Annotated in this window: 52 protein-coding genes; 27 read left to right on the top strand and 25 right to left on the bottom strand. The window is 67.8% G+C overall.

All coding sequences use genetic code 11. The features are described from left to right. Positions 1–61: 61 nt before the first annotated feature. The 7 genes from rpsF (at position 62) to alr (ending at position 7,538) form a co-directional block, all read left to right on the top strand. Positions 62–436, top strand: coding sequence for a 30S ribosomal protein S6 (rpsF, locus tag BM066_RS10815; RefSeq protein WP_089927462.1), 375 nt, complete (start codon positions 62–64; stop codon positions 434–436). Positions 437–451: 15 nt separating this feature from the next. Next, positions 452–727 (top strand): 30S ribosomal protein S18, encoded by a 276-nt coding sequence (gene rpsR / locus BM066_RS10810; RefSeq protein ID WP_029914647.1) that lies wholly within the window; start codon positions 452–454, stop codon positions 725–727. A gap of 13 nt (positions 728–740) precedes the next feature. After that, positions 741–1,325, top strand: a complete 585-nt coding sequence (rplI, locus tag BM066_RS10805) for a 50S ribosomal protein L9 (RefSeq protein WP_089927458.1) — start codon at positions 741–743, stop codon at positions 1,323–1,325. A gap of 173 nt (positions 1,326–1,498) precedes the next feature. Then, entirely contained in the window at positions 1,499–3,934 is a 2,436-nt protein-coding gene (locus BM066_RS10800; protein WP_089927455.1) for a TonB-dependent receptor plug domain-containing protein, read from the top strand. Positions 3,935–4,099: 165 nt separating this feature from the next. Beyond that, positions 4,100–5,632: a replicative DNA helicase gene (locus BM066_RS10795; protein WP_089927452.1), complete on the top strand. Its 1,533-nt coding sequence runs from the start codon at positions 4,100–4,102 to the stop codon at positions 5,630–5,632. Between the two features lie 72 nt (positions 5,633–5,704). Continuing rightward, the gene (locus tag BM066_RS10790; protein ID WP_089927447.1) at positions 5,705–6,400 is read left to right on the top strand and encodes a MarC family protein; all 696 of its coding nucleotides are present in this window, start codon (positions 5,705–5,707) and stop codon (positions 6,398–6,400) included. A 55-nt stretch (positions 6,401–6,455) separates the two neighbouring features. Next, complete coding sequence (gene alr, locus BM066_RS10785; RefSeq protein ID WP_089927443.1) at positions 6,456–7,538, top strand: alanine racemase; 1,083 nt, start codon at positions 6,456–6,458, stop codon at positions 7,536–7,538. A gap of 100 nt (positions 7,539–7,638) precedes the next feature. On the opposite strand, the gene BM066_RS10780 is transcribed toward alr, so the two are convergent. After that, positions 7,639–8,811: a Yip1 family protein gene (locus BM066_RS10780; protein WP_089927440.1), complete on the bottom strand. Its 1,173-nt coding sequence runs from the start codon at positions 8,809–8,811 to the stop codon at positions 7,639–7,641. 179 nt (positions 8,812–8,990) lie between these two features. On the opposite strand from BM066_RS10780, the gene radA reads away from it, so the two are divergent. The 6 genes from radA (at position 8,991) to BM066_RS10750 (ending at position 16,126) form a co-directional block, all read left to right on the top strand. Beyond that, the gene (gene radA / locus BM066_RS10775; RefSeq protein ID WP_089927437.1) at positions 8,991–10,373 is read left to right on the top strand and encodes a DNA repair protein RadA; all 1,383 of its coding nucleotides are present in this window, start codon (positions 8,991–8,993) and stop codon (positions 10,371–10,373) included. Beyond that, on the top strand, positions 10,370–10,993 hold the full coding sequence (locus BM066_RS10770; protein WP_089927433.1) for a CvpA family protein: 624 nt from the start codon (positions 10,370–10,372) through the stop codon (positions 10,991–10,993). Before radA ends, BM066_RS10770 begins: the two co-directional genes overlap by 4 nt. Then, on the top strand, positions 10,990–12,489 hold the full coding sequence (gene purF / locus BM066_RS10765; protein WP_089927429.1) for an amidophosphoribosyltransferase: 1,500 nt from the start codon (positions 10,990–10,992) through the stop codon (positions 12,487–12,489). Before BM066_RS10770 ends, purF begins: the two co-directional genes overlap by 4 nt. Positions 12,490–12,492: 3 nt before the next feature. After that, positions 12,493–13,476, top strand: coding sequence for a bile acid:sodium symporter family protein (locus BM066_RS10760; protein WP_089927426.1), 984 nt, complete (start codon positions 12,493–12,495; stop codon positions 13,474–13,476). 82 nt (positions 13,477–13,558) lie between these two features. After that, on the top strand, positions 13,559–14,311 hold the full coding sequence (locus BM066_RS10755; RefSeq protein ID WP_089927423.1) for an SDR family NAD(P)-dependent oxidoreductase: 753 nt from the start codon (positions 13,559–13,561) through the stop codon (positions 14,309–14,311). A gap of 312 nt (positions 14,312–14,623) precedes the next feature. Further along, on the top strand, positions 14,624–16,126 hold the full coding sequence (locus tag BM066_RS10750) for a methyl-accepting chemotaxis protein (protein ID WP_089927420.1): 1,503 nt from the start codon (positions 14,624–14,626) through the stop codon (positions 16,124–16,126). A 219-nt stretch (positions 16,127–16,345) separates the two neighbouring features. Here BM066_RS10750 and der read toward each other — a convergent pair whose 3' ends face one another. The 14 genes from der to BM066_RS10680 form a co-directional block, all read right to left on the bottom strand. Continuing rightward, entirely contained in the window at positions 16,346–18,115 is a 1,770-nt protein-coding gene (gene der, locus BM066_RS10745; protein ID WP_089927417.1) for a ribosome biogenesis GTPase Der, read from the bottom strand. A gap of 108 nt (positions 18,116–18,223) precedes the next feature. Further along, complete coding sequence (locus tag BM066_RS10740) at positions 18,224–19,639, bottom strand: PQQ-like beta-propeller repeat protein (RefSeq protein ID WP_369823242.1); 1,416 nt, start codon at positions 19,637–19,639, stop codon at positions 18,224–18,226. A gap of 11 nt (positions 19,640–19,650) precedes the next feature. Continuing rightward, entirely contained in the window at positions 19,651–20,409 is a 759-nt protein-coding gene (locus BM066_RS10735) for a tetratricopeptide repeat protein (protein WP_089927411.1), read from the bottom strand. Positions 20,410–20,579: 170 nt separating this feature from the next. Continuing rightward, positions 20,580–21,407 carry a 3-methyl-2-oxobutanoate hydroxymethyltransferase gene (panB, locus tag BM066_RS10730; protein ID WP_089927555.1) on the bottom strand — a complete coding sequence of 276 codons (828 nt, stop codon included), beginning with the start codon at positions 21,405–21,407 and terminating at the stop codon, positions 20,580–20,582. Between the two features lie 90 nt (positions 21,408–21,497). Continuing rightward, positions 21,498–21,875 carry a hypothetical protein gene (locus tag BM066_RS10725; RefSeq protein ID WP_089927408.1) on the bottom strand — a complete coding sequence of 126 codons (378 nt, stop codon included), beginning with the start codon at positions 21,873–21,875 and terminating at the stop codon, positions 21,498–21,500. Next, complete coding sequence (locus BM066_RS10720; RefSeq protein ID WP_089927404.1) at positions 21,868–22,455, bottom strand: RNA polymerase sigma factor; 588 nt, start codon at positions 22,453–22,455, stop codon at positions 21,868–21,870. Before BM066_RS10720 ends, BM066_RS10725 begins: the two co-directional genes overlap by 8 nt. A gap of 31 nt (positions 22,456–22,486) precedes the next feature. Beyond that, the gene (locus BM066_RS10715) at positions 22,487–22,882 is read right to left on the bottom strand and encodes a DUF6249 domain-containing protein (RefSeq protein ID WP_089927400.1); all 396 of its coding nucleotides are present in this window, start codon (positions 22,880–22,882) and stop codon (positions 22,487–22,489) included. Positions 22,883–23,041: 159 nt separating this feature from the next. Next, positions 23,042–23,341: a hypothetical protein gene (locus BM066_RS10710; protein WP_089927396.1), complete on the bottom strand. Its 300-nt coding sequence runs from the start codon at positions 23,339–23,341 to the stop codon at positions 23,042–23,044. Further along, positions 23,338–23,853 (bottom strand): RNA polymerase sigma factor, encoded by a 516-nt coding sequence (locus BM066_RS10705; RefSeq protein WP_089927393.1) that lies wholly within the window; start codon positions 23,851–23,853, stop codon positions 23,338–23,340. Before BM066_RS10705 ends, BM066_RS10710 begins: the two co-directional genes overlap by 4 nt. Beyond that, a complete protein-coding gene (locus BM066_RS10700) occupies positions 23,853–24,290 on the bottom strand; it encodes a hypothetical protein (RefSeq protein WP_089927390.1) in 438 nt (145 codons plus the stop codon). The genes BM066_RS10705 and BM066_RS10700 overlap by 1 nt, the downstream gene beginning before the upstream one ends. A 37-nt stretch (positions 24,291–24,327) precedes the next feature. Further along, positions 24,328–24,519 carry a hypothetical protein gene (locus tag BM066_RS10695; RefSeq protein ID WP_089927385.1) on the bottom strand — a complete coding sequence of 64 codons (192 nt, stop codon included), beginning with the start codon at positions 24,517–24,519 and terminating at the stop codon, positions 24,328–24,330. 49 nt (positions 24,520–24,568) lie between these two features. Continuing rightward, on the bottom strand, positions 24,569–25,228 hold the full coding sequence (locus BM066_RS10690) for an HAD hydrolase-like protein (protein ID WP_089927379.1): 660 nt from the start codon (positions 25,226–25,228) through the stop codon (positions 24,569–24,571). Next, entirely contained in the window at positions 25,229–25,585 is a 357-nt protein-coding gene (locus BM066_RS10685; RefSeq protein ID WP_089927376.1) for an ArsC family reductase, read from the bottom strand. 104 nt (positions 25,586–25,689) lie between these two features. Continuing rightward, a complete protein-coding gene (locus tag BM066_RS10680; protein ID WP_089927372.1) occupies positions 25,690–26,136 on the bottom strand; it encodes a MarR family winged helix-turn-helix transcriptional regulator in 447 nt (148 codons plus the stop codon). A 76-nt stretch (positions 26,137–26,212) separates the two neighbouring features. Here BM066_RS10680 and BM066_RS10675 point away from each other — a divergent pair, with 76 nt between their 5' ends. Together BM066_RS10675 and BM066_RS10670 are read left to right on the top strand one after the other, a co-directional pair. Then, positions 26,213–26,953, top strand: a complete 741-nt coding sequence (locus BM066_RS10675; RefSeq protein ID WP_089927368.1) for a DUF899 domain-containing protein — start codon at positions 26,213–26,215, stop codon at positions 26,951–26,953. A 9-nt stretch (positions 26,954–26,962) separates the two neighbouring features. Continuing rightward, positions 26,963–27,196, top strand: coding sequence for a hypothetical protein (locus BM066_RS10670; protein WP_089927364.1), 234 nt, complete (start codon positions 26,963–26,965; stop codon positions 27,194–27,196). 112 nt (positions 27,197–27,308) lie between these two features. On the opposite strand, the gene uidA is transcribed toward BM066_RS10670, so the two are convergent. Further along, a complete protein-coding gene (uidA, locus tag BM066_RS10665) occupies positions 27,309–29,243 on the bottom strand; it encodes a beta-glucuronidase (RefSeq protein ID WP_089927361.1) in 1,935 nt (644 codons plus the stop codon). Between the two features lie 458 nt (positions 29,244–29,701). After that, on the bottom strand, positions 29,702–30,097 hold the full coding sequence (locus tag BM066_RS10660) for a DUF983 domain-containing protein (RefSeq protein WP_089927357.1): 396 nt from the start codon (positions 30,095–30,097) through the stop codon (positions 29,702–29,704). 65 nt (positions 30,098–30,162) lie between these two features. Here BM066_RS10660 and BM066_RS10655 point away from each other — a divergent pair, with 65 nt between their 5' ends. Further along, positions 30,163–31,533, top strand: a complete 1,371-nt coding sequence (locus BM066_RS10655) for an aminotransferase-like domain-containing protein (RefSeq protein WP_255367550.1) — start codon at positions 30,163–30,165, stop codon at positions 31,531–31,533. Positions 31,534–31,644: 111 nt separating this feature from the next. Here the strand turns inward: BM066_RS10655 and BM066_RS10650 are convergent, their stop codons facing one another. Beyond that, complete coding sequence (locus BM066_RS10650; RefSeq protein WP_089927351.1) at positions 31,645–32,214, bottom strand: 2'-5' RNA ligase family protein; 570 nt, start codon at positions 32,212–32,214, stop codon at positions 31,645–31,647. 89 nt (positions 32,215–32,303) lie between these two features. Between BM066_RS10650 and BM066_RS10645 the strand changes: the two genes are divergently transcribed. From BM066_RS10645 to BM066_RS10605, 9 genes are all read left to right on the top strand, one after another. Further along, positions 32,304–32,894 (top strand): hypothetical protein, encoded by a 591-nt coding sequence (locus BM066_RS10645; protein ID WP_089927347.1) that lies wholly within the window; start codon positions 32,304–32,306, stop codon positions 32,892–32,894. 74 nt (positions 32,895–32,968) lie between these two features. Further along, on the top strand, positions 32,969–33,406 hold the full coding sequence (locus BM066_RS10640) for a D-Ala-D-Ala carboxypeptidase family metallohydrolase (RefSeq protein WP_089927342.1): 438 nt from the start codon (positions 32,969–32,971) through the stop codon (positions 33,404–33,406). Between the two features lie 257 nt (positions 33,407–33,663). Then, positions 33,664–34,692: a PAS domain-containing sensor histidine kinase gene (locus tag BM066_RS10635; protein ID WP_177218433.1), complete on the top strand. Its 1,029-nt coding sequence runs from the start codon at positions 33,664–33,666 to the stop codon at positions 34,690–34,692. 384 nt (positions 34,693–35,076) lie between these two features. Then, on the top strand, positions 35,077–36,396 hold the full coding sequence (locus BM066_RS10630; protein WP_369823243.1) for an alginate export family protein: 1,320 nt from the start codon (positions 35,077–35,079) through the stop codon (positions 36,394–36,396). Positions 36,397–36,417: 21 nt separating this feature from the next. Further along, positions 36,418–37,710, top strand: coding sequence for a CmpA/NrtA family ABC transporter substrate-binding protein (locus BM066_RS10625; RefSeq protein WP_089927334.1), 1,293 nt, complete (start codon positions 36,418–36,420; stop codon positions 37,708–37,710). Between the two features lie 12 nt (positions 37,711–37,722). Beyond that, a complete protein-coding gene (gene ntrB / locus BM066_RS10620) occupies positions 37,723–38,613 on the top strand; it encodes a nitrate ABC transporter permease (protein ID WP_089927332.1) in 891 nt (296 codons plus the stop codon). Positions 38,614–38,626: 13 nt separating this feature from the next. Further along, a complete protein-coding gene (locus tag BM066_RS10615; protein WP_089927328.1) occupies positions 38,627–39,412 on the top strand; it encodes an ABC transporter ATP-binding protein in 786 nt (261 codons plus the stop codon). A gap of 217 nt (positions 39,413–39,629) precedes the next feature. Further along, entirely contained in the window at positions 39,630–42,527 is a 2,898-nt protein-coding gene (locus BM066_RS10610; protein WP_255367549.1) for a hybrid sensor histidine kinase/response regulator, read from the top strand. An 8-nt stretch (positions 42,528–42,535) separates the two neighbouring features. After that, the gene (locus BM066_RS10605) at positions 42,536–44,128 is read left to right on the top strand and encodes a response regulator (protein ID WP_089927325.1); all 1,593 of its coding nucleotides are present in this window, start codon (positions 42,536–42,538) and stop codon (positions 44,126–44,128) included. A gap of 56 nt (positions 44,129–44,184) precedes the next feature. Here the strand turns inward: BM066_RS10605 and BM066_RS26665 are convergent, their stop codons facing one another. The 6 genes from BM066_RS26665 to BM066_RS10575 form a co-directional block, all read right to left on the bottom strand. Further along, the gene (locus BM066_RS26665; RefSeq protein ID WP_218150903.1) at positions 44,185–44,778 is read right to left on the bottom strand and encodes a hypothetical protein; all 594 of its coding nucleotides are present in this window, start codon (positions 44,776–44,778) and stop codon (positions 44,185–44,187) included. Beyond that, positions 44,753–45,391 (bottom strand): hypothetical protein, encoded by a 639-nt coding sequence (locus tag BM066_RS10595; RefSeq protein ID WP_089927319.1) that lies wholly within the window; start codon positions 45,389–45,391, stop codon positions 44,753–44,755. Before BM066_RS10595 ends, BM066_RS26665 begins: the two co-directional genes overlap by 26 nt. A gap of 22 nt (positions 45,392–45,413) precedes the next feature. Further along, entirely contained in the window at positions 45,414–45,866 is a 453-nt protein-coding gene (locus BM066_RS10590; RefSeq protein ID WP_089927316.1) for an SMI1/KNR4 family protein, read from the bottom strand. Positions 45,867–45,869: 3 nt separating this feature from the next. Beyond that, positions 45,870–50,162 carry an RHS repeat-associated core domain-containing protein gene (locus BM066_RS10585; protein WP_089927314.1) on the bottom strand — a complete coding sequence of 1,431 codons (4,293 nt, stop codon included), beginning with the start codon at positions 50,160–50,162 and terminating at the stop codon, positions 45,870–45,872. A gap of 16 nt (positions 50,163–50,178) precedes the next feature. After that, positions 50,179–50,610, bottom strand: coding sequence for a DcrB-related protein (locus BM066_RS10580; protein WP_089927311.1), 432 nt, complete (start codon positions 50,608–50,610; stop codon positions 50,179–50,181). A gap of 396 nt (positions 50,611–51,006) precedes the next feature. Further along, the gene (locus tag BM066_RS10575) at positions 51,007–53,346 is read right to left on the bottom strand and encodes a glycoside hydrolase family 95 protein (RefSeq protein ID WP_089927308.1); all 2,340 of its coding nucleotides are present in this window, start codon (positions 53,344–53,346) and stop codon (positions 51,007–51,009) included. A 290-nt stretch (positions 53,347–53,636) separates the two neighbouring features. Here BM066_RS10575 and BM066_RS10570 point away from each other — a divergent pair, with 290 nt between their 5' ends. Together BM066_RS10570 and BM066_RS10565 are read left to right on the top strand one after the other, a co-directional pair. Continuing rightward, entirely contained in the window at positions 53,637–55,373 is a 1,737-nt protein-coding gene (locus BM066_RS10570; protein WP_089927303.1) for a glycoside hydrolase family 43 protein, read from the top strand. A gap of 109 nt (positions 55,374–55,482) precedes the next feature. Beyond that, positions 55,483–57,075, top strand: a complete 1,593-nt coding sequence (locus BM066_RS10565; protein ID WP_089927299.1) for an alpha-N-arabinofuranosidase — start codon at positions 55,483–55,485, stop codon at positions 57,073–57,075. A 122-nt stretch (positions 57,076–57,197) separates the two neighbouring features. Here the strand turns inward: BM066_RS10565 and BM066_RS10560 are convergent. After that, the coding region (locus tag BM066_RS10560; RefSeq protein ID WP_177218431.1) for an IlvD/Edd family dehydratase at positions 57,198–57,671 on the bottom strand (474 nt) is incomplete at its 5' end.

Genomic DNA, 57,671 nt, shown 5'->3' with positions numbered 1-57,671 from the left:
ATCGTGGCCGCCGGACTTCCGCCGTCGCCCGCGCCGCCTTCCAAGCCGGAAGAAGGAAAACATGGCGTTCTACGAACACGTGGTCATCGCGCGGCAGGACATCTCGCCGCAACAGGCCGAAGCTCTGAACGAGCAACTCAAGGCTCTCCTGGAAGAAAATGGCGGTCACATCGCCAAGATCGAATACTGGGGCCTGCGTAACCTCACCTATCGCATCAAGAAGAACCGCAAGGGCCACTACTCCCTGCTCGCCATCGACGCTCCGGCCGCGGCCGTGAAGGAGATGGAACGTCAGCTGCTGATCAATGAAGACGTGCTGCGCTTCATGACCATCCGCGTCGAAGAGCTGGACCTGGAGCTGTCGCCGGTTCTGGCCCGTCGCGACCGCGAACGTGGCGAGCGCACCGAGCGCCCGCGCGAAGACTTCGCCGCGTAAGGGAGAAGAGAGATCATGACCGACACCACTGCTCCCGAAGCCGGCGCGCCCGCCGCTGGCGGCGGCGCCCGCCGCCCGTTCTTCCGTCGCCGCAAGGTCTGCCCGTTCTCGGGCGCCAACGCGCCGAAGATCGACTACAAGGACGTGAAGCTGCTGCAGCGTTACGTCTCCGAACGCGGCAAGATCGTGCCGTCGCGCATCACCGCGGTGTCGGCCAAGAAGCAACGCGAACTGGCCAAGGCCATCAAGCGCGCCCGCTTCCTGGCTCTGCTCCCCTACGTCGTGAAGTAAGGGAGACACCACGATGAAAGTCATTCTGCTCGAACGCGTCGAAGGCACCGGCGTCCTCGGCGACGTGGTCACCGTGAAGGACGGCTTCGCCCGTAACTTCCTGCTGCCGCGTCACAAGGCCCTGCGCGCCAACTCGGCCAACCTGAAGACCTTCGAAGATCAGCGCGCTGAGATCGAAGCCCGCAACGTCAAGAACCGCGAGAACGCCGGCAAGGCCGGTGAAGGTCTCGACGGCAAGCAGTACGTGATGATCCGTCAAGCTGGCGAAAGCGGCCAGCTGTACGGTTCGGTCGCGGGCCGCGACGTCGCCGACGCCATCAAGGCCGAAGGCGGCAAGGTCGATCGCTCGATGATCGTCCTCGACAAGCCGATCAAGACGCTGGGCGTCCACGAAGTGAAGGTGAAGCTGCACGCCGAGGTGACCATCACGGTCAGCCTCAACATCGCGCGCAGCCAGGACGAAGCCGACCGCCAAGCGCGCGGCGAGAACGTCATCGCCGCTCAGTTCGAGGAAGACCGCGCCGCTGACGCCGAAGCCGCCCAAGACATGGCCGAAGGCGGCGCCGGTTCTTTCGAAGGCGACCACTACGAAGCCTAAACGCTTCAGTAGCCTGAACTATCGGAAACGGCGCGGAGCGATCCGCGCCGTTTTTCTTTGGCCGTTCCCAGAAAATTACTCGTTTACGACAGGTGCAAATGGGCGCTTTCCTGCGCGAACCACTCGCGCGCAAAGCGAAAACGCAGCGCGCAAAACGTAGGGGAACGAACCACATGCGCCGTCGTCATCTTCTGCTGGCCGCCGTCTCGGCCGGAGCGCTGCTGCAACTCCCGGCCTTCGCGGCCGCCCAAACCCAAGAGCCCGCCGCGGCCACCGAAGTCGAGGAACTGGTCGTCACCGGCACCCGCACGCCGGGTCGCACGCGGCTGGACACCATAGCGCCGGTCGACGTGATCGGCGGCCAGGCCTTGGCGCGCCAGGGCAGCGGCGCTGAACTGGCCCAGGCCCTCTCGAACCTGACCCCGGCCATCGACTTCCCGCGTCCGGCCATCACCGACGGCACCGACCACGTGCGTCCGGCCACGCTGCGGGGCCTGGCGCCCGACCAGACCCTGGTGCTGATCAACGGCATGCGCGGCCACGTCGGCGCCCTGGTCAACATCAACGGCTCGATCGGCCGCGGCTCGACCGCCTTCGACCTCAACTCGATCCCGACGGTCGCGGTCGAACGGGTGGAGGTGCTGCGCGACGGCGCCTCGGCGCAGTACGGCGCCGACGCCATCGCCGGGGTTATCAACCTGCGCCTGCGCGAGGCCCGCACCGGCGGCGGCGCGACCTACAACTACGGGATCTACGACACCGACGTCGACACCGCTCGCGGCAGCCGCAAGGCCCACGACGGCCTGACCCAGTCGGTCTCGGCCTGGCAGGGCCTGCCTCTGGGCAAGGACGGCTTCCTGACGGTGATGGGCGAGTATGTGAACCGCCACCCGACCAACCGGTCCGACTATGTCAACCTGGCCTCGGCCCCCAATTACGGCCATCCGGTCGTGCTGGGCCGCTATGGCGATCCCAAGCTGGAGAGCAGCGCGGTCTATCTGAACGCCGGACTGCCGGTGAACGAGACCTGGTCGCTGTACGGCTATGGCGGCTATCAGCATCGCGACACGGAGTCCGCCGCGACGGCGCGGACCTACAACAACGCCAACAACGTTCCGGCGGTCTATCCGGGCGGCTTCCTGCCGATCATCGCCACCGAGATCGACGACTACAACGTCGCCGGCGGGATCAAGGGCGACCTGGGCGGCTTCGCCACCGACCTGGGCGTCAGCTACGGCAAGAACAAGCTCGAATACACGATCAAGAACACCATCAACTCGACCTACGGCGCGGCCTCGCCCCGCACGTTCAAGGCCGGCGGGCTCGACTACGACCAGTTCCTGGTCAATCTGAACATGAGCAAGGGCTTCGACCTGGGCCTGATCGAGCCGACCAACCTGGGCTTCGGCCTGGAGTACCGCGAGGAAGGCTTCGCGGTGCACGAGGGCGAGCCGGCCTCCTACAGCAAGGGTCCCCTGGCCGGCGCACCGGTCTCGCAGGGCTTTGGCGGCTTCCGCCCGTCCAACGTCGTCGACAAGTCGCGCCACAACGTCAGCGCCTATGTCGACCTCGAAGGCAAGCTGACCCAGCGCCTGTCGTTCGACGCCGCCGCCCGCTACGAGGACTATTCGGACTTCGGCTCGAAGGTCACCGGCAAGCTGGCGGCCCGCTTCGACGTCGATGACGCCCTGGCCGTCCGGGCGGCGATCTCCAGCGGCGTCAAGGCGCCCGCCCTGCAGCAGCAGTACTTCAGCTACACCGCCACCAACAACGTCGCGACCCCGACGGGCTCGATCCTGGTGGAGTCCGGCACCTTCACCGTCGACAGCCCGATCGCCGTGGCCCTGGGCGCCAAGCCGCTGAAGCCCGAGGAGTCGATGAACTATTCGGCCGGCATCGTCTTTCACACCGGCCCGTTCGAACTGACCATCGACGCCTACCAGATCGACATCGACGACCGCATCGTGCTGTCGGAGAACCTGCCCAACCCCTCGACCCCGGCGGCGACGGCGACGGTGATCACCAACCTGCTGTCGAGCTACGGCGTCAGCGCCGCGCGCTTCTTCCTGAACGGCGTCGAGACCCGGACCCGGGGTGTCGACATTGTCGGCCGCTACAAGCTGGAGACCGAGACGGCCGGTCGCTACGACTTCACCGTGGCCGCCAACTTCAACGGCACCGAGGTGCGAAAGACCCCCAGCCTGCCGACCATCACCAATGTCAGCCAGCCGCCGTTCCTGTTCGACCGCGGCAACGTCCTGACCTACGAGGAAGGCACGCCCAACCAGAAGTTTGTGTTCAACACCGACTGGAGCCTGGGCGACTTCGGCGTCACCGCCAAGGCGACCTATTACGACAGCGTCCTGGTGCCCAACAACAACCCGACGCTGGACTACGAGACCGGCCATCGCACGATCGTCGACCTGGAAGGCCGCTACAAGCTGGGCCCGGCGGGGTTGGCCCTGGGCGTCAACAACCTGTTCGACCAGTATCCGCGCGAGACCCCGGCCCTGATCAATAGTCCCAGCGGGTCGATCGGCTTCCCCAGCTACTCGCCGTTCGGCTTCAACGGCCGGTTCCTGTACGCCCGGGTCAGCTACAACTGGTAGAGCGCCCGGGGCGAAGATCGGAGCGGCGCGGGAAGCGATTCCCGCGCCGTTTCCATGCGTCCGTTTCTGACGCAGAGAGCGGTCAGAACATACACAGAATATCCCCGTTCATCTTCGCCGGCGCCCCGCTGCGTCCGCGCGAAAAACCCGGCTTGGCGTTAACCTGTGGCGATGTCTCTCGTCCCTGCTCTAGACCTCCGCCCACCCTCGCCGATGGGCGACATCGTCGTCTCCGTCGCACCGCACAACCTGGAAGCCGAGCAGGCGCTGCTGGGCGTGTTGCTGTACGACAACGCGGCCTATGAGCGGCTGACCGACAGCCTGCAGGGTCGGCATTTCTACGAGCCCTTCCACCAGCGATTGTTCGGCTCGATCGAGACCCACATCCGCAAGGGTCAGCTGGCCGAGCCGATCCTGCTGGCCGACGAGTTCAAGCACGATCCGGCGTTCGAGGAGCTGGGCGGCCTGCGCTATCTGGCCGACCTGGTCGACCGCGCCCCGCCCGCCGCCAATGTCGGCGACTACGCCCGCGCGGTGTTCGACCTGGCCCTGCGCCGCGACCTGATCCGCATCGGCGGCGAGATCGCGGCCACCGCCCACGGCGGCGTCGGCAAGGACGACGTCAAGCTGCCGGCCCGAGACCAGATCGAGGCGGCCGAACAGCAGCTCTACACCCTGGCCGAGAGCGGCACGGCCAGTTCGGGCTTCGTCAGCTTCGGCGAGGCCCTGCGGGGCGCCGTCGAGATGACCGCCGAGGCCTACAGCCGCGACGGCGGCATGTCGGGCGTCTCGACCGACCTGATCGACCTGGACACCAAGATCGGCGGCCTGCACCCCTCAGACCTGATCGTGCTGGCCGGCCGTCCGTCGATGGGCAAGACGGCGCTAGCCACCAACATCGCCTTCAACATCGCCAAGAAATACGCCTGGGAGCCCCAGCCGGACGGCACCAAGAAGACCGTCAGCGGCGGCGTGGTGGCCTTCTACTCGCTGGAAATGAGCGCCGAGCAGTTGGCCCTGCGGATGCTGGCCGACGCCTCGGGGGTGTCGGGCGACAAGCTCCGCAAGGGCGAGATCGACGCCTCGGAGTTCGGCCGGGTGCGCGACGCGGCCATCGAGCTGCAGGAGGCGCCGCTCTATATCGACGCCACCGGCGGCATCTCGATCGCCAAGCTGACCGCGCGGGCTCGCCGCCTGAAGCGCCAGGTGGGCCTGGACCTGATCGTCGTCGACTACCTGCAGCTGGTCACCGGCTCGGACCTGTCGTCCAACGCCAGCCGGGTGCAGGAAGTCTCGCAGATCACTATGGGCCTCAAGGCCCTGGCCAAGGAGCTGGCCTGCCCGGTCATCGCCCTGTCGCAGCTGTCGCGTCAAGTCGAGCAGCGCGAGGACAAGCGTCCGCAGCTATCCGACCTTCGCGAATCCGGCTCGATCGAGCAGGACGCCGACATGGTCTGGTTCGTCTATCGCGAAAGCTATTATGTCGGCCGCTCCGAGCCGCGCGAGGGCACGCCCGAGCACCTGCAATGGCAGGAGGACATGGACCGCCTGCAGGGCCTGGCCGAGGTGATCATCGCCAAGCAGCGTCACGGCCCCATCGGCACCGTGCGCCTGTCGTTCAACAGCGACACCACCCGTTTCGGCAACCTGGCCCGCGACCACTATTTCCACCAGATGCGCAGCGGCTCGGACGAGTAGGCCGACGCCGTTTGACGGGGGCGGACGGACTGGGCCAGGGTGGCCCGGTCCGTTTCCCTGCAAGGCCGCCTGATGGAGTTCAATCCCCTGCCGACGTCCACGGTCGTCGGCGCGTTCCTGCTGGCCTTCCCGGCGCTGTTCTCGATCGTCAATCCGGTCGGCGCCTCGCTGATCTTCCACCAGGTGCTGGCCGACCGCACGCCGCAAGAGCGACGGCGGCTGGCCCTGCGGATCGCGGTCAACGCCCTGCTGATCCTGCTGGGATCGCTGCTGCTGGGCGGCTACATCCTCAACTTCTTCGGGGTCAGCCTGGGCGCGCTGCGCGTGGCCGGCGGCCTGGTGGTGGCGATCCGCGCCTGGGGCCTGCTGATGGAGCCCGAGGCGCACGAGGACCGCAAGAGCGACGCCGCCTCCCCCGCCGAGCGCAAGACCGACGACATCGCCTTCTTCCCGCTGACCATGCCGTTCACGACCGGGCCGGGCTCGATCGCCGTGGCCATCGCCCTGTCGTCCCAGCGGCCGGCCGGCGGCCATACGGTGATCCCGTTCTTCCTCGGCGCCAGCCTGGCCGCCGTGGCGGTGGCCCTGTCGATCTGGGGCCTCTACCGGGCTTCGGACCGGGTGATGGCCCTGCTCGGCGTCTCGGGCGCCCGGGTGATGTCGCGCCTGGTCGCCTTCCTGCTGCTGTGCATCGGCGTCCAGATCCTGGCCAGCGGCGTCGAGAGCCTGGCCGGCGATTTTCTGGCCCGCCACGGCCCCCTGCACTGAAAGACCTCGCCATCTGGACTGGCCACGGGCGGCGCGCTCGGCTACGTCCCGCCCCGTGACCGAAACCAGCCGCCTCACCCTCGACCTCGACGCCCTGGCGTCCAACCACGCCGTGCTCAGGGCCGCCGCAGGCGGGGCCGAGATCGCGCCGGCCGTCAAGGCCGACGGCTACGGCCTGGGCGCGGCCCTGGTCGCCGGACGGCTGTGGGACGAAGGCGCGCGCAGCTTCTATGTCGCTCGCCTGTCGGAAGGCGTGGCGCTGCGCCGGGCGCTGGGCGATCGCGCCGCGGCGATCTATCTGCTGGATGGCGTCACCCCGGGCTCGGCCCCGGCCATCGAGGCCGCCGGCCTGACGCCCGTGCTCAACAGCCTGCCGCAGATCGAGGCTTGGAACAGCCATGCGCGCGGCCGCGTGCTGGACGCCGCCCTGCATATCGACACCGGCATGAACCGCCTGGGTCTGCGTCCCGAGGAAGCGGTCGTGCTGACCGGGGCGATGGACCGGCTGAAGTTCCTGAACATCACCCTGGTGATCAGCCACCTGGCCTGCGCCGGCGAGCCGGACCACCCGCTGAACGCCCGTCAGCTGGCCCGCTTCACCGAAGTCGCGGCCCTGTTCCCGAACGCCCGCCGCAGCCTGGCCAATTCCGGCGGGATCTTCCTCGGCGAGGACTTCCGCTTCGACCAGTGCCGGCCGGGGATCAGCCTCTATGGCGGCGGGCCGCGCGACGTTCCCGACGCCCGGATCAAGGCCGTGGCGACGCTGGAGGCCCCGATCCTCCAGGCCCGGGTGGTGCCGCGCGGCGAGAGCATCGGCTACGGCGCGGCCTTCACCGCCCAGGACACCACCCGGGTCGCGATCCTGGCCGTCGGCTACGCCGACGGCGTGCCGCGCGCCGCTCATCCGCGCGGCGCGGTGTGGTTCGACGGCGCCCGCCGGCCGATGATGGGCCGGGTGTCGATGGACCTGATCGCCGTCGACATCACCGACTGCGACGCCGCCCGCCCGGGCGCGATGATGCAGATCATCGGCCCAGACCTGCTGGTCGACGAGGCCGCCGCCGCCGCCGGGACGACGGCCTACGAACTGCTGACCCGCATCGCGCCCCGGGCGCGACGGGTGGTCGAGGGCCGCTGACCTAGAGCATTTTCAATGCGAAGTGGACGCCGGTTCGCGTGAAGAAAATGCACCAGAACAAAGAGCTAAAGCACCGACCTGATGCAATCAGGTCGGTGCTTTAGCGGGCCAGCCCCTCGAGCCGACCAAGGTCCACCGACGCCACGGCCTGCTTCAGCACGTCGATGTTGTCGGCGGCGCCGTTGGCCTCGACGCTGAAGCGGTCGCCGACCAGGACGTTGTAGGTCCCGGACTTGCTGTCCCGATCCCATTCCTCGGTCGTCAGCCGGCCGTCGACCTTGCCCGTCTTCTTGTAGCCGGAGGCGGTCTCCTCGGAGGTCTGGGCGTTGAAGGCGCTGGCCATGGCGGCCATGCCGGCCGCGGGTCCGAGATCCGTGACGGCCAGGCGGAAGGCGGCGCCGTCCTTGGTGTAATCGCCCGTGGCCCCGACCATGGCCATGCCTTCGGCGCCGGCCGAATGGGTCTCGACCGACGTCCGCTCGAAACCCGCGACCGAGCCCGGCAACAGGCTTTTCAACGTATCGGCCGGAACCGGCGGAAGATCCTTGCGGGCGTTCACCTTCGCCGCGGCCGCCTCCAGCTTGCCCAGGTCGACCTTGGCGCCGTTGACCTCCATCGTGCCCGACATGGTCCCGGTGTTGGCGGCGTGGCCGGCCATGCCGGCGCCGAACATCGCCGCGCCGGCCACGGCGCCGGTGATCACCCCGATGACGATCGACAGCACGATCGCGCAAAGAATGGTGACGGCCGTGTAGCCCAGGGCCTTCTCCTGCGGCGCCTTCATCAGCTTGGGCAGACCCAGATAGAGCAGGTAGAAGCCGTAGAGGCTGGCCAGGGCGGCGATAATGCCCAAGGCCGGAATGATCCCCAGGATCCCGAACACCCAGGCGGCGGTGTAGCTGTAGGCCGCGACCTTGAAGGCCTGGACGCGATCCTTCTGGCCGTCGAAACTGGGGGCCAGGGCGTCGATGATCAGGGCGACCAGGAACACCGACAGCAGGCTCAGGCCATAGGCGACCACGGCGCCGACGATGGACGACACCAGCGGCGGCTTCATGTGGAAGCCGAAGCCGCCGATCCCGAACACCTGCCCGCCGATCAGGCCGGCGATCGGCGGGATCGCGGCCAGGATGCAGACATAGCCGACGTACAGCCCCTTGACGGTCGCCGGCTCGGCGTCGATGCGCTCCCACTCGGCCGAGGGCGACAGCAGCAGGCGTTTCACCCGGCCGACAAGGTCGGACGATGACGTCCGGGGTTCGATGACAGTCATACGATCGCTCCTTCGCGAATCCTGAACGTCCCCCGACGCGATCCCTGTATAACCACCACCATGAGGTGTTGAGAACATTGTTCCGTGACGACGGCGCGTTTGATCGGCGGGTGCGTCCGCCTTTGGCGCAGGCGCCCGTCAGGCTGTAATCTCCCGTCATCTTCGAATCAGGAGCATCCATGGCCCGCGACGGCGCCGTCTACGCCTGCCAGTCCTGCGGCGCGGTCTCGACCAAGTGGTCGGGGCAGTGCCCGGCCTGTCAGAGCTGGAACAGCCTGGTCGAGGAGGTCGGCGTTCGCGCCCCGGGGGCCTTGTCGAGCACCAAGGCCACGCGGGTGCGCGGCCTGCAGTTCACCGGCCTGGAGAGCGACACCCCCGCCCCGCCCCGCATCATCACCGGCGTCGACGAGTTCGACCGGGTCTGCGGCGGCGGCGTGGTGCCAGGCTCGGCGATCCTGATCGGCGGCGACCCGGGCGTGGGCAAGTCCACCCTGCTGCTGGAGGTGATGGCCAAGGCCAGCCTGGCGGGCGTCAACTGCGCCTACATCTCGGGCGAGGAGGCCGTGGCCCAGATCCGGGGCCGGGCCGACCGCATGGGCTTCGCCCAGGCCCCGGTGAAGCTGGCCGCCGAGAGCAGCCTGCGCGACATCCTCGACGGCCTCAAGCGCGAGAAGTTCGACCTGGTGGTCATCGACTCGATCCAGACCCTGTGGAGCGACGCCCACGAGGCCGGGCCCGGCACCGTGACCCAGGTCCGGGCCTGCGCCAGCGAACTGGTGCGCCTGGCCAAGAAGCAGGGCGTGGCGATCCTGATGGTCGGCCACGTCACCAAGGACGGCCAGATCGCCGGTCCCCGCGTGGTCGAGCACCTGGTCGACGCGGTGCTCAGCTTCGAGGGCGAGCGCGGCTATCCGTTCCGGGTGCTGCGCGGGGCCAAGAACCGTTTCGGCGCCACCGACGAGATCGGGGTGTTCGAGATGGGCGACGCGGGCTTGCGCGAAGTGAAGAACCCCTCGGCCCTGTTCCTGAACGAGGGCGGCGAGCGGGCGGCCGGCGCGGCGGTGTTCGCCGGCATCGAGGGTTCGCGACCCGTCCTGGTCGAGTTCCAAGCCCTGGTCGCGCCATCCGCGTACGGAACGCCCCGGCGCGCCGTGGTCGGGTGGGATTCCGGGCGCCTGGCCATGGTCTTGGCTGTGCTTGAATCGCGTTGCGGCCTTGGTTTTGGCAACAAGGACGTCTATCTGAACGTCGCTGGCGGCCTGCGGATCACCGAGCCGGCGGCGGACTTGGCGGCGGCGGCGGCCCTGGCCTCCTCGGCCCTCGACATCGCCCTGCCACAGGACTGCGTCGTGTTCGGCGAAGTCAGCCTGTCTGGTGAAGTGCGGCCGGTGAGCCGTATGGAGACACGTTTGAAAGAGGCCGCGAAACTCGGCTTTGGCCGAGCTCTGGGACCGCTGTCGGGGCTGCCCGAAGGCGGCGGAGCCCTGCCCGTGGCGGGCGTCGCGCGCCTGGCCGACGCGGTGCGCCGCATCGGCGACGAGATCTGGGGCCAGCTGACGTGACGCCGTTCGACATCATCTTCGGCCTGATCCTAGTGGTCTCCGCCCTGGTCGGCTTCGCCCGCGGCGCGTCGCGCGAGCTGACCTCGGCCCTGTCGTTCATCGTCGCCGCCCTGCTCTCCCTTCTGGCCCTACGGGTCACCGGTCCGCTGTTCCGGGGCCTGATGGACCCCGACTGGGCGGCCACCGCCGCCGCCATCCTGGTCACCTTCGTCATCATCTTCGTGCTCCTGCGCCTGGTCGGCGCCCAGATCACCAAGACCCTGCACGCCGACGGCGCCCTGGGCACGCTGGACCGGCTGATGGGCCTGGCGTTCGGCCTGCTGCGCGGCCTGGTGGTGTTGGGGGTGTTCAGCCTGGTGTTCCACATGGCCACCCCGCCCGACCGCGTGCCCCACTGGATGTCGAAGTCGGCGCTTTACCCCCTGTCCAACGCCGCCGGCCGGGTGCTGAAGGTGTTCGCCCCCAAAGGCGCTGGTTTGGCAGGCAAGTTGGCCCCCGCCATCGAGGACGCCGTCCAGGACGGCGCCAGCGACAAACCGTCCGACCGCAAGCCGGACGAAGCAGGTTATGATAAGGACCAGCGTCGTTCCGTCGACGATCTGGTGGAGAAATCTCGATGACGTCCTTCGGCCAGTCGACCGACCGCTTCTCGTCCAAGCCCTGGCGCGATCCGGAAGACGACACGCTCCGCCTCGAATGCGGGGTCTTCGGCGTCTATGGCGTGCGCGACGCCGCCGCCGTCACCGCCCTGGGGCTGCACGCCCTGCAGCATCGCGGCCAGGAGGCCTGCGGCATCGCCGCCTTCGACGGCCAGCGCTTCCACACCGAACGCCACATGGGCCATGTCGGCGACGCCTTCACCGGCAACGACCTGGTCGAGCGCCTGCCCGGCGCCATGGCCATCGGCCACACCCGCTACTCCACCGCCGGCGGCAGCGGCATCCGCAACGTCCAGCCGATGTTCGCCGACCTCGAAACCGGCGGCGTGGCCATCGCCCACAACGGCAACCTGACCAACTTCCTGACTTTGCGCGAGCGCCTGGTGCAGGAAGGCGCGATCTTCCAGTCCACCAGCGACAGCGAGGTGATCCTTCACCTGATCGCCCGCTCGCGGAAGGCCCGCATCGTCGACCGCTTCATCGACGCGGTCGGCCAGATCGAAGGCGGCTACGCGATCGTGGCCATCACCAACAAGAAGATGATCGGCCTGCGCGATCCGCTGGGCATCCGCCCGCTGGTGCTGGGCGACCTGGACGGCCAGCCGATCCTGGCGTCCGAGACCTGCGCGCTCGACATGATCGGCGCCCGCTTCGTGCGCGACGTCGAGCACGGCGAGATGGTGGTGATCTCCGAGACCGGCGTGAAGTCGCTGCGTCCGTTCCAGAACGTCGCCGCCCGTCCCTGCGTGTTCGAATATGTCTATTTCGCCCGGCCCGACAGCGTCGTGAACGGCCGTTCGGTCTACGACGTGCGCAAGCGCATGGGCCAGCGCCTGGCCATCGAGACCGGCGTCGAGGCCGACGTCGTGGTGCCGGTTCCCGACAGCGGCGTGCCGGCCGCCATCGGCTTCGCCCAACAGAGCGGTCTGCCCTTCGACCTGGGCATCATCCGCAACCACTATGTGGGCCGCACCTTCATCCAGCCGACCCAGGGCGTGCGCGAACTGGGCGTGCGCATGAAGCACAGCCCCAACCGGGCCGTGCTGGAAGGCAAGCGCGTGATCCTGATCGACGACTCGATCGTGCGCGGCACCACCTCGCTGAAGATCGTGCGCATGGTCCGCGAGGCCGGCGCCAAGGAGGTTCACCTCCGCTCGGCCAGTCCGCCGATCAAGTGGCCCGACTTCTACGGCATCGACATGCCCGAGCGCGATCAACTGCTGGCGGCCAACAAGTCGCTGGAGGAGATGGCTCGGTTCCTGGAAGTCGACAGCCTGGGCTTCCTGTCGGTCGACGGCCTCTACACGGCGCTGGAAGCCGGTCCTCGCGACCCGGCCCACCCGCAGTTCACCGACCACTACTTCACCGGCGACTATCCCACGCGCCTGACCGACCGCGAGATCGCCGAGGGCCGCAACGACCAGGCCGAGAAGCAACTGTCCCTGCTGAGCGCCTAGGCTTTGGCCAATCCGGTTTCCGTTCTTTTCGCCAAGCTGAAGATCGACGGCTATATCGCGGCCCTGTTCGGCATGGTCGTGCTGGCCTCGATCCTGCCGGTGCGCGGCGAGGCCGCGACGATCGTCGGCTGGGTGGTCAAGATCGCCATCGCCGTGCTGTTCTTCCTGCACGGCGCCAAGCTGTCGCGCGAAGCCGTGGTGGCGGGCCTGACCCACTGGCGGCTGCACCTGACGATCCTGGCCTTCACCTTCGTGCTGTTTCCGGCCCTGGGCCTGCTGATCAGCAGGTCGGGCGTGCTGTCGCCGACCCTGTCGAGCGGCATGCTGTTCCTGTGCTGTCTACCCTCCACGGTGCAGTCGTCGATCGCCTTCACCTCGATCGGCCGGGGCAACGTGGCCGCCGCCGTCTGCGCGGCCTCGGCCTCGAACCTGCTGGGCATCTTCCTGACCCCAGTGCTGGTCGGCCTGCTGATGCACGCCCATGGCGAGGTGGGCGGCTGGGACTCGATCCAGTCGATCGTCGTCCAGCTGCTGGTCCCGTTCGTGGCCGGCCAGCTGGTGCGCCCCTGGGTCCGGGGCTGGATCGAGAAGCACAAGGCCCTGGTCGGCCAGGTCGACCGCGGATCGATCCTGCTGGTGGTCTATTCGGCGTTCAGCGCCGCCGTGGTCGGCGGCATCTGGAAGATCGTCTCGATTCCCGAACTCTTCCTGCTGCTGGCCGCCTGCGTGGTGCTGCTGGCCGTGGTCATGACCGCCACGGTGTTCGGCGCGCGCGCCCTGGGCTTTTCCAAACCCGATGAGGTGGCCATCGCGTTCTGCGGCTCCAAGAAGAGCCTGGCCACCGGCGTGCCGATGGCCGGCATCCTGTTCCCCGGCGCCACGGCCGGCGTCCTGGTGCTGCCGCTGATGCTGTTCCACCAGATCCAGCTGATGGCCTGCTCGGTGATCGCCCAGCGCTACGGCGCGCGGCCGGCGGACGAGGCCTGACACCCACAAATTCCGTTGGTGTTCATTGAGAACACCAACGGATTTCGTTTCAACCACAAACGGTTCTGTTTAGAACCCGCCCATGACTCTCGACTCCGAAAAGCCGCTGGCCGGCCGCATCGCCCTCGTCACCGGCGCCACCCGCGGCATCGGCGAGGCCATCGCCCTGGGCCTTGCCCAGGCCGGCGCCCACGTCGTCGCCGTGGGCCGCACCCAGGGCGCGCTGGAGGCCCTGGACGACGCGATCCTGGCCGTGACCGGCGAGCACGCCACCCTGGCCCCCCTGGACCTGCGCGAGGCCGACGGCCTCGACCAGCTCGGCGCGGCCCTCTACGAGCGCTACGGCAAGCTGGACATCCTGGTGGGCGCCGCCGGCGTGCTGGGCGCCCTGACGCCGGTGGGCCACCTGGACCCCAAGGGCTGGGACATGATCATGGCCACCAACCTGACGGCCAACTGGCGGCTGATTCGGGCCATGGATCCGCTGCTGCGCCGCGCCGAGGCCGGCCGGGCCATCTTCCTAACCAGCAGCCTGGCCAGGACCCATCGCGCCTTCTGGGGCGGCTATGCGGCCTCCAAGGCCGGGCTTGAGGCCGTCGTCGCCTGCTATGACGACGAGATGGAGAACTCCACGGTGCGCGCCGTCTGCGTCGATCCCGGCGCCATGCGCACCCGCATGCGGGCCGGCGCCTTCCCCGGTGAGGATCCCCAGACCGTGCCCGCGCCTGACACGATCGTTCCGCTGATCGTCGATCTGGCCCGCCCCGACCGCGTGCCGCCCAAGGGCGTCGTGCGGTTCAAGGAACGCGGCCAGGAATCAGCCAGCGAGGGATAGGTCGCCTAAGATCGCACTCGAAGGCAGTGCTTGGCCGATCCCGACCGATCTTTGCCGCGCCAAGCCCTGGGCGTCATGGAATGTCCAGGTACAGATTTTGGCAATATGAGTCATTTTGCGTAAAATGTGTTTTGTATGATCACCGATACGGTTTCGAACTCTTCCATGTTGGAACTGAAATCGATATTCGTGCCAATAAGTCGCATCAATACAAGATCCGTCACGCCCTACCGTTAAGCTTTCAGAAACGCGCCCGGCGCACGTTTCCCGTGTGAGAATATCCATCAGGGATCTCCCGGGGAGCCCATCCAAATGTCGTTCTTTTCCTTGAAGCGCAACGACGCGAAGGCGGCGCGGCGTCTGGCGGATCTGGAAGCCATGGTCGCGGCGATCGACCGCTCGCAGGCGATAATCGAATTCCAGCTCGACGGCACGATCATCAGCGCCAACAAGAACTTCCTGCACACCATCGGCTATTCGCTGGACGAGATCGTCGGCCGTCACCACGAGATCTTCGTCGACCCCGCCTACGGCCGCAGCGCCGAATACAAGGCCTTCTGGGCCAATCTGGCGCGGGGCGACTTTTTCGCCGACAAGTTCCAGCGGGTGGGCAAGAACGGCAAGGACGTCTGGATCCAGGGCGCCTACAACCCGATCTTCGACGCCTCGGGCAAGCCTTGCAAGGTCATCAAGTTCGCCATCGACGTCACCGACGTCGAACTGGAGCGGATCGCCAACGAGGCCCGGCGCAAGGCCGAGGAAGAGCAGACGACCGTGGTCTTCTCGCTCGCCGAGCGTCTTCAACGCCTGGCGGCCGGCGACCTGACCGCTCGGATCACCGAACCCTTCGAAGGCCGCTTCCAGCAGATCAAGGACGACTACAACACCGCGATCGACAGCCTGCGCGAGGCCATCGGTCAGATCTCCGGCGCCACCGATGGCGTGCGCGGCGGCTCGGAAGAGATCGCCCGCGCCTCGGATGACCTCTCCCGCCGCACCGAACACCAGGCCGCCAGCCTGGAAGAGACCGCCGCCGCGCTGGACCAGATCACCGCTACGGTGCGACGCAGCGCGACGGGGGCCAAGGAGGCCTTCGTCGCCGCCTCCAGCGCCCGGGAAGACGCCGCCCGCTCCGGCGAGGTCATGCGTGACGCCGTCGAGGCCATGGGCGAGATCGAGCACAGCTCGGGCAAGATCACCCAGATTATCGGCGTGATCGACGAGATCGCCTTCCAGACCAACCTGCTGGCCTTGAACGCCGGCGTCGAGGCCGCCCGGGCCGGCGACGCCGGCCGCGGTTTCGCGGTCGTGGCCCAAGAAGTGCGGGCCCTGGCCCAGCGTTCGGCCGAGGCTGCCAAGGAAATCAAGGGGCTGATCGCCAGCAGCACATCGCAAGTCGCGCGGGGCGTCCAACTGGTCGGCGAGACCGGCCAGGCCCTGAGCGGCATCGTCGGCAAGGTCGCCCAGATCGACACCTTGATTTCGGAGATCGCCCAGTCGTCACAGGAGCAGGCCACCGGCCTCGCTCAGGTGAACACCGCCGTCAACCAGATGGACGAGGTCACCCAACAGAACGCCGCCATGGTCGAGGAGGTCACGGCCGCCGCCGCCAGCCTGAAGGCCGAAGCCAACGAGCTGACCGCGCTTGTCTCGCGCTTTCAGACCGGAGAGCTCGCGGTGGCCGGCCACCCCGAACCCGTCCAGGCTTGCCGACGTCCTTCCGAAGCGGCCCGCCCCCAGACTCGCGTCAGCGCCCGGTTCCGCCCCGGCGCCGGCAACGCCGCGCTCGCGGCCACGGCCTGGGAGGAGTTCTAGAGCATCTTTGAGCGAAGCGGACGCAGGTTCGCTTGAAGAAAATGCATTAAAACAAAGATCTAGAGCGCCAGCCTGATGCAATCAGGTCGTGAAACGCTCCAGGAGCTTTCCGATCCGATGTCCGGAAGAGTCGGATCGGGAATGCGCCGGGACATCGACACCCCCTTCGATCGTCCCGGCGCACCTTAATTACGTAACCTATCGCGTGGGCGACCGACGCTACCGCCCTTTCGGCGGCGCCTTGTTGCCGCGAACCGTGCGGGCGCCAGCCACCGGGCGGCGCGGCGCGGTCTTCGAGCCGGCCGCCTTGCCGCCCGCCGCCTTGAAGCCGACCTTGTAGCTGGGCGTGGTCGACTTCTTCTGGGCCCTGGGGCCCTGCTTCTTGACCGACTTGACCGCCGCCTTGCCGGACTCGGCGGCGGGCGTCGCGGCGATCTCGGCCGGCTTGGGCGCTTTCGAGGCCTTCGAGGCGGGCTTGCCGGCGCTCTTGGCGGGCGCGGGCAGACCCGCGGCCTCGGCGGCGGCCGCGGCGGCGGCTTCGGCGACACGCACCGACTTCTTGACGGTGTTGCGCGAGGCGCGGATCCGCTCCTTCTCGCGCTCCTTGCGCTCGAACTCCCGCTTGCCCTTGCCCGAGTGGCCCTTGGCCTCACCCTCGGCATAGGGATTGGCCCCCGACTTCAGGGTGATGCGCAGCGGCACGCCCGGCAGGTCGAAGCTTTCGCGCAAGGAGTTGATCAGATAGCGCCGATACTGCTCGGGCATCTGGTCGGCGCGGCTGGAGAACAGCACGAAGGTCGGCGGGCGGGCCTTGGTCTGGGCCATGTATTTGGGCTTGATGCGCTTGCCGCCGACGCTGGGCGGCGGGTGGCGCTGCATGGCCATCTGCAGCCAGTCGTTCAGGTCACGGGTCTTGACCTTGGTCGACCAGTCCTTGTGGCTCTTGAGCACGGCCGGCATCAGCCGTTCGACGCCGCGGCCGGTCTCGCCCGACAAGGCGACCACCGGCGCGCCGCGCAGCTGGGGCAACATGCGCTCGGCATGTTCGTTGAAGTCCTTGAGGATCTGGCCCGGATCCTCGATCAGGTCCCACTTGGCCAGGACGAAGACCACGCAGCGCCCTTCCCGTTCGGCCAGGTCGGCGATCTGCAGGTCCTGGGTCTCGAACGGATGAGTGGCGTCCATCACCAGCAGCACGACCTCGGCGAAGGTCAGCGAGCGGATGGTGTCGGCGGTCGAGAGCTTCTCGAGCTTCTCGTTGACCTTGGCCTTCTTGCGCAGACCGGCGGTATCGACCAGCCGCACCTTGCGCCCGCCCCAGTCCCAGTCGACCGAGATGGAGTCGCGGGTGATGCCGGCTTCCGGCCCGGTCAGCAGGCGCTGTTCGCCGATCAGGCGGTTGATCAGGGTCGACTTGCCGGCGTTGGGACGGCCGACGATGGCGATCTTGATCGGCTTGTCGTCGTCCAACTCGTCATGGTCGGTCTGCAGCTCTTCCGGCGCGACGGACAGCAGGGCCGCATAGAGCTCGGCCATGCCCTCGCCGTGCTCGCCGCTGATCTGGATCGGCTCGCCCAGGCCCAGGACGTTGGCTTCGGCCGCGCCATGGTCTCCGGCCTTGCCCTCGGACTTGTTGGCCGCCACCAGCACCGGCTTGTTCCGCTTGCGCAGGATCTCGGCGAAGATCCGGTCCAGCGGCGTCAGGCCCTCGCGGGCGTCGAACACCAGCAGACTGACGTCAGCCTCGTCGATCGCCAGCTCGGTCTGGGCGCGCATCCGCGCTTCCAGGCTCTCGTCGGTGACGTCCTCGAAGCCGGCGGTGTCGATCAGCTCCAGGTCCAGGTCGCCCAGGCGGCCGTGCGCGAACCGGCGGTCGCGGGTGACGCCGGGCTGGTCGTCGACCAGGGCCAGCTTGCGGCCGGCCAGACGGTTGAACAGGGTCGACTTGCCCACATTGGGGCGGCCGACGATGGCGAGTTTCAAAGGCATGGGCTGTGATTAGTCGATTTCGGAGACAAAAGCGACAAACCCGGACTGGTGAGGACCAGCCCGGGTTCGCGGCGCCTGAATTGTGGATCCGGGCGGGCCCGGCGAAGTCTAGCGGATGGCGATCAGATCCGCCTCGTCGGTCGCCACATAGACGGCGTCGCCCATGGCGATCGGACCCAGCAGGACCGGCTGGCCGATCTTCAGGGTCTTCAGTGTCTCGCCGGTCTTGGGGTTCAGGGCCACGGCCTGACCTTCGCTCGACACGGTGATCAGGCGGTTCGAGGCCAGGATCGGGGTCGACCAGACCACTGGATGCTTGGCGCGCTTCTTCTTCTGCTTCTTGCTCAGCTTGTCGGTGTTGTTGAGGTCGCGGATCCAGTAGACCTGACCGGCCTCGCGCGAGACGCAGATCACCTGGCCGGCCTTGTCGACCACGAAGACCACGTCGCCGGCCGCCCAGGGGCTGGTGATGGCGGTGACCGGCAGATTCCAGCGGGCCTGACCCGTGCGCAGGTCGGTGGCGGCGAACACGCCCGAGTGGCTGACGGCGAAGACGTCGCCCTTGAAGATCACCGGACGGCCGGCGATGTCGCGGATTTCCGACAGGGCGTTGGTGCGGCTGGCGCGGCTGAGGGCCTCGCTCCACAGGTCGTTGCCGTTGCTGGCGCGCAGAGCGACCAGTTCGCCCGAGGCGAAGCCGGCCACGACGGTGTCGCCGCTGACCGCGGGGCTGGTGGCCGCCAGGATCCGGGCCGGCTCGATCAGGGCCTGATACGTCCAGCCCGGCGCGCCGTCGGCGGCGTTGAAGCTCAGCAGTTCGTTGTCGGTCGAGATCACGAACACGCGGCCATCGGCGACCGTGGGGGCGGCGTGGACCGGCGTGCTGGTCTGCTGACGCCAGGCTTCCGCACCGGTGGCGGCGTCCAGCTGGGCCACGAACCGGAAGCCCGAGGCGACGTAGAGCTTACCGTTGGCGTAGGCGACGCCGCCGCCGAAGCCCGTGCGGTCGGCCGCGCTGCCGCCGATGCCGAAGAAACCGTGCTTCTTGCCGGGGGCCTTGGCGGGACGCAGATCCTTCTTCCAGATCGTCGAGCCGCTCTTGGCGTCGATGGCGCTGACGGTCGCCTCGCCGTCCATCACGAAGATCTTGCCGTCGGCCGCCACTGGCGGCGCGGTCACGTGATACTTGCGGTTGGCCTTCTGGCCGAAGCCCTTGCGCCAGGCGATGTCGAAATTGGCGGCGGCGGCCACATGCTCGACCGACTGCTCGGCGTTGCCGCCCGGCAGCGGCCAGTCGGCCTGGACGGTCGGCTCGGGCAGGAAGAAGTCGGCGCCCTTCAGCGCTTCGGCCGGCTCGACCTTCTGGTCGAAGGCGATGACCGAGATCCGCTGCCCCTGGGTGGCCAGGGTCTTGTTGGCTTCCTTCTTGTCGAAGGGGTTCAGCTTGGAAATCGTCGAACAGCCGGCCACCGACACCGCGGCGGTCATCATCGCGGTGAGGAGCAGATAGCGCTTGGTCGTCATGGGGCGTCGGCTCATTGGGCGGTATTGGGGGCGACGTCGGCCTGCGGGCCGGTCGGAAGCGAGAGCGCGGCGGACGGCGGCAGGGCCATGGCGGCCTTGACCACGGCCGGCAGGTCCTTGGCGGAGCCGGAATCGATCATGGCCATCGCGCCCTTGGCCCGTTCCCGGATTTCATCCGAGGAATTGTCGAGCGAGCTGGACAGCACGAGGAAGTCGCCGCGCGCGCCGGCCAGGTCGCCGGCCCGCAGCTTGGCGAAGGCCAGGGCTTCCTTCGCCTGCACGCGATAGGGACTCTTCTCGCCCATCAACGGGTTCAGCCTCGCCTCGACATCCTTGTAAGGAGCCGTGTCGATGAGCGCCAAGGCGGAATTGAGGCCGGCGAGGTCGGCCAGCACCGGATTGGGCGAAAGCTTGGCCGCTTGGTCGAAATAGGCCACCGCCTCGGCGGTTTTGTTCTGCTCCAGGCGCACGCCGCCCATCTGCAGCAGGGCCAGGGCCTTGTAGACCGGCGTGCCGGTCTTGGAGATGGCCTCGAACGCCGGGAACGCCGCGGCGGGGCCCGACTTCTGGCCGGTGGTCAGGGCCGCCTGATAGGCTTCCGTGGCCTTGTTGGTCAGGTTCTGCTGGTAGCTGGTCCAGCCCATCCAGCCGCCCGCGCCCAGAATCGCCACCGCGGCCAGCGCGCCCACCCAGGGCAGCGACTTCAGCGCGAGGGACTTGTAGCGGTCGGAGCGCAGCTGCTCTTCGACCTCGTCAAACACATCGACCACGAACGAGGCTCCGATAGGGGCGAAACAGCGCCCTGAGGCGTCGACGCCGGATCGCTCCGGAATCGACACGCGAAATGAAAACCATGGTGAGCGGACCCACCGAGGCGGCGAACCTATAGCGTGTCCGAGCCAGCCGCAACGGGGCGGAACCAGCGCCCCGTTTCTTGGTGCTAGCTCTTCTTGGCGTAGTAGGTCTCGGCCTCGCCCGGGAAGGTGCGCGCCTTGACGTCGCGGGCGTAATCGGCGGCGGCGCGCTCGATCTCGCCCTTCAGGTCGGCGTAGCGGCGCACGAACTTGGGGGTCCAGTCGAACAGACCCAGCATGTCGTCGACCACCAGCACCTGGCCGTCGCAGCCGGCCGAGGCGCCGATGCCGATGGTCGGGACCGAAATGGCGGCGGTCACTTCGCGCGCCAGGCCCTCGGCCACCCCCTCGACCACGACGGCGAAGGCGCCGGCCTCGGCGGTGGCGCGGGCTTCCTCCAGCACCTTCTGGCGCCCGGCCTCGTCCTTGCCCTTGGCCTTGAAGCCGCCGTCGACCAGCACCGCCTGGGGCCGCAGGCCGATATGGCCCATGACCGGAATGCCGCGCTGCACCAGATAGGCGATGGTGGCGGGCACGGTGGAGCCGCTCTCGACCTTCACCGCCTGGCAGCCGGTCTCCTTCATGATCCGCACCGCGTTGGCGTAGGCCGTTTCCGGCGCGCCCTCGTAGGAGCCGAACGGCATGTCGACCACGACCATCGCCTTGCGCGAGCCGCGCATCACCGCCTGGCCGTGCAGGATCATCATCTCCAGGGTCACGCCGACGGTGTTGGGTAGGCCGTGCACGACCATGCCCAGCGAGTCGCCGACCAGCAGCAGGTCGCACGACTCGTCCAGCGCCGCGGCGATCGGCGCGGTGTAGGCCGTCAGGCAGACGATGGGCTCGCCGCCCTTGCGCGCGGCGATGTCGGGAGCCGCCAGGCGGCGGACCTTTTCTTCACGATGGGCGGACAGGGTCGGCACTCCGGCGAAAGACGCGTGCCGTTTTCCGCCAGATCGTTCGGCGCCGCAACATTATCAGCGAAAAGTTTGGCGAAACCCCGCCTAGACCTCGTCAATCAGACGGGTCACGGCGAAACCCAACGCCAGAATCGCCAAGGCGGCGCCCACCCAGAGGACCTCGGAGCCGCCCAAGGTGAACAGCTGGTCGTAGCGGTTCGTCAGCTTGGCCAGCGCTAGGCTCCACTGCTGGGTCCCTTCGCTGGACACCTCCGAGAACTCGTTGGCGAACCGCGCGCCGATCATCTGGACCGCGACCGCCAAGCCCGCGACGACGCCCGTCGCGCCTATCGCCACCCGGCGCAACGCCCAGCCGCGATCCAGCTTCTCGGTCACCTGCCGCGCGAACAGCTCGGCGTCGCGAAACACCGGCGCCTGACCGTAGAGACGGGCGAGTTGGGTTTCGAAATCCTGGTCAGCCACGGTTTTCTCTCCTCGCGGAGTCGTTCGATGCGCTTTCGGACGGCGCGGCCATCCGGACTCTGAGTTTATCCAGACCACGTTTGACATGGGATTTGACCGTCCCAAGGGGGATGTTCAAGGCCTCGGCCGCCTCGGCGTGCGACCAGTCGGCCCCGTAGCACAGCGAAACGCACAGGCGCTCGGCCTTGGACAGATGCTTGAGCGCTTCGTCCAGATCGAGGCGGTCGGCCGTCGCGGCGGGACCGTCCGATCCGGCCGGCGCGGCTTCCTCGGGGGCCTCGGTCAGCACGAAACGGGCCTCCCGCTTGACCTTCCGCAGATAGAGCCGCGCGGCGGTCTTCTTGATCCATCCCGCGAAAGCCCCCTCCCCGCGATAGTCGGCGATCTGCTCGTAGCCGACCAGGAAGGCGTCCTGGGCGACGTCGTCGGCCGTGGCCGGGTCGGCCCCCAGCCGGCGCAGCAGGCCCCGCACGGCCGAGCCGTGGCGACGCACCAGCTCGCCGAAGGCCAGCCGATCGCCAGCCGCCGCCAGGGCGGCCAGTTCGACGTCGTGGCCGGTGTGTGGGCGTTCAGTGCCCATGAGCTTGGTCCCCTCCTCCCCGTATTCGCGCTCAAGCCTCGGGCGGACGCTTGTTGGGGTTGAAGAAGCTGAGAATGACGAAGGCCAGGCCGATCATGCCTGGAATGGCCGCGCCGCTGAGCGTGCCGTACATCGCGTAGTCGTTGATCTGGCCCAGCGCCAAGCCGGTCAGGGCGACGCCGCCGGCGACGAAAAGCAGAACTACGCCGATCCGCATGTCACGATGCGACGAAGACGCCGCTCTTGGCCGCACGTCCTTGGACAGGGCCTCGACCAGTTCGGGCGGCAGCGGTTGCCCCTTCTCGATGGCGGCGCGGACCGTCGCCTGCATTTCGCGGCGCTCGCGCGTCCGCAGCCACGCCGGCACGATCACGATCGCCGCGACCATCAGAAACGGAGCCAGCGGGATCAGAATTCCAAGTTCCATGACTTAAGTCCCCTCGAATGCCTGGCGGCGGCGTTTCGCCCTCGCCTTCTGTAGGTAAGAGACCTGGGCCATGGCGATTGGAGGCGCCGGGTCGGATGAAACTTTCGTAAGGCTGGCGCCTCTCGAACGTTTCGCCCAGGTCCCGGGCCAATCCAGCGTCTAGCGGCGCATTAGCACCTGGCCGCCCAGCAGGCCGGCGGCCGCCGCCAAGGTCAGGATCCCTGCCGCCGGCAGCAGGACGGGCGCCAGGGTCTGGACCGCCAGGTTCAGCACCGGGGCGCAGGCCCACAGCACCGCGCCCGCAGCCACGGCGGTCGCGGCGGCCGAGGCCAGCTTCAGCCGCAGCTCCCGCCGCGCCACCCGTTGCATCACCTCGGCGACGAACGCGGCGTCCACCGTCGGCCGCGCGGGGGCGGCGTCCGCGGACAGAAAAGCGGCCAGACGATCTTCGGGGGTCATGACGCGTCTCCCAATACGGCCAACAGCCTCTCACGTCCTCGGTTCACATGCGACTTCACCGTGCCCAGGGGCAGGCTCAGGGTTTTCGCCGCCTCGCCGTGCGACCAGCCTTGGCCCAAGCACAGGGTGACGCAGGCTCGCTGGTCGGGCGGCAGGTCGGCCAGGGCCGCCTCCAGCGCCAGGCGGTCGGCCGGGTCGACCCCGCGCGGCGCGTCCGCCGCCTGCTCTTCGCGCCAAGCCTCGTCGCGGCGCGCGGCGCGGCGGGCGGACCTCCCGTGGTCCAACGCCTTGCGCCAGGCGATCCCGTACAGCCAGGCGCGGAAGCCCTCGTCGTCGCGCAACCGGCCCAGGCTGGACCAGGCCGCCAGGAAGGCCTCCTGGGCGATGTCGTCGGCGTCGCCGAATCCGCTCTTGCGCAGGAACCCGCGCAAGGTCCGCTCGTGCGCCGCCACGAGCCTGGCGAAGGCGGATTGCGATCCGTCCCGCGCGGCCCGAACGAGCGGTCCGTCCATCAGACCTTCGGCCCTCGATCCACCAGGATCGACACCGCCGCCGCCACGGCCAGGGCTGCCATGACGAAGGTCACAATCACGAAGGCCGGCCCGGCCTCATAGAGGTCGGTAGCCGCCGCATAGGCGAAACCAGCGCAGAGACAGCCGAACAGCGCGACCCGCGACCAAGTGCCTTCTCGGCGATAGCGGCGACGATGGCGGCGGCCGACGCGCCCGTCGTCATCCTCCGCCTCGTCCAGTTCGTCACCGTCGTTCCAGCGCTTGTTGAGCTTGGCCAGCAGCTCGGGCGGCGGCTCGCGCCCGGACTGGGCGTAGGCCTTGATCAGGTCGAGGGTGTCGCGGTTGGCCCGATAGGACAGCCAGCTCTGATAGGCGCCGAATACGAACCAGCTCAGCGGGAAGAGAATCCACCAGAACTGTCGGAACAGGTCTTCCATGGTCTTAGTCTCCGGGCGCGCTCACGCGCCGTGAATGTCAGTGCAAGGGGCGGACGTTCAGCCGGTCCAGCAGGCCCGCAGGCGGCTCGTGGCCGGCCTCGGCGTAGAAGCGCAGCATGTTCAGGGCGTCGCGGCGGGCGCGGTAGGCCAGCCAGTTCTGGAACACGCCGAACGCGCCCCAGCTCAGAGGGAACACCAGCCACCAGTAAGAGCGAACCAGATCTTCCATCGGTCTTAAATCTCCAGATCGACGCGACCTTTCGCGCCGTTTCTGAAGACTAGTCGGCGCCGACACGCTGATTGGATGCGGCGACCCGCGAAATAATTTCGTCCATGGCCGAAAACATCATGGTCGGGCCGTGATCGGCCAGGGCGCGCCGCGTGGCGTAGCCCCATTCGACGGCCCCGCAGGCTAGGCCCGCCTCGCGCGCCGCCTCGATGTCGCGGGTCTCGTCGCCGATGCACAGCACCCGCTCCTTGGGGATGCGCGCGGCCTTGACCACGGCCCTGAACTTGGCGGCCTTGCCGAAGATCGCCGCCCCGCAGCCGTAATGGTCGACCAGCCCGGCCAGCTCGTCGCCCAGGATCGAGCGGATGGTCGCCTCGGAATTGGAGCTGACGATCGCCAGGCGCAGGCCCGCCGTCGACAGGCCGCGCAGCAGGTCGCCCGTGCCCGAAAACAGTGGGATGGCGTGAGCCTCGGCCGCCATCATCTTCTTGCCGTGGGCGGCGACCAGCGGGACCTTCCACAGCGGCAGGCCCAGATAGTCGATGATCTCGCGGCTGGAGCGGCCGCGCAGCATGGCGATCTCGTCCTCGGTGACGGCCTTGAACTTGAAGCGTTCGGCCAGCGGCCTCACCGCCCGGATGGCCCAGGCCGTGCTGTCGGCCAGCGTGCCGTCGAAATCGAAGATGACCAGATCGATCTGGGCGTCCATTCAGCCCCCTGAACTCAAGGCGCGACCATACACGTCAGGCTTGAATCCGACCAGTAGTTGATCGCCCGCCACAAGAACCGGCCGCTTGATCATCGACGGATGGGCCAGCATCAGGTCGATGGCCTTGGCCTCGTCGATCCCCTGCTTGTCGGCGTCCGGCAGCTTGCGAAAGGTCGTCCCGGCCTTGTTCAGCAGGACTTCCCAGCCCACCGCCTTGGCCCAGGCCTCCAGGCGCGGGCGATCGACGCCGGCCGTCTTGTAGTCATGGAAGTCGTAGGCGACCCCGTGACCCTCCAGCCAGTCCCGCGCCTTCTTCATCGTGTCGCAGGCCTTGATGCCGTAGATCGTGGTTGTCACGCCAACTGCTCCGCGCGCGTCAGATTCTCGAGTCCGACCAGACTAGAGTTCACGCGCCATCGGGCAAAACGGAAAAGGCGGAGGCCAACGCCCTGTTCGGCGATTCAGGCCAGGGCCAGCAGGCCCGCGCGCAGGACGTCGCTGCCGCCATCGGGCAGGCCCGCCTCGACCTCGGCATGGGTCTGCGTCCAGACCGGCAGGGCCCGCGCCAGCAGCGCCATGCCGGTCGGCGTCAGGGCCAGTCGCCGACCGCGCCGGTCGGCCGGGTCGACGCTGACCGTCAGCAGGCCGCGCCGCTCCAGGGGCTTGAGATTGGCCGTCAAGGTGGTGCGATCCATGGCCAGCAGGCCGGCCACCGAACCGATCGTCGGCGGCTCCGGCCGGTTCAGCGACATCAACAGAGAGAACTGGCCGCTGGTGATGTCGAACCGCGCCAGGGCCTGGTCGAACCGCCGCGCCAGGGCCCGCGCCGCGCGCTGGGCGTGGAGGCACAGGCAGGTGTCCTTCACGTGGAGGGTGGCGGCGAATGGGACTTCCAGCGGTTTTGACATGTCGCAATTATGTTGATATCAACTCTTTACGTCAAGGCCGATGGGCCGGCGAACTCACGCACCAGGGAGAAGAACGATGCTCAACCACAAGGTCGCGTCGCGCGAGGACTGGCTCGAAGCGCGCAGGGCGCTGCTAATTCACGAAAAGGAAGAGACGCGGCTGCGCGATCGCAACGCCGCCGAACGCCTGGCCCTGCCCTGGGTGAAGGTCGACAAGGCCTACGCCTTCGACACGCCGAACGGCCGCAAGACCCTGGCCGAGCTGTTCGGCGACCGCAGCCAGCTGGTGGTCTACCACTTCATGCTGCCGCCCGAATGGGAGGCCGGCTGCCCGGGCTGTTCGTTCCTGGCCGATCACCTGGATGGGACCCTGCTCCACCTGAACCATCACGACGTGACCCTGCTCGCCGTGTCGCGCGCGCCGCTGGACAAGATCGCCGCCTACAAGGCCCGGATGGGCTGGAAATTCCCGTGGGTCTCGTCATTCGGCGGCGACTTCAACTACGATTTCGGCGTGTCGTTCACGCCGCAGACCATCGCGGCGGGCGCAACCTACAACTTCCAGCCAGCCGGCGAGGGCGCCAACGAGCTGCCGGGCCTGAGTTCGTTCTACAAGGACGAAGCCGGCCAGGTGTTTCACACCTATTCCAGCTACGGCCGCGGCGGCGAGGAACTGATCGGGACCTACATGATCCTCGACCGCGCGCCCCTGGGCCGCAACGAGTCCGGCAACATGGGCGACTGGATGCGTCGCCACGACGAGTATGAGGACGCCGCGCCTGCCAAGGCCTGCCACGCAGAAGCGGTTCCGGCCTAGGCGCCCGCCATGCTGTGCTGCGCGCTGGGACTGCTGGCCTTGCTGACCGGAGCCTCGGCGCGCGGCCTGCGGGCCTTGCTGGGCGGGTGGCCGATGGCGATCCTGGCCGGCGGGGCGGCCACGGTCCTGGCGGTCCTGGTTCCGCACCACCTGGAGCACTACCGCCAGCGCGCCCAGGCCCACGACCGCACGGTGCTGGCCGAGATCGTCGCCGCGCCGCTGTGCTCGGGCGCCCCCTCCTAGGCGGCGGCCTCGACCGGCGGAGTCCTCAGCGCACGGCTGAAGAACATTGGCAGGCACAGCAGGTGGAGCGCTGCTCCAGCCAGCGAAACCAGCCGCCATCTACGAGGCGAACTCACACCTTGGCGGGCTTGCTCCATAGCGCGCGGGTGCGGTGGGCCGCCAGCTTGGGCTTCCGTTCGCGGGTGAAGAGCCCTTTGTGGTTCAGCGCCCCGACCCGCATGATGCTCTGCGAAGTGCGGAAGTCGGCGAAGGCCCACGGATGGGCGCCGAAGATGAACGGGTAGTCGGCCAGCACCCGGATATACATCTCGACCATGTCGGCCTGGTATTCCTCGGTCCACATCTCGGGCGGATGGGCGTGCATGCCGGCCACCGCGTCGGCCCCGAACTCGGTGAACATGATAGGCTTGTTCGGATGGCGGGCGCGCAGCTTGGCGACGTCGCTCTTCAACGCCTCCTCCGCAAGGTCCAGCTGGCCCGACAGCGAGTACCAGCCCTGATAGGAGTTGGTGCAGACCACATCGCCCAGGGCCTGCCAGTCCATCGAACCGCCCTGGATGCTGACGATGGTCACCGGCCGCGTGCCGTCCAGCTGGCGAGTCAGGTCGAACAGCGGGGCGAAGAACCTCAGGCCGGTCTCGTTGCCGCCGGGCGGCTCGGGATCGGTCGTGTGGAAAGGCTTCACGAGCGGCTCGTTGGCCAGCGACCACATGATCACGCAGGGGTGGTTCTTGTCGCGGCGGACCAGGTCGACGATGTCCTGCTTCAACTGCTTGAAGCGAGCCTCCTGGATCTCGGGAGGATCGGCGAACACCAGGCTGACGGCCGGAGTCTCGTCGATCACCAGCAGGCCGCGCTCGTCGGCCAGCATCATCGCCTCCTCGCTGTAGGGGTAGTGCGAAGTGCGGAAGCTGTTGCCGCCGATCCATTTCAGCAGTTCGAAGTCGCGGATGATCGAGGGCACGTCCAGGCCGCGGCCGTGGATCGGGAAATCCTCGTGCTTGCCGAAGCCACGCAGGAACACCGGCTTGCCGTTCAGCAGCAGCTTGTCGTCCTTGGCCTCGATGGTGCGCACGCCGATCTTGAAGGCGTATTCGTCAGGCGTCGCGCCGTTCTCCAGGCGGATTGTCAGGGTGTAGAGGTGCGGGTCGTCCGGGCTCCAGGGCCGCGGGTTTTTCAGCGCCACGACCGTCGAGCCCTTGCCGCCCGCCAGGGTGGCTGAGCCCTTCTGCTCGCCCCGGTGGTCCGAGATCGCCACGCTGGCCTTGCCCGACCAGGGCGCGCTGGCCTCCAGATCGATCGACACCTTGCCGTCGAGGCTGGTCTTCACCGTCACGTCGCTCAGGTGGAGATCAGGTGTCGTGAACAGCAGCACGGGACGATGGATGCCGGCATAGGGGAAGAAGTCGTAGGCCGTCTGCGGGAAGTGGACGGTGTGCATGTGCCAGCGCGCGCGATCAGGCGTCGAGGGCACGCGGTCCAGCTGGATCTTGTTCTCGACCAGCACGGTCAGGATGTTGTCGCCATCCAGGGTCACGGCGTCGGTGATGTCGAAAGCGAACGGTAGGTGCCCGCCCACATGGCCGCCCAGCAGCTTGCCGTTCAGCCAGACCTTGGCGGTGTAGTTGACCGAGCCGAAGCGCAGGTGGATGCGCTGGTCCGCCCAGCCCTTGTCGATGCGAAAATCGGTCTCGTACCAGGCCGAACCGACATAGTTGCGCACGTCGTCGAAGATGTCGTTCCAACTGGCGGGCACCGGGATCAGGCGGAAGTCCTTCAGGCCCTTCCACCAGCCCTCGGCCTCGCCGGCATCCTTGGGGTCGGCGCGAAACCGCCAGGTCGCCGCCAGGCTCCGGGTCGCGCGCGTGGCGCTCTCGTGCGGATAGAGAAGGCTGGGCGCGCCCGGGGCCGGACCGGACCTGGCCGCCGCCGGGCTCGCACCGGCCGCCACCCCCGCCAGGACCATGCCGCCCGCCGCGCCGACCGCGCCCCTGCGGGTGACCAAGCCGCGCCGGGTCCCGCCCTCGCTCCAAGACTTGTCCGCCATCCCTACGCCCTCGCCTGCCTGAAATGTCTTTTGGACACAGCCTAGCGCCGAATCCCGCCGCCGGGCGACGGAAGTCGCGCTCTGGCCGCGGCGCGACTACTGGCTGGCCGCCGAAGTCGCCGTGCTGGCAGGGGCCTTGCCGGTGGCTTTCCCGTGTCGTTCTTGGGCAGACCCTAGCGAGCGGCCTGGCCAATTTCAAGACAGACCTCTGACCTTCGCCGGAGATCGATGACCTAGGATAATCGCCTACAACACTTGGGGGATTGTCCTTCATAAATGGCTCAGACATGCTTTCTGACGTCACGCGCCAGCGCCAACCCGCTTGACTTCGAGCCGCGAACCGGCGATTGGTCAGGCCAGTTTTGATCCCGCCGCCAGTTCCATCGGTCGCGCGTCGCCTTCCGGCGGCGTGACAGAGGGGGCGCCCACCCCGCCCTCGCCACGGGCGCCCCCTCGCCTTATCGCTTCTGGACGCTGGAGGCGCCGCCCTCGCTGGCGTTGTGGATGTACTGCTCGGCGACCAGCCAGGCTTTCACCGGCCGCAGCGTTCCGAGGCAGCCGGCCAGCAAGGCCGGAAACACGGTCGCGAACTGAACCCAGAGCGGCGGACTCCAGGCGATCACCGCCCAGGCCCAGACCGCGATCACCAGGATGCCGACGCCGGTCATGACGAAGAAGGCCGGCCCGTCCGCCGGGTCGGCGAAGCCGTAGTCCAGCCCGCAGCGATCGCAGCGCTTGGCCAGGCGCAGGAAACCGCCAAACAGCTTGCCCTCGCCGCAGCGCGGGCAGCGGCAGAGCAGCCCAGCCTGCAGGCTGGTCGGATTGTCGAAATGGGTGATCAGGGGCCGTTCCATACAATGTGCGCCTTGTTGCATACATTCTTCATTGAATGTATGTATCGCTTCATGGAAAAGCAAGCATGACCCGGAACCGCCCCATGGCCGCTTGGCTGCGGCGAGTCCGCGCGAACGACGGCCAGCCGATCTATCTGGCGCTGGCCGAGGCCCTGGAAACGGCCGTGCGCGAGGGCGAATTGCAGCCGGGAGACCAGCTGCCGCCCCAACGCGTCGTGGCCGACCAGCTCGGCATCGACTTCACCACGGTCACCCGCGCCTATGGCGCCGCGCGCGCTCGGGGCCTGGTCGAGGGCGCGGTGGGGCGCGGCACCTTCGTACGCCGCCGCGCCATGGAGGACGAGGCCGGTCTGGTCGACCTGAGCATGAACCTGCCGCCGCCGCCCCAGGGCGTGTCGCTGGCCGCGCTGCTCAAGGAGGCGACCGCCGCGATCCTCGACCGCACCGAGGTGGCGACCCTGATGGCCTATCACGCCGGTCCCGGCGCGCCGGGACAGCGAGCGGCCGGCGCCGCCTGGCTGGCGCCGACGCTGGGCGAGGTCGGGCCCGAACGGATCGCGGTCTGCCCTGGGGCACAATCGGCCCTGATCGCGATCCTCACCACGATCGCCAGGCCCGGCGCCGGCCTGGTGGTCGAGCCCCTGACCTATCCTGGGATCATCGCCCTGGCCGCGCGGCTGGGCCTGCGCCTGATCACCTGCCCCGTCGACGCCGAAGGCTTCCTGCCCGAGGCCCTGACCCGGCTTTGCGCCGAGCAAAAGCCCGCGGCAGTCTATCTGGTCCCGACCACTCGCAACCCCGTCGCCACGACCATGGGCCAGGCCCGGCGTCGCGAGATCGCGGCCGTCGTCGCCGCCAGCGACGCCTGGCTGATCGAGGATGACCCCTACAGCCGCCTGTTCGATGCTCCCCTGCCCGCCCTCGCCGCGGTGGCGCCGGCGAGGACCTTCCACATCGCCACCCTGTCCAAGACCTTGTCGCCCGGCCTGCGCGTCGCCTTCCTGGCGGCGCCGAGCGGCGCGATGGCCGCGCGGATCGCCGACGCCCTGCACGCCACGGCATTGATGGGTTCACCCCTGACCACTGCGGTCGCTGTTCGCTGGATCCGCGACGGGACCGCCGAACGGATCCTGGCCGGCGTTCGGCTGGAGGCCCGGGCGCGCCGGGCCATCGCCGCCGAGGTTCTGCCCATCGCCCAGGGCGACGCCGAGAGCCTTCACGTCTGGCTGGAGCCGCCGTCCGGCCTGGACGCGAGCGGATTGCGCGCCCTGGCGGCCGCCCGCGGCCTGGCGCTGGTCGCGGCCGACGCCTTCGCCGCCACGCCCGACGCCCCCGCCGGACTGCGCATTTCGCTGGGCGGCCCTGCCAAGGCGTCGCTGCTGCGCGAGGCCCTGGGCCAGGTCGCGGCCCTGTTGAAACCGCCGGCGATCGTTTGAGGCGACAAGGACCCAAGATCCCGCCCGCCAGGGCCAGTTCAGATCGAAGGGGGGGCACACCGCGCCACGCGGCGATTGGTTCGCCCTAAGCCGGAGGCAGATCCTCCGCCTTCAGCGCAACGCCCATCGCGCCAGCGGGACGTGTTCGGTCCGTCCCAGCAGGCTGTGGACCAGGGTGAAGCCGCCAACGGTCCATCGGATCGGCAGAAGGGCTTGCTCGGCCACCAACCGCCTGTCGTAGAGCATCGTCACGTGCGGTGTGAAACTCCTGTCCACCAGCTTGCCGAGACCGGCCCGCGCCATCGCCAGGCCCAGGTCGCGCTGGAAGGTCTTCAGGGCATCGAGACCCTCGCCGCCCTGCAGGACATACGGATTGTTGCCGCCGTTGTGGAAGCTGGCGGCGCGATCGAAGACGACCTCGAACGGCGAGGTCGTCATCGCCTCGGCCGCCTCGCCGGCCATCGCCACGATGTCGCGCCGCACGCCGGCATGGTCGCCCAGGTGATGCAGGGTGACGTGAAACCGCTCGGGCGCCAGCGGCCGTCCGCTCAACTGGTGCGCGGCGCGCAACGCATCGGCTTGCCGGGCGATGCTCGCCGCCGTCGCCGGATCGGGAAAGATCGCGAAGAACAGCCGGTCCGTGACCGGCGGCGCGTCAAAGAGGGAGAACTGGTCAGGCACCCGGGCATCCTGCCCGGATTCCGGAAACCATGCCACGGCGCGCCGAGAAGGCGCTGGCGCACAACCGTGCCGAGTGGTCATCTCAAAGGATGCAGATCGCTCCTCCCAGCCACGATCTCCTGGTTCACGCCCGCACGATGATCAGCATCATCATGGGCCTTAGCCTGGCGCGCCTGCTGAACGGCGTCGCCGGCCTGATCCAGCACCCGAAGAAGGAGCACCTCTGGTGGCCGCACCTGTGCTGGGTGCTCTACATGATGACGACGATCACCGCCTTCTGGTGGTGGCAGTTCCAGCTGAGCGAGCTGCGGGCCCTCACCTTCGAGACCTATATTTTCCTGATCGCGGAGGCGGCGATGCTGTTTCTGCTGTGCAGCGTGATCTTTCCCACGGAGATCAGCGAGTACGAAGGCTACGGCGACTATTTCATGTCGCGGCGGGCCTGGTTCTTCGGCTTGCTGGTCGTCAGCCTGCTGATGGACATTCTCGACACCCTGCTGAAAGGCGCGCCGCATTTCCGGAGCCTTGGCCCCGAATATCCTATCCGGATCGCCCTGATGGTCGGCCTCTGCCTGGCCGGTTGCTTCATCCGCAACCTGCGCTTCCACGCCCTGTTCGCCGCAGGCGCGCTGCTCTATTTCGCGGTCTACGTCGCCCGCCACTATGGCCGTTTGCAATAGCCGATTGCGTCGAAAATTCCCGTTTGGATTGCGGTTGTTAAGCGCTAATCTTCCGCGACATCGGGAGGGCGGCCATGAAGCTCAGCGCGCATTTCTCGCTCGAGGAGTTCATCATCTCCACCAAGGCGCTGTCGATGGGCGTCAAAAACGACCCAACGCCGGCGCATCTGGAAAACCTCAAACGCCTGGCCGAGCGCATGGAGGCTGTCCGCGCGCTGTTCAACCGGCCGATCGAGATCACCAGCGCCTACCGCAATCCGCAGGTCAACGCCGCGGTCGGCGGCGTGCCGACCTCGGCCCACGCCCTGGGCCACGCCGCCGATTTCCATGTCGACGGCCTGAGCGATCTGGAGGTCGCCAAAGCCGTCCGCGACAGCGGATTGAAATTCGACCAGCTGATCTACGAAAAGAGCCGCTGCGTGCACGTCAGCTTCGATCCCAGGCTGCGTCGCCAAGTGATGCGCCAACCCGGCGGGCCGGGCTCGGCGGTCTATAACGGCCTCGAGCCTTAGTTTCGCCTTCGCTCCGGCGTCATGCCCAGGCGGACGTCGTCGCGGCGAAGGTCGCTTGAATGTTCCGGAAGCAGAGGCCTTCCTCTCGTATGTCGCGAAGGATGTCGAGGACGTATCTGGAACCATGAATGTGACGCCCTGACGTGACGCCTGCGCGGCCTTGTCGCGCCCCATGTCCAACGAATCTCGCATAAGCCGACCGCGACACGAATGATCGAAACATAAGGCTCAGCACCGAAATGCACACGGCTCACGAGATGAGCGAATGGTCCGCGTCTGGTTTGCACGAACCCATCCTCGACAGCGTCACGGCGAACGTAGCGATCCTGAACGCCACGGGCGAGATCATCGCGGTGAATGACGCCTGGGTGCGGTTCGCCGAATTCAACGCGCTGCCGGTGGAAAACCATGGATTGGGTTTGAACTACATTGCCTTCTGCGACGGCCTGGGCGCGTCCGGCGCCTCGGAAGCCGCTCTCGGCCTGCGGGACCTGCTGGCGGGCGAACCTGGGCCTTTTCGTCACGAGTACCAGATGGACCTGGCCAACGGCCCCTTGTGGGCCAGGATGACCGCCACCCGCGTTTCCAACGACGGCCGGACGTTGGTCATCGTGGCGCAGGAGGACATCACCGTTCAGCGTCACGCCCAGGCGGCCTTGGGGCGCGCCACCGCCGCGCTGCTACACGCCGAGGACGACGAACGCCGACGCATCGCGCGCGAGCTTCACGACGGCACCGCCCAGTACCTGACCGGCGCCAAGCTGATGCTGGGCGCGATGAAGGTCGAGGGCCGCGCCGAAAAGACTCGGGTCGAGATCGAGGCCCTGCTGGTCAACGCCCTGGAGGAGATCCGCAGCCTTTCCTACGTGCTGCATCCGCCGGCCTTGGAGGAGATGGGCCTGGGCCCGGCCGTCCGGCAGATGGCGGAAGGCTTCGCGCGCCGTACGGGACTGTCGCTGCAGATCGACATCGCCGACGACTTCCCCAAGATGGCCCGGCCGACCGAGGTGGCGCTGTATCGTGTCGCCCAGGAGGCTCTAGCCAACGTACACCGCCACTCCGGCAGCCCTCGCGCCACGATCGGCCTGCGTCAGGCCGGCGAAATGGTGCTGTTGTCGATCCGCGACTATGGCGTGGGCTTGCCGGACGGCGCCTCGGCGACCACCGGCGTCGGCCTGGCCGGCATGCGCCTGCGCCTGGAATTCGTGAACGGCCACATCTCGCTGACCAGCGCCGTTCCCGGGGTGCTGGTCGAGGCCTGGGCGCCGTTCCTGCCCAAGAGCTAGGGTGGATGGCCCGGCTCGTTGTCGGGAGGCTGGGTCGACCGCGCCGTCAAAACGCGCGAAATCCGAGCACAGTCCCTATCGTCCGTGCACCGCTGCTAAGCAAACGGCGCCGATTCCATGCTGCGATGCGACATGACGCGGTTTTCGGATTGCCGCGCCGCCCCGCCCGCCCCCTCCTAGTCTCAACACGCGGGACAACGACGTTCCGCGATGGCCCGAGAGGGCCGCCCGGCGGCGATGTAGCCGCATGGTACCGTTTGGACAACGACGTCCGGAGAGACCGCTGAAGCGGTCCCGCCGGGCGTTTTTTTTGGTCTTTTGGGGGACTGAACCATGACAAGACTGCGAGAAATGCTGCGGTGCAGCACGGCTTTCTGCGCCCTGATGCTAGGCGGCGCGGCCTATGCGCAAACCTCGCCGGAACCGGTTCCGGCCGCCGCCGAGCCCCCGGCCGAAGCCGTCGAACCCGCACCGCCCCCGCCGCCGCCGCCGACCTTCAGCGACCAGGTCGCCGCCGGAAAACTGATCCTGGAAGTCCGGGCGCGCTACGAGAGCGTCGACCAGACCAAGACCGCCACCCTGAAGGACGACGCCTCGGCCTTCACGATCCGCACCCGGCTGGGTTGGGAGACGGCCGAGTTCCACGGCGTGAAGGGCCTGATCGAGTTCGAGGACGTTCGTCAGGCCGGGTCGGAGCACTACGCCGTCAACGTCCCGGGCGCCGCCACGCCCCCGCTGAACGGCGCCGACAAGGCCCGATATCCGATCGTCAACGACCCGGACGTCACCGAGCTGAACCGCGCCCAGCTGACCTGGACGCCCAGCGCCGCCCTGCAGGTCACCGCCGGCCGCCAACGCATCCTGCTCGACGATCAGCGCTTCGTCGGCAATGTCGGCTGGCGCCAGGACGAGCAGACGTTCGACGCGATCCGCACCGATGTCGCCCTCGGCCGGTTCAAGGCGACCTACGCCTACGTCTCGCATGTCAACCGCATCCTGGGCGAACTGCGCGACTGGGACAGCGACAGCCACCTGCTGAACGCGACCTGGTCGCCGGCCGAGGCCCTGCGCCTGCAAGGCTTCGTCTACGCCCTGGATTTCGGTAATTCGGCGGTCAATTCGTCTCTGACCAAGGGCGTCAAGGCCTCTGGCAAGACCTGGGTCGGGCTCTACCAGCTGGCCTACAACGCCACCTACGCCAAGCAGTCGGACTACCACCACAACACGCCGAACTTCGACCTGGCCTATTTCGGCGGCGACATCGCCGGCACCTTCGACATCTACACCGTCAAGGCCAGCTACGAGTCGCTGGAAGGCGACGGGACGCGCGGCTTCACCACGCCCCTGGCCACTGTCCACGCCTTCCAGGGCTGGTCCGACGCCTTCGTCTCGCCGGGCGGCAACAAGAGCTTCGTCGACGGGATCGAGGACGCCAACCTCAGCTTCAACGCCAAGCCGCGGTTCAAGCGGACCTACTTCTTCAACACCGACATCCTGGTCCGCTATCACGACTTCAACGACCAGCGGACCGGCGCCGACCTCGGCCACGAGTGGGACGTCGCCTTCGCCGCCGCCATCACGCCCAAGCTCTCGATCCAGCTGAAGTACGCCGACTTCCAGCGTGAAACGACCGTGCCCGCCGGCACGGCCACGCCGCCGGCCTCGCGGACCAAGGCCTGGTTCACCCTCGAATACAAACTCTGACCTCCAGCGGGATTTGAGATCATGACCAAGACCGACAAGACCGCCTCCGAGACCGGCCTGACCCGCCGCCACGCCCTGGTGGGCGCGGCCGCCACGGTCGCCGCCGCCAAGGCCCTGTTCCCGGCCGGGGCCCACGCAGCGGGCGCCGGACCCGAAGTCGCCAAGGCCCGGCTGGGCTTCATCGCCCTGACCGACTCCGCGCCGGTGATCATCGCCAAGGAACGCGGCCTGTTCGCCAAGTACGGCCTGCCCGACCTGGAGGTGGTCAAGCAGGCCTCGTGGGCCGCCACCCGCGACAACCTGGTGCTGGGCTCGGAGCGCGGCGGCATCGACGGCGCCCACATCCTGTCGCCCATGCCCTATCTGATGACCACGGGCGCGATCACCGGCGGCGCGCCGACGCCGATGTACATCCTGGCCCGCCTCAACACCAACGGCCAGGCGATCTCGGTCGGCAACGACCTGAAGGCGGTGAAGGTCGGGCTCAACAGCGGCGGCGCCAAGGCCAAGTTCCAGCAGCTGAAGGCGGCCGGCAACATCGCCAAGGTGGCCATGACCTTCCGGGGCGGCACCCACGACCTGTGGGTGCGCTACTGGCTGGCGGCGGGCGGCATCAATCCCGAAACCGACGTCGCCACGATCGTCATCCCGCCGCCCCAGATGGTGGCCAACATGAAGGCCGGCACCCAGGACGCCTTCTGCGTGGGCGAACCGTGGAACGGCCAGCTGGTCAACCAGCACGTCGGCTACACCGCCTGCCTGACCTCGGAACTGTGGATGAACCACCCCGAGAAGGCCCTGGGCATGCGCGCCGCCTGGGTCGACAAGTACCCCCGCGCCGCCCAGGCCATCACCGCCGCCGTCCAGGAGGCGCAGCTGTGGTGCGACAAGGCCTCGAACCTGCCGGCCATGTGCTCGATCGTCTCGGGCCGCCAGTACGTCAACGTGCCGATGGGCGACATCCTGCCCCGTCTGCAGGGCACGGTGGACTATGGGGACGGCCGCACGCTGAAGAACTCGCCGCATCACATGAAGTTCTGGGCCGACAACGCCAGCTTCCCGTTCAAGTCGCATGACCTGTGGTTCCTGACCGAGGACATCCGCTGGGGCGTGCTGCCGCAGAAGACCAACACCCAGGCGCTGGTCAACAAGGTCAACCGCTCGGACATCTGGCGCGCGGCGGCCAAGACTATCGGCCAGACGGGCCCCGCCGGCGACAGCCGCGGCGTCGAGCGGTTCTTCGACGGCAAGGTGTTCGACCCGGCCAATCCGGGCGCCTACCTGGCCAGCCAGCCGATCAAGAAGCTGGTGTAGGGAGGACGCGTGATGACCTTCCCCAAGCCCTCCTTCTCGCCGGCCGAGCCGGTCGCGGCCCCGGTGATCGCGCCGCCGCCCCCGGAACCGCGCGCCTCGCGCGGGTCGGAGATCGTCCGTCGGGCGGGCGCGACGGCGGCGGCCGTCGTGCCGCCGCTGTTGACCGTCCTGGCGATCCTGGGCCTCTGGCAGGCGGCGATCGGCGACTCCTACGGCGGGCTGCCGTCGCCGGTCCAGGTGTGGACCGAGTCCAAGGACCTGATCCTCAACCCGTTCTTCGATCACGGCGGGGTCGACAAGGGCCTGTTCTGGCACGTGCTGACCAGCCTCAAGCGGGTCGGGGTCGGCTTCTCGGTCTCGGCGGTCTGCGGCGTGATGCTGGGCGTGCTGATCGGCTCCAACCGCTGGGCGCACCGGGGGCTGGATCCGATCTTCCAGGTTCTGCGCACCGTGCCGCCCCTGGCCTGGCTGCCGATCTCGTTGGCCGCCTTCCGCGAGGCCCAGCCTTCGGCCCTGTTCGTGATCTTCATCACCTCGATCTGGCCGATCATCATCAACACCGCCGTCGGCGTGCGCAACATCCCGACCGACTACGTCAATGTCGCCAAGGTGCTGCGACTGTCGCCGGTCGAGTACTTCTTCAAGATCCTGCTGCCGGCCACCACGCCCTACATCTTCACCGGCCTGCGGATCGGCATCGGCATGAGCTGGCTGGCCATCGTCGCCTCCGAGATGCTGCTGGGCGGCGTCGGCGTCGGGTTCTTCATCTGGGACCAGTACAACGCCTCGCGCATCTCCGACATCATCGTGGCCCTGGCCTGGGTCGGGCTGACCGGCTTCTTCCTCGATCGCCTCGTGGCCCTGCTGGGCCACATCGTCTCGCGCGGCAACGCGGCGAGCTAAGGAGACCTGCATCATGGCCAAGGCCTATCTCTCCATCGAAGGCGTCGGGGTCACCTTCGCCAAGGGCGCCGTCCGCTCCGAGGTTCTGACCGGCGTCGACCTGAAGGTCGACAAGGGCGAGTTCGTCTCGATCATCGGTCATTCCGGCTGCGGCAAGTCCACCCTGCTGAACGTCGTCGCCGGCCTGGTGCCGGTGACCACCGGCGCGGTGATCCTCGACAAGCAGGAGGTCAATGCTCCGGGCCCCGACCGGGCGGTGGTGTTCCAGAACCACTCGCTGCTGCCCTGGCTGTCGGTGCGCGAGAACGTCTCCCTGGCGGTCGACAAGGTGTTCGGCGGGGTGAAGACCGCCGCCGAGCGCCGGGAATGGACGCTGCACAATCTGGAGCTGGTCAAGATGACCCATGCCCTGGACAAGCGGCCCTCGGAAATCTCCGGCGGCATGAAGCAGCGGGTGGGCATCGCCCGCGCCCTGGCCATGGAGCCCAAGGTCCTGCTGCTCGACGAGCCGTTTGGGGCCCTGGACGCCCTGACCCGCGCCCACCTGCAGGACAGCGTCATGGAGATCCACGCCAGCCTGCGCAACACGGTGCTGATGGTCACCCACGACGTCGACGAGGCGGCCCTGCTGTCGGATCGCATCGTGATGATGACCAACGGCCCCCGCGCCGCGATCGGCCAGGTGCTCGACGTGGCCCTCCAGCGTCCGCGCGATCGTCTCGCCGTCGCCGAGGATCCGACCTACATCCACGCCCGGGCGGCGGTGATCGAGTTCCTCTACGCCAGGCGCGCGGCCTAGGTCGTCAATCCTGAGATCAGGTGGACGGGATCGGATCTGAACCGGTCTGGCTCGTCCGCCCAATCGCCGTCCGGTGTGCGTGATTTTACCCCCTTCATCGCTGGGTTGCGAATGGCCGCAGTTGAGATACGAATAACGGTCTCGCTGTAGCCCAGTTCGGGGGAGCGCCTTGGCCGAACCCACGCCAGCAGAATCTCTGGAATCAGCCGCCTTCGGTTTGGCGCGCCCCCCCAGTCCCGCGATCGTGCTGGTCGTCTTCGGCCTCGTCAGCGGCGTTCTGCTGGCCGACGGGCACAGGGTCTATCCCAACCTGCACACCATTCTCGACACGGGCGTGGCCCTGCTGTCGGGAATCTTGGCGCTGAACCTGTGGGGCGCCGGCCAGCATGAGCGCGGCGACATCGCCAAACGTCTGGCCCTCGTCTTCCTGGCGACCTGCGCCATGGAGGTCGTCCATGTCCTCGTGACCGTCGAATGGTCGGGTCCGCTGGCCCCGATCAGGGCCTCCAGCGGGGTTCTGCGGCCGTCGACATGGCCGCCGCCGTCCCACCTGCTGCCCCTGGGCGTGATCGGCGCCCTGATCTGGCCAGCGGGCGGCCGTTCCGGCCTGGCCGTCTTCGCCTTGGCGATCTTGGTGACGGCGGCCGCCCTGTTCGCCGCCTATCAGCATCTGCCAACCTATCTCCCGCCGGGGCCCCTGGGGATCACCCGTCCGACGTTGATCCTGCCCCCCTTGCTTTGGGTCCTGGCGGGTGTCCTGGCGTGGCGGCTGGCCGACCACGACCGGATCGCTGGGGCGCTGCCCACGACAGCGGCCATCCTCGCCTTGGCCAACGGCGTCATGCTCTATTCGCGGTCGCCCGCCGACGCGCCCGCGATGGCCGCGCATCTGGGCAAGATGGCCGGCGACTTCACGCTGCTGTTCTTCCTGTTTCAGACGGCGTCGCGGGACATGCGCGACCGCGTCCAGGCCGAGGCCGCCCTGTCGACGCTCAACGCCGAGCTGGACCAGCGCGTCGCCGAACGCACCGCCGAGCTGGAAGCCGAAACCCTGGAGCGCTGGAAGAGCCAGCGCCTGCTCGAGGCCGTGGTCGAAAACTCTCCCGCCGTCATTTATGTCAAGGCTCTGGACGGCCGCTACCTGATGGTCAATCGCCGCTACGGCGACATCTTCCACATCGACCGCGACGGGATGATCGGGCGCACCGACCACGACATCTTCCCGGCGGAGATCGCCGACGCCTTCCGCTCCATGGACGTGCGCGTGGCCGCGGCCGATCAGCCGCTCACCGAGGAGGAGGTCGCCCCGCACGACGACGGCCCCCACGCCTACATCTCGGTGAAGTCCCCGTTGCGGGACGAGACGGGCCAAGTCTACGCGGTGTTCGGCATCTCGACGGACATCACCGAGCGCAAGGATGCCGAAGCCAAGCTCCATACGCAGCTCGAACGGCTGAGCCTCCTGGACGAGATCACGCGCGCCATCGGTCAACGGCAGGACAACCAGAGCATCTTCCAGGTCGTGGTGCGGAGCATCGAGGACCAGCTGCCGGCCGACTTCGCCTGCCTTTGCCTGTACGACGACCTGGAACGAGCCCTCACGGTCGCCGCCGTCGGGCTCAACAGCCAGGCGTTGGCGCTGGAACTGGCCATGCCGGAACGCGCCCGCGTCGACATCGACGAAAACGGCCTCTCGCAGTGCGTCCGGGGACGACTGGTCTACGAACCGGACATCGCCAACATCCCCTTCCCGTTCCCGCAACGGCTGGCGGGCGGCGGCCTCGGATCGATGGTCTGCGCGCCCCTGCAGGTCGAGAGCAAGGTGTTCGGCGTCCTGGTCGTGGCCCGCTTCCAACCGAACGCCTTCGTCAGCGCCGAATGCGAATTCCTGCGCCAACTGAGTGAACACGTCGCGCTCGCGGCTCACCAGGCCCAGCTGCACACCGCGCTCCAGGCCGCCTATGACGATCTGCGCCAGTCCCAGCAGGCGATCATGCAGCAGGAACGGCTGAAGGCGCTGGGCCAGATGGCCAGCGGCATCGCCCACGACATCAACAACGCCCTGTCGCCGGTCTCGCTCTATACGGAGGCCATGCTCGAAACCGAGACCGGTCTCAGCCCCGCCGGACGCGGTCAACTGGAGATCATCAACCGCGCGGTCGAGGACGTGGGCCAGACGATCGGCAAGATGCGCGAGTTCTACAGGCTGCGGGAAACCCAGCTGGAGACCGAGCCGGTCCAATTGAACGAACTGGTCGATCAGGTCCTGGAGCTCACCCGGGCGCGGTGGAACGACATGGCCATGCAGCGCGGCGTGGTCATCAAGGTCGTAACCGCCCTGGAGCCCGACCTGCCGCTGGTCCTGGGCGTCGCGAGCGAAATCCGCGAAGCGCTGGTCAATCTGGTGTTCAACGCCATCGACGCCCTGCCCGATGGTGGGGTTCTCACGGTCAGCACCGCCAGGATCGGCGGCAACGCCGGCGACGCCGTGCGGGTCAGCGTCGCGGACAACGGGATCGGCATGGACGCCGAGGCCCGTCGGCGATGCCTCGAACCCTTCTTCACCACCAAGGGCGAACGCGGGACGGGTCTGGGCTTGGCGATGGTCTATGGCGTCGCGCAGCGTCACGGCGCCGAACTCGATATCCAATCCTCGCCCGGCGCCGGCGCCGCCGTCTCGCTGACCTTCGCCCGGGCGATCGACGGTCGCGCCGTCCCGGACGCCGCGGCGGTCGCTCCGCGACGCCGGCTGCGGCTGCTGCTGGTGGACGACGATCCCGTTCTGCTCAAGGCGTTGAGCGACGCCCTGGAAAGCGACGGACATGTCGTGACCATCGCCAATGGCGGCGGCGCGGGGATCGAACTCTTCGAGGCCAGCCAGGCCGGCGACCGCTTCGACGCCGTCTTCACCGACCTGGGCATGCCCTATGTCGACGGCCGTCGCGTGGCGACCGCGATCAAGGAGCTGTCGGCCACGACGCCGGTGATCCTGCTCACGGGCTGGGGCCAGGGACTTCTCGCCGACGAGGACATCCCACCCCACATTGATCTGGTGCTGAGCAAACCGCCCAAGCTGCGCGAACTTCGCGCGGCTCTCGCCCGCTTGACGATGTGAGCCGTTCCATGCCCGAACCTCAGAACCCGGCAGACGACGACGTTCGGCGGACGCGCATCCTGATCGTCGATGACGAGGCGGCCAATCTCCAGGCCCTGCGCGTGACGCTCGGCGGCCAGGGCTTCGACGTCACCGGCTTCACCAGTCCGGCCGAGGCGCTGGAAGCGATCACGCCCGGCGCGTTCGACGTGCTGCTGACCGACCTGAAGATGCCGTCGACCACGGGCGTCGAGCTCCTGCAGAAGGCCCACGACCGCGACCCTTACCTGTCCGGGGTCATCATGACCGGCGAAGGGACCATCGCCTCGGCGGTGGAGTCGATGCGCAGCGGCGCCGTCGACTATGTCCTTAAGCCGCTCAAGCTGAGCAATCTGCTGCCCGTCCTGGCCAGCGCCCGCACTCTTGGCCGGCTTCGGCGCGAGAACGACCAACTCGAGCAGAGCGTGCGAGCCCGCACAGCCGAACTGGAGCGGGCGCTCGAAGAGGTCGACCACCACGCCGCCGAACGCCTCAAGGCCGAGCAGGCGCTGATGCAGGCCCAGAAAATCGAGGCCATCGGCCGCCTCACCGGCGGCGTCGCCCACGACTTCAACAACCTGCTCGCCGCCGTGATCGGCAATCTGGAGCTGCTGCAGCGCAAACTTCCGCCCGAGGCGGAGCCGTGCCGCCGGTTCGTCGACAACGCCCTCGAGGCCGCCAACCGCGGCGCCAAGGTCACCGGCCAGCTCCTGGCGTTCTCCCGCACCCAGCGTCTGAGGCTGGAGCCGCTGGAGGTCGACGCCACCTTGCGGCGCAGCGACCCGCTGCTGCGCCAGGCGCTCGGCCCGGGGGTCGATCTCGAGGTGAGCCTGGAGGCCGATGGCGCGTGGGCCAGCACCGACGCCACGCAGCTGGAGCTGGCGGCGCTGAACCTGATCGTCAACGCCCGGGAGGCCTTGCCCGATGGCGGCCTGGTGCGCCTGAGCACGCGCCTCGAACCGGATCGGATCGTCCTGGAGGTCGCGGACACCGGTGTCGGGATGACGCCGGAGGTGCTGGCGCGCGCGACCGAGCCCTTCTTCACCACCAGAACAGGATCCGGCACCGGCCTAGGCCTGGCGCAGGTTCATGGCTTCGCGCGCCAATGCGGCGGCGATTGCGAGATCGACAGCGCTCCGGGCGCCGGCACGCGGGTCCGGGTTTCACTTCCGCGAACCGAGCCCCCCGCCTTGCGCATCGAAGCGCCGCCCGAACCGGTCCAGACGCAGCGAAAAGGCCTTCGGGTGCTCGTCGTCGACGACGACCACCATGTCCGCGAAAGCCTCTGCGAGGCCCTGGTCAGCGAAGGTTTCCTGGTGCGCTCGGCGTCGGACGGCCCCTCGGGACTGGCCCAACTGGAAACCGAGACGCCCGACGCCGTGGTGCTGGACTATGCGATGCCGGGCATGACCGGGGCCGAGGTCGCGCGACGCGCCCAAGCCGCCTATCCCCATCTGCCGATCGTCTTCCTGAGCGGCTATGCGGACTCCCTGGCCCTCGATCAGATCGAGGCCGCCGCCGTCCTGCGCAAGCCGATCGCCATCGCTGACCTCAGCCGGGCGGTGCGCCTGGCGGTCGGTTGACGCTCAGGCCGGCTCGGCCGGGCGCGCGGCGACGGCGGCCGTAGCCGCAAAGGCGCCTAGGCTCGCCAGGAGATCGACGCGGCGCTGACATCTTCGGCGAGATAGGCCCGCAGGTAGGCGGCTAGGTCGCGATATCGAGACTCTCCGTTGGCGTCATAGACCCAGAGTTCCGGCTCGTCCTCGAAGTCCAGCCAAAGCAGGTAGATCCGCTCGTTGTTGTATTCACTACCGGCGAAAAGCGACAACCGTTCAGGTCGGAACAGGGTGGAGGCGTCGTTGGCCCAGCCTTCCGCGCTGGCGGCTTGCATCTGCTTGACGCCTTCGACGAAGGGATCGGTTCCGTTGTTCAACCAAAGGGCCTCCATGTCGGACGTGGAAAGCCAGTGGCCGTGGCTCGCCGTCGTCCATCGGCCACAGAGCTGGAAGCGCTCCTCCAGCATGGGACTGCTGGGCCTGAAAACGCCCGGCGCAAGCGCGGGGATTCCGTGACGGAAGGGTGTCGGCGGCCACATTTTTGGACGCAAGGCCTCTTCGGCGGTCTCCCAATATTTCGCCGTCTGCGCGAACGCCGCTTCGATCAGGGTCTGGGTCAGGATCCAACCCTCTCGAACATCTCCGACGACCTCACGTCGCGCGTTGGATATAGTCAAAGACCTGCTGGTACAGACGCCGGGCGCCCGGCGCCCCGAAGTGTTCTTCCATCAAGGCTTGTGCAAAATCCTGCCTGCCGCAGACGAGCGCGGCGGCGACGACGCGGATGAGTTGGGGGCGGTCGTTCCTCAATCGGCCATCGTTGCGCTCTTGCGCCGCCACCATGTCCTCGGGCGTTGCATAGACGTCTAGGAGCGGCATCGTCCATCGATCCAGGAAGGTGCGGACCTCATCGACGGCGGCGGGAAGATCGTCCAGTTGGCGCACATACCACCGACCCGGGTCGGCCTTCTCCGAGGTGAAGCCGATCGGTTGCTTCGACCTGGCGTCCGAATAGCCCCGCAACGCCCCGGACGCGCCACCCATCATGGCCTCCAGGACGGCGTCCACGGAGGGAATTCGAACTTCCATTCGAGGATAGAGGGCCGCGACGGTGACGGGGTCCTCCTTAGGGCGGGCGTCGAAAGGGAGGTCGATGATCTGCGTCGCGCCAGCGAGGGCTCGCTTGTAGATCAGGCTGTTCCTTCCCCGATGGAAACCATGCTCGGCCATGTACGGGTCGAGGCTTGTCCCGACGGCGGACAGCAGGCCGACCTTGACGTCCTTCCTCATTTCAAGGGTCTCGAAGTAGGGCTCAGGTGAACAGATTTATCCGCTTTTCGATGAATTCAAGAAAATCATCGGCGTATTTCTCGCCAGTCGCCAACGATAGGACGGGGTATTCGTTTCCTTCTATGCCGTTTGCGGTTTGAAATGCGAAAACACCGTCTATATCACTATGGCACAAAGGTATGAGGCTCGAATCTAAACCGTCTTTCATAGCCAATTTGTACATATAGACAATATCGCCACCAACAACATCATCGGGATTTTCAGCATAGATGCTAAAAATTTCCTCGCCTCCAATTTCTCCACCACTGTAATTTGCGAGCCACCACTTATAAGATTGAGGCAGCGGGTTTCCGATATTTTTTTCGGCAGCGGCAATCCATTCCGAACTCACGCCATCTCCGAAATCCGCGAACTCAGCGATCGATCGATTGCGCTCGATTAGGTCGATAGTTCTTTTGTAGGCAAGTTCATCCATGGCTCAAAACCCTGTGGACCGGTTTATCCAGTAGCTTTCCCTCCACGAATTGAATGCCGATCGATCAATTCCTGAAGGAAGTTGTCCAGTATTGATATGTAGGGTGCTGTAGTACTTCTGGTGCATGCTCCCCGATACCTCGGCTATTCCACCATTCTGAGTTTGTGTCAGGTGGTGAAGATTAACCGCTTTCCCATCAGTTCCAATTGGAGCGCGTCCGGTCGCCATGCGCTCGATGTTGGTTCCCGTAACAGTTTTTCCCCTCACTTTCCAAGAACTGGTCGCCTGCGGATCGAACAGGTCGTTCCTTTGGAAGACCTTATTTCCCTTGAATGTGGTGGAAGTTTTCCAAAATTGTGGAGTGAATGCACAACCGGCGAGGCCTAGCGGGTCCACCCATGCATTGGGATCGAACACATAGGCCGCCGCGTTCAGTCCGCCCTCGAGCCCGATCGGGTCGGGGCTGACATACCGGGCGACGCCGGGATCGTAATACCGGAAACGGTTGTAGTGCAGGCCGGTCTCGGGGTCGGCGTACTGGCCCTGGAAGCGGATCGGGTTGTCGACCACCGCCTCGGCCTTGCGGGCCACCGCGCCCCAGGCGGTGAAATCGTCGCGCCAGGTGACGACGCCGTTGTCGTTGGTCAGCTCCTGCGGGGTGCCGGCCGCGTCCAGCTGGAAGTGGTGCAGCTCGGCGGCCTGGTCCGGCGCCGTCCGCCGCGCCAGCGCCAGCGGGCGGAAGCTGCCCGGCTCGTGCAGGTACAGCGTGGCCAGCGGATCGGCCGCCGCGCCGTCCGGGTCCGCCGCCGCCTCGCCCAGCAGGACGTCGCCGTCCCAGTAGAAGATCGTCCGCGCCAGTTTCAGCTCGGGCGGCGCGGCGCCGGGCTCGGCGTTGGCCGGCGGCGGCGGCGCGTATCCCGACTCCTTCCAGGCGCGCCGGCCCAGGGCGTCGTAGCCGAAGCGGGTGACGCGCAGGCCGCGGCGGGACCGCTCGACCACCTCGGTCAGCATGCCGGCGCCGTCATAGGCGTAGCGCAGCTCGCGGCCGTCTCCGGCCCCGCGCAGCTCGCGGACGCGCCGGCCGTCGGCGTCGTACTCGAAGCGCCGGTCACCCCAGACCCGCAGCCGGTCTCCCGTCGCCACGCCTTCGACGCCCAGCGGACCGGCCGGCAGGACGTTGCCGGAGGGGTCGACGACGAAGGCCTCGGGCGTCGCGCCGTCCACGCCGACCAGGCGGTCGTTGACGTCATAGCGGTAGCGCTTCACGCCGCGCGTCAGGTCGTCCAGCGCCAGCAGTTGTCCGTAGGGGTCGTAGGTGTAGCGCCGCTCGATCACCGGCGCCGCGGTCCCGCCACGCAGGCCGTGCTGGTGGAGCAGGAAGCCCGCCGCGTCGTACTCGCTGCGCACCTTCAGCGCTCCGGCCTGGCGGGCCACTTCGCGGCCGGCCTGGTCGCGCGCGACGGCCGCGACCAGGCGTCCATCTAGCGACACGGTGCTGAAGTCGTCGCCGGCGTCGTATGCGACCGCGATGGCGCGGCCGTCGGGCAGCTGGGTGGCGATCCGTCGTCCCCGGCCGTCGTAGCGGTGGACGAGCTCGATCCCGTCCTGGGTTTCGCCGACCAGTTGTCCGGCCGCGTCATAGGCCAGGACCACCGAGCGGTCGGAGGTGGTCGCGCCGATCATTCTCCCCGCCGCGTCCCAGGCGAAGCGGTGCAGCCGGCCGTCGGCGAAATTGGCCTGGATCACCCGACCGGCCTCGTCGCGGCGGTAGCGGGCCGTCCCGGCGGCGTCGCGGCGTTCGACCAGTTGGTCGCCCGCATCCCATCCATAGTGAATCTGACGGCCGTCGAACCCGGTCTCGCGCACCACCCGACCGGCCGGATCGATATCGAAGCGGTGGACTTCGCCCTTGGCGTTAGTCAGGGCGACCAGTTGCAGCGTGGCATTGTAGGTGTAGCGGAGCGTGTCGCCGGCGGGGTCGGTGCGGCTGACCGGGAACGGCAGGCCGGCATAGTCCCAGGACGTAGCCCGGCCTCGCGGATCGACATGCCGGATGACCTGGTCCTCGGCGTCGTAGTCGAGGCGCACCCGCGCGCCGTCGCGCGCCCGCGTGAGGGCGACGACATTGCCGTTGGCGTCGCGCTCGTAATGTGTGGTCTCGCCGTCGACGGTGACGCTGCGGGGGCGACCCAGGGCGTCGTGGCGCAGGTCTCGGCGGGCCTCGCGCCCGTCGCTCTCCCAGGCCAGCAGCCCCTGGGCGTCCCAGCCGTAGCGGCGGAAGATCCCCTCGCCGTCCCGGATCGCCAGCGGCAGGCCGCGGTCGTCGCGCAGGAACCAGGTCTCGCGACCCAGCGGGTCGGTCGTCGAGACCAACTGGCCGCGCGCGTCGTAAGCGTAATGGGTCACGCCGCCGGTCGGATGGGTGGCGAACAGCGGCAGGCCAAGGCTCGGCGACGACAGCGACGCCGTGTCGACCAGGTCCGCGAAGCCCGCGCGGATCGAGGCGCCGTCGGGGGCGGTCTGCCGGACGAGGCGATTCAGGTCGTCATAGGCGAAGGCGGACGTGCGGCCCTCACCGTCCTTGTATTCCAGCAAGGCGCCGGCTTCCGACCAGAGCCAGTGTTGTTCGTGGCCCAGCGGGCCGCGTTCCAGCACCACCAGGCCGATCCGGTTGTAGGCATAGAGGGTCTCGCCCCCCTGGTCGTCGGTGACCAGGGTGACGTGGTCGTCGGGCCGGTAGTCGAACCGGCAATAGTAGAGATTGCCGTCGCCCCAGGTCTCGATGCACCGGGCCCGGCGGCCCAGGGCCGGGTCGTCCCAGCGGAAGTAGAACCTGAACCCGCCGCGGCGCTGCTCCTCGACGATCAGGTGCTCGACGCAACGATAGCGCGTGACGCCGCCACGGGCGTCCGTCGCCTGGATCAGGTCGCCTTCGGCACTATAGGCGTAGGAGACCAGGCGCTGGCGCGTGCCGGAAACGGTGGGGTGAGGAGCGTCGATCTCGACGATGCGCCCGGCCTCGTCGCTGACCACCTGGAGACGTCGGCCGCCGACGTCGATCAGGGCCAGGATGCGCCCCTTGGCGTCCCGATCGATCTGAATATGGTTTCCAGCCGCGTCCCGCACCCCGACCAGGCGGTGAAGGCCGTCGGGATAGCGACGGAAAAGGTGGCTCAGGCCATCATAGCCGGCGATCCGATAGCCGTCGCCCTCGGCATGCAGGACCAGGCGCTCCGACAGGTTGACCATCGGTTCGCCGGGGCGGGCGATCGGGAAGAACGCCAGGCGGCCGTCGTCCAGGCGCGCCCGGACCAGACCCTCGCGCGGCAGAACCTCCAGCGCCATGTCGAACGGGTGCGACCAGCCCGAGCCGAGGTCGCCATCGATGTTGGACGACGAGTTCCATCGCCGCGTCCAGGTCAGCGGCAGCGGACCGGGAAGTTCGAAGTCGGTGTGTTCGACGATCAATTCTCCGGTCGCGACGTCCACCGGGTGGCCGCGCAGGCTGCGGATCGCGTTGCGCGCTCCGGGAACGCCGGCCAGTTCGCCGATCGTCTCGCCGGCGATACGACCCTTCTCGCCCCAGAAGGCCTCGCCGATCGCCCCGCCGATCATCTTGCCGGCCAGGCTGGAGACGACGCCCAGGGCGACGTTGCCGACGAAGGCGCCGACCGCCGCCAGACCGCCCAGCGCGGCGCCGAAGAGTCCCGCGCCCAGGGCCACGCCGCCGCCGATGATCATCATCCACTTGGCGGTGGAGCTCATCCATTCGGGGATCTCGGGGCTGATCGGCAGGAAGGTCCCCGGCTCGGCGCCGATGGTGACGTTCGGCGAACCGGCGGCGATCGTCCCGTCGCATTCGGTCTTGTCGCCCTTGCGGGCCGCCGGCAGGCCGTTGATCCCGACCGTCTTGCTGCCTTGTGCAATGCGCTTGGGAACCTGACCGTGCTTGATGCAGGCCACGATGTCCATGACGCCGCGCGCCGCCGGCCGGCCGTTGACGAAGACATTCAGCGAACCGGTGAGGATCGGCCCGCTGGGCACGCTCATCAGCCCGCCCAGCACGCCTCCCGCCATGGCGCCCGCGCCGACCCCCGCGACGATCCCGCCCAACGCAGCCACCGCCGCGACCCCGGCGCAGAGCGACAAACCGCCGGTGAACGGCGCCGCGACCACCGCGCCCAGCAGAGCCACCCCCACCGCCAAGCCAACGGCCGCGCCGATCAGGAAGCCGAGCATGGCGTTGGAGTGCTCGATCTGGTCGCCCACGCGGGCGGCCGCTAGGGCGGCTTCCATCGTCAGGCCTCCACGCCTAGAGCCACTTGAACCCGCCGAGCATGTCCAGGAACAACGGATCGACCGCCTCGAAGTCGCTGTCCAGCGCGGTGTTCACCAGGGTGATCAGCCGTCCGTCGTCGAGCGGCACATAGATCTGGCGCTGGCGCAGCAGACCCGAACCGGCGTCCCAGCGGAACAGGATCTCCAGGCCCCGCCGGCCGTCCACGAGGACTTCCCGGCGACCGATCAGGGTGAATTTCTTGGCCTGGCGAGCCAGGTCCGCCGCCTGGGCATCGACGAACGCCTCGATGGTCTTGTCGGTGGGGAGTCGGTCATAGGTCGCCAGGATGTTCGGAACCACCGCCTGGCCGGGCCGGGGCTGGGCGGACCACGCGATCATCCGGCGATCCTTCCAATCATCCGGCGCCTGGAACGAGAATTCGGCGGTGCGGCAGTCCTGCGGCATGGCTTCCCCGATAGAGAGCTCAGTTCAACGTTGAGCATGTCTTCTTCGCGGCCATGCGCCATCGAACGGCGCACGCCCTGCGCCGGGATAGGTCGCAGATGGCAACTCTCAATTGAACGCCCGGTTCCATCAGACCTGTTGAGCGTTGGAACTTTTTATTGGAGGGGTTCAGAGCAGCGAGCTTCATGCCGGGTATCGGAATGACGGCGTCGGGATGGTCTCTGAACGGATTCCTTCATGCGCCAACGCCTCAAGGCGGCGCAGGCCGTCGTCGAGGACCAGGGTCGGCGGTTCGGCCGGTTCGCCGTCCCCGGCCTCGTCCATGAATGAGGCCGGCAGGCCATCGCAGCCAGGAGTTGTCTTGAGGTCGCCCTCGAACCGCCCCGGCTGAGAACCTCACACGCGCGTTAAGGTCGTTCCACGAAGCACCAGGCGCGCGCTTTCGTTGGCCTTGAGGCTGATTGTGACAACCGAGCCGGAGCAGATCACGGTATGGCGACCGTCTGCCTTGGCGGTCAGCACCGCCTCGGTGAGCTTGCCGCCCGCCCAGTGGATGTCGACGCCGACCCCGCCCCGCGCTCGCAGGCCGGTGATGCGCCCGGTCGGCCAGGCCGATGGCAAGGCGGGCAGCAGGTAGATGTGGTCGTTGCGGCTTTGCAGGACCATTTCGGTCATGCCCGAGGTCCCGCCGAAATTGCCGTCGATCTGGAACGGCGGATGGGCGTCGAACATGTTCGGATAGGTCCGCTCCGGGCTCAGCAGCAGCTTCAGGATCCCGTGGGCATGGTCGCCGTCGCCCAGGCGCGACCACAGGTTCAGGCGCCAGGCGATGGCCCAGCCGGTCGAGAGGTCGCCTCGCGTGACCAGGGTCGTCCTGGCGGCCGCCGCTAGCTTGGGCGTGGTGTCGATCGAGATCTGGTCCGAGGGGAACAGGCCATAGAGGTGCGAGACGTGGCGATGGTGGATGTCGGCCGCGCCGGCGTCCCAATCCTCCTGCCACTCCTGCAGTTGACCGTCCTTGCCGATCTTGTAGGGGGCCAGCTTGTCGCGGGCGGCTTTCAGCTCGGCGACGAAGCTTTCGTCGGCGCCCAGAATGTCCTCCGCCTTCAGGCAGTTGGTGAAGAGGTCGCGGACGATCGCCTGGTCCATGGTCGGACCGGCCGCCAGGGACGAGCCGTGACCGTGATCGTTCTCCGGCGAAAGCGACGGACTGGTGACCAGCACGCCGAACTTCGGATCGACCACCAGGGTGTCGAGGAAGAACCGGGCCGAGCCCTTCATCAGCGGATAGACCCGCGCCAGATAGGCCGTATCGCGATTGTAGTCGTAGTGGTCGAAGACGTGCTTGCAGAGCCAGGCGCCGCCGGTGGGCCAGACACCGTAGACCGCCCCGTCGATCGGCGCGGTGGCGCGCCAAAGATCGGTGTTGTGGTGCGCGACCCATCCCCGCGCGTCGTACATGACCTTGGCCGTCCGTGCGCCGGTCTCGGCGATGTCCCGCACCAGGGCGATCAGCGGCTCGACCAGTTCCGGCAAGCCGGTCGGCTCGGCGGGCCAATAGTTCATCTCGGTGTTGATGTTGATCGTGTATTTGCTTCCCCAGGGCGCAGAGGTCATGTCGTTCCAGACGCCCTGCAGGTTGGCCGGTTGCCCGCCCGGCCGCGAACAGGCGATCAGCAGGTAGCGGCCGTACTGGTAGTAGAGCGCCGCCAGGGACGGGTCGTCGGCGGTCGAAGATGACCTGATCCGCTCGTCGGTCGGCGAGAGCTCGGCCCGCGTGCGGCCGAAGTCGACGTCCACGCGACGGAACAGGGACCGATGATCGGCCTGATGGTCCGACAGCAGCCCGGTCCAGGATTTACCGGCCAGCCGGGCCAGGGTCGCCCTGTTCAGCGCCGTCGGGTCGCCTGACACATCGTCATAGCGGCGGTAGCTGGTGGCGGCCGCGATGAGCAACACCACCTCGTCGGCGCCGGTCACCGAGAGCTTCCCGCCCTCCCCGCCGACCTGGCCGCCCTTGGCGCGCACCTCGACGCGGCACTCGAACTTCAGCCGAGCCGGAACGCCTTGCTGGCTGTCGTTCAAGCCCGTCAGCACCAAGGCCCCGCCCACGACGGCGGATTCGGATTTCAGCGGGCAGGCGAAGCCGAGGTTCACCGCGATCGCGCCCTTGCGGTTGGCGCGCAAACGCACCGCGACCACACCGGCCGGCGCGCTGGCGATCACCTCCCGGACATAGCCAACACCGCCTGCGGTGAAGGTCGTCGTGGCGATCGCCCCATCCAGATCGAGGTCTCGGACATAGTCGCTCGCCGTTTCCGCCAGGCCTGGAAAGTCGAGCTTGAGGTCGCCAATCGTCTGGTAGGACATCTGGGTCTTTGGCACGGCCATGAACTTGGCGTCGGCCAGCGCCGTGGCCTTGGCGTACTCGCCCGCGTCGATCAGGCGACGGATTTCCGGCAAGGCTGCCAGGCCCGCCGGGGGGGCCGGATCATAGGGGCCGCCGGCCCACAGGGTGTCCTCGTTCAGTTGCAGCCGCTCGGCCGCGACGCCGCCGAACACCATGGCGCCCAGCTTGCCCGAGCCGACCGGCAGGGCTTCGACCCATTTCTTCGCCGGCTGGCGATACCAGAGGCGCAGCGGCGATCGCTTGGGCGTCGCTGCGCGAGACGAAGCACCGGCAAGAGCCGTGGAAGCGCCAAGGGCGGCGAGCGTGGACCGACGAGTCAGGGTCATATGGCTCTCGAAGCATTGTCGGGGAAATCGTTGAACGGGCCGCCCGACCGGGCGTCACTGGCCACGGCGAGCGAGTCAATTACTCCGACAAGTTATGACAACGCCGCCCGGGCGCAAGACGGCCATTGCTCCCGGAGATCAAAGTTCACGCTTCGAACGTTAGCGCTACCATTTGCGAATTTCGCCGACTAGGATGAGGTGGAGCCCGGCTTGCGACCGACCGTCGTCGTGCGATTTGCCGTACAAGAAAAACGCGATCAATCGCGATCCTTCGGAGGGAATTCAGCCAGGTGATCCGCCCAAGCCTTATCGCCCTTTGCCTCCTGGTCGCCGGCACCGCGCAGGCTCGCGCCCCGCTGCGCCCGGCCAGCGATCGACCGGACGCGCCGAAGGCCGCGTTCGACTGGTTCGAGTACACGGGCGCCGATCCGTCGGACGCGGCGTTCAAGCCGACCTCGGCCCAGTACGCCAACCCGATTCTCAAGGGGACCTACCCCGACCCCGCCGTCATGCGGGTGGGCCAGGACTTCTATCTCGCCAGCTCGACCTTCGCCTGGTTCCCGGGCCTTCCGGTCTTTCACTCCACCGATCTGGTGCACTGGAATCAGATCGGCAACGCCATCGATCGCCCCGGCATGCTCGACTTCAAGCGGCTGGGCCTGTCGCGCGCCGTTTTCGCGCCGACGCTGAGCCATCGCGACGGGCTGTTCTATATCCTGAACACCTGCGTCGATTGCGGCGGCAACTTCCTGATCACCGCCAAGGACCCGAAAGGTCCGTGGTCCGATCCGGTCTGGTTGCCGGCCGTGGCGGGCATCGATCCGTATCTTTTCTTCGACGACGACGGCGGCGCCCTGATCGTCTTCAATGGTGAGCCGCCGGGAAAGCCCGAATACAGCGGCCATCGCGCCATCTGGGCGATCGGCTACGACGCCAGGACCCAGAAGACCATCGGCGAACCCAAGCTGCTGCTCGACAAGGGCGTCAACCCCGCCGCCAAGCCGATCTGGCCGGAAGGACCTCATATCCTCAAGAAGGACGGCTGGTACTATCTGGTCGCCGCCGAGGGCGGCACGGCCGAGGGCCACAGCCAGGTCGTCCTGCGATCGAAGAGCGCTTTGGGGCCGTACGCTCCGTACACGCACAATCCGATCCTGACCCAGCGCGGCCTTCCGAAGAATCGCCCGCTTCCGATCACCTCCGCGGGTCACGCCACCCTGGTCGACACCCCGGACGGCAAGTGGTGGGCGACGTTCCTGGCGGTCCGTCCCTATGGCGACGATCTCTACAACACCGGCCGCGAGACCTTCCTGCTGCCCGTCGAGTGGAAGGATGGCTGGCCGATCATTCTGGAGGACGGCAGGACCATCCCCTACGTCCACGCCAAGCCCGACCTGCCCGCGACGGCGCCTGCGCCGCCCCCCACCGCCGGCGCCTTCACCGTCCGCGAGGAGTTCGACGGCCAGGCCCTGCCGCTCAGCTGGGTCACGTTGCGGATCCCGCAGCAACGCTGGTGGCGGCTCGAGTCCGGGAAGCTGGTACTGACCGCGCGCCCTGAAACGATCGGGGGGATGACCCAGCCGTCGTTCTGGGGTCGCCGGCAGCAGCACATCAACGCCAGCGCCTCGACCCTGATGCGCTTCGATCCGGCCAAGGCGGGCGACAAGGCCGGCATGGTCGCCGTGCAGAACGACGACCACTTCTTCTTCCTGGGCCTGACCCGCGACGCCAGCGGCCAGGCCAAGATCGTGCTCGAGCGCCGCGCCGGTTCCGGAGATCCGGTTGACGGCGTCCAGGTCGCCAGCGCCCCTGTCGCCCCCAAGGCCGGCGCGCCGGTCTGGCTGAAAATCACGGCCCGCGGCGGTCTCTACGATTTCGCCTATGCGCTCGCGCCGGGTCGGTGGACGACCTTGAAGGCCGGCGAGGATGGAACGATCCTCTCGACCAAGAAGGCTGGCGGCTTCGTCGGCGCGCTGCTGGGCGTCTACGCCCACGAGGGGCTGGCGGACCCGGGGCAAGACCGATGAAGGACGCTCCGGCGTCGGACGGCGCCCCGGCGGGACAGACCTGAACCACAGCAACAGAGGGCGACGCAGCCGGGAGATCGCCGGCGCGCCGACATCCAAGGGAGAAGACATGATCAAACTGACCGTTCCGATGACCGCCTGCGCCCTGGCCTTGGCGCTGACGCCGACCCTGGTTCTGGCCCAGGCCAAGGCCGACTCGCCGATCGCCGTGAAGATCGACGCCGGCGCGCCGGGCCCCAAGATCGACCGCAACATCTTCGGCCAGTTCGCCGAGCACCTGGGGACGGGCATCTACGGCGGCGTCTGGGTGGGCAAGGACTCGCCGATCCCCAACACCCGCGGCATCCGCAACGACGTCGTCCAGGCCCTGCGCGCCATCAAGGTTCCCAATGTCCGCTGGCCGGGCGGCTGCTTCGCCGACGAATATCACTGGCGCCATGGGATCGGCCCGGCCGAGGGCCGGCGCAAGACGATCAACTCCAACTGGGGCGGCGCGGTCGAGCCGAACACCTTCGGCACCGACGAGTTCATGGACTTCGTCGATCAGATCGGCAGCGAGGCCTATGTCTCGGTCAATGTCGGGTCCGGCTCGGTGCAGGAAGCGGCCGAATGGGTCGAGTACATGACCGCCGATCCACAGACGACGGCGGGCAAGGAACGCGCCGCCAACGGCCATCCCGCGCCATACAAGGTCAAGTATCTGGGCCTCGGCAACGAAAGCTGGAGCTGCGGCGGGGCGATGACCCCCGTGTCCTACACCGACGAAATGAAGCGCTACGCCCGCTTCGTCCGAAACTACAATCCCAAGCAGACGGGCGCCGAGGCGATGCAGCGGATCGCCGTCGGCCCCAACCAGGCCGACACCGCCTATACCGAGGCGGTGATGGCCTCGCAGAAAGGGCACGACTGGGCCTGGAACATCGAAGGCCTGTCGCTGCACTCCTACACGACCGGCGGCTGGCCCCCGTCGTACTCCAGCACGAAGTTCGACGAGACCGCCTACGCCAAGCTGGTCAAGGAAACCCTGGGCATGGACGGCCTGATCGCCCAGCACGCGGCGATCATGGATAAATACGATCCCGAGAAGAAGGTGCCGCTGGTCGTCGACGAGTGGGGCGTCTGGCTGGCGCCGCTGGAAAACACCAATCCCGGCTTCCTCGCGCAGCAGAATTCATTGCGCGATGCGATCGTCGCGGCCCTGAACCTCAACATCTTCGCGCGCCACGCCGACCGGGTGCGGATGACCAACATCGCCCAGATGATCAACGTCCTGCAGGCGATGATCCTGACCGACAAGGACAAGATGGTCCTGACCCCGACCTATCATGTCTACAAGATGTACCTGCCGTTCCAGGACGCGACGTCCCTCCCCGTCAGCTTCGACGCCGGATCTTATGTACAAGGCGACATCAAGCTGCCGCGCGTGGACGCGATCGCGGCGCGCGACGCCCAGGGCAAGCTGTGGCTGGCCGTGACCAACCTCGATCCCACGCGCCCGGCATCGATCCTGGCCAACCTTTCGGGCGCCAAGGCCGCGAATGCTCGCGGCCAGGTCCTGACCGCCGCGCGCGTCGATGCGGTCAACACCTTCGAAGCGCCCGGCGCCGTGACGCCCAAGCCCTTCAGCGCCAAGGCAGGGCGCGACGGCCTCAAGCTGGACATCCCCGCCAAGTCGATCGTCGTGGTGCAGCTGGAGCCCTAGATCCAACGGGAACCCAAGCCGCCAGTGACACGGCGGCTTGGGTTCCGACTCTATTCCGCCGACCGTTTGGCCTGGATCGTCTCCGGCGGACGGGGACGGGCCGCGCGCCGAACCTTGCTACTTCAGTGGTTGTCGCGGGGCAGGCCCTTGGTCTGGGCGATACGCTGGTACTTGACGGCGGGTTCGAGGACGGCGCCGGTCTCCATCTGGCCAATGATGGCGCGCTGGATCTCCTGCCAGGGGGTCTGGCTTTCGGGGTACTGATAGCCGCCGGCCGCCTCCAGCGCCTTGCGGCGCGCGACGATCTCCTCGGGCGTGACCAGCACGTCGACCCGCGACTTGCGCAGGTCCACCCGCACCCGGTCGCCGGTCCTGAGCAGGGCCAGGCCGCCGCCGGCCGCCGCCTCGGGCGAGGCGTTGAGGATCGAGGGCGAGCCTGAGGTGCCCGACTGGCGTCCGTCGCCGATGCACGGCAGCTGGTGGATCCCCTGCTTGATCAGGTAATCGGGGGCCCGCATGTTGACCACCTCGGCCGCGCCGGGATAGCCGACCGGCCCGGCCCCGCGCATGAACAGCACGCTGCGCTCGGTGATCCC

The sequence above is a fragment of the Caulobacter sp. UNC279MFTsu5.1 genome (assembly GCF_900114015.1).
Classification (GTDB): Bacteria; Pseudomonadota; Alphaproteobacteria; order Caulobacterales; family Caulobacteraceae; genus Caulobacter.
This window is presented reverse-complemented; position numbering and strand designations above follow the sequence as displayed.

Excerpts from the sequence above, each read along its gene's own strand:
- rpsF (WP_089927462.1), top strand. The coding sequence starts at position 62 with ATGGCGTTCTACGAACACGTGGTCATCGCGCGGCAGGACATCTCGCCG.
- rpsR (WP_029914647.1), top strand. The coding sequence starts at position 452 with ATGACCGACACCACTGCTCCCGAAGCCGGCGCGCCCGCCGCTGGCGGC.
- rplI (WP_089927458.1), top strand. The coding sequence starts at position 741 with ATGAAAGTCATTCTGCTCGAACGCGTCGAAGGCACCGGCGTCCTCGGC.
- BM066_RS10800 (WP_089927455.1), top strand. The coding sequence starts at position 1,499 with ATGCGCCGTCGTCATCTTCTGCTGGCCGCCGTCTCGGCCGGAGCGCTG.
- BM066_RS10790 (WP_089927447.1), top strand. The coding sequence starts at position 5,705 with ATGGAGTTCAATCCCCTGCCGACGTCCACGGTCGTCGGCGCGTTCCTG.
- BM066_RS10780 (WP_089927440.1), bottom strand. The coding sequence starts at position 8,811 with ATGACTGTCATCGAACCCCGGACGTCATCGTCCGACCTTGTCGGCCGG.
- radA (WP_089927437.1), top strand. The coding sequence starts at position 8,991 with ATGGCCCGCGACGGCGCCGTCTACGCCTGCCAGTCCTGCGGCGCGGTC.
- purF (WP_089927429.1), top strand. The coding sequence starts at position 10,990 with ATGACGTCCTTCGGCCAGTCGACCGACCGCTTCTCGTCCAAGCCCTGG.
- BM066_RS10755 (WP_089927423.1), top strand. The coding sequence starts at position 13,559 with ATGACTCTCGACTCCGAAAAGCCGCTGGCCGGCCGCATCGCCCTCGTC.
- BM066_RS10750 (WP_089927420.1), top strand. The coding sequence starts at position 14,624 with ATGTCGTTCTTTTCCTTGAAGCGCAACGACGCGAAGGCGGCGCGGCGT.
- der (WP_089927417.1), bottom strand. The coding sequence starts at position 18,115 with ATGCCTTTGAAACTCGCCATCGTCGGCCGCCCCAATGTGGGCAAGTCG.
- BM066_RS10740 (WP_369823242.1), bottom strand. The coding sequence starts at position 19,639 with ATGACGACCAAGCGCTATCTGCTCCTCACCGCGATGATGACCGCCGCG.
- BM066_RS10720 (WP_089927404.1), bottom strand. The coding sequence starts at position 22,455 with ATGGGCACTGAACGCCCACACACCGGCCACGACGTCGAACTGGCCGCC.
- BM066_RS10715 (WP_089927400.1), bottom strand. The coding sequence starts at position 22,882 with ATGGAACTTGGAATTCTGATCCCGCTGGCTCCGTTTCTGATGGTCGCG.
- BM066_RS10710 (WP_089927396.1), bottom strand. The coding sequence starts at position 23,341 with ATGACCCCCGAAGATCGTCTGGCCGCTTTTCTGTCCGCGGACGCCGCC.
- BM066_RS10705 (WP_089927393.1), bottom strand. The coding sequence starts at position 23,853 with ATGGACGGACCGCTCGTTCGGGCCGCGCGGGACGGATCGCAATCCGCC.
- BM066_RS10700 (WP_089927390.1), bottom strand. The coding sequence starts at position 24,290 with ATGGAAGACCTGTTCCGACAGTTCTGGTGGATTCTCTTCCCGCTGAGC.
- BM066_RS10695 (WP_089927385.1), bottom strand. The coding sequence starts at position 24,519 with ATGGAAGATCTGGTTCGCTCTTACTGGTGGCTGGTGTTCCCTCTGAGC.
- BM066_RS10690 (WP_089927379.1), bottom strand. The coding sequence starts at position 25,228 with ATGGACGCCCAGATCGATCTGGTCATCTTCGATTTCGACGGCACGCTG.
- BM066_RS10680 (WP_089927372.1), bottom strand. The coding sequence starts at position 26,136 with ATGTCAAAACCGCTGGAAGTCCCATTCGCCGCCACCCTCCACGTGAAG.
- BM066_RS10675 (WP_089927368.1), top strand. The coding sequence starts at position 26,213 with ATGCTCAACCACAAGGTCGCGTCGCGCGAGGACTGGCTCGAAGCGCGC.
- BM066_RS10670 (WP_089927364.1), top strand. The coding sequence starts at position 26,963 with ATGCTGTGCTGCGCGCTGGGACTGCTGGCCTTGCTGACCGGAGCCTCG.
- uidA (WP_089927361.1), bottom strand. The coding sequence starts at position 29,243 with ATGGCGGACAAGTCTTGGAGCGAGGGCGGGACCCGGCGCGGCTTGGTC.
- BM066_RS10660 (WP_089927357.1), bottom strand. The coding sequence starts at position 30,097 with ATGGAACGGCCCCTGATCACCCATTTCGACAATCCGACCAGCCTGCAG.
- BM066_RS10655 (WP_255367550.1), top strand. The coding sequence starts at position 30,163 with ATGACCCGGAACCGCCCCATGGCCGCTTGGCTGCGGCGAGTCCGCGCG.
- BM066_RS10645 (WP_089927347.1), top strand. The coding sequence starts at position 32,304 with ATGCAGATCGCTCCTCCCAGCCACGATCTCCTGGTTCACGCCCGCACG.
- BM066_RS10640 (WP_089927342.1), top strand. The coding sequence starts at position 32,969 with ATGAAGCTCAGCGCGCATTTCTCGCTCGAGGAGTTCATCATCTCCACC.
- BM066_RS10635 (WP_177218433.1), top strand. The coding sequence starts at position 33,664 with ATGAGCGAATGGTCCGCGTCTGGTTTGCACGAACCCATCCTCGACAGC.
- BM066_RS10630 (WP_369823243.1), top strand. The coding sequence starts at position 35,077 with ATGCTAGGCGGCGCGGCCTATGCGCAAACCTCGCCGGAACCGGTTCCG.
- BM066_RS10625 (WP_089927334.1), top strand. The coding sequence starts at position 36,418 with ATGACCAAGACCGACAAGACCGCCTCCGAGACCGGCCTGACCCGCCGC.
- ntrB (WP_089927332.1), top strand. The coding sequence starts at position 37,723 with ATGACCTTCCCCAAGCCCTCCTTCTCGCCGGCCGAGCCGGTCGCGGCC.
- BM066_RS10615 (WP_089927328.1), top strand. The coding sequence starts at position 38,627 with ATGGCCAAGGCCTATCTCTCCATCGAAGGCGTCGGGGTCACCTTCGCC.
- BM066_RS10605 (WP_089927325.1), top strand. The coding sequence starts at position 42,536 with ATGCCCGAACCTCAGAACCCGGCAGACGACGACGTTCGGCGGACGCGC.
- BM066_RS10595 (WP_089927319.1), bottom strand. The coding sequence starts at position 45,391 with ATGAGGAAGGACGTCAAGGTCGGCCTGCTGTCCGCCGTCGGGACAAGC.
- BM066_RS10590 (WP_089927316.1), bottom strand. The coding sequence starts at position 45,866 with ATGGATGAACTTGCCTACAAAAGAACTATCGACCTAATCGAGCGCAAT.
- BM066_RS10585 (WP_089927314.1), bottom strand. The coding sequence starts at position 50,162 with ATGGAAGCCGCCCTAGCGGCCGCCCGCGTGGGCGACCAGATCGAGCAC.
- BM066_RS10580 (WP_089927311.1), bottom strand. The coding sequence starts at position 50,610 with ATGCCGCAGGACTGCCGCACCGCCGAATTCTCGTTCCAGGCGCCGGAT.
- BM066_RS10575 (WP_089927308.1), bottom strand. The coding sequence starts at position 53,346 with ATGACCCTGACTCGTCGGTCCACGCTCGCCGCCCTTGGCGCTTCCACG.
- BM066_RS10565 (WP_089927299.1), top strand. The coding sequence starts at position 55,483 with ATGATCAAACTGACCGTTCCGATGACCGCCTGCGCCCTGGCCTTGGCG.